The sequence below is a fragment of the Colwellia sp. F1 genome (assembly GCF_056238625.1).
The window spans coordinates 57,672-115,342 of sequence record NZ_JBWDLI010000007.1 but is presented as its reverse complement, the minus strand read 5'-3'; the positions used below and the strand labels follow the sequence as shown (position 1 = coordinate 115,342).

Genomic DNA, 57,671 nt, shown 5'->3' with positions numbered 1-57,671 from the left:
AACTGCGTTACTTTTTTAGCGTGCATGTTTAACCACCTTCTATATTATCTTAAACAGTCACTGAACCAAATTAAATAATTTTCAATCAAAAAAAAACCCTCTATTGAGGGCTTTTAAAAACAACTAAATTAGCTAACAATGCTAATTAATTCAACATCAAATACCAAGGTTGCATAAGGAGGTATAGCTCCTTGTGAGCCTTGCTCACCATAAGCTAAATTATAAGGTACGGTTAATTTCCATTTACTGCCCTCAGTCATCAGCTGTAATGCTTCTGTCCAGCCAGCAATCACACCACCTACTGGGAATTCAGCCGGTTGACCTCGCTCAACAGAGCTATCAAATGTATCGCCATTAGCAAAAGTACCGTGGTAGTGAACACGCACTGTGCTTGCCGCTGTTGGTTTTTCGCCATCACCTGTTGTAATCACTTCGTATTGTAGGCCAGACTCTGTCACAGTAACTTCATCACGTTTAGCATTTTCGGCTAAAAATGCTTCACCTTCTGCGGCTTTTTCTTTTGCTAAAATTTGTTCTTGCTCTTGAAGTTTTTTAGAAACAACGGTGAACGCTTCGTTTAAATCTTCTTCGGATACTTGGCTAGCAGCATTGCTTAATGCATCAGCAATACCGGCTTGTACTGCACAAGTATCGAAGTCCTTAAAAGGATTATTACGTAATTGGTCACCTAGTTGACGACCTACACCGTAACTGACACGTTGTTCAATGGTTTCTAATTTGTTTTCTGACATATTATTCACTTATCTTTATAAAAAATTTGCGAGAGTTTATCATAAAATAGGGCTGGTATGTAAGCTTGAGTATCGCAATTTGTTATTTTTTATAAGCGAATGTATATAAGTTTACGCTTGGCTGATAACCTTCCTAGCGTTCGTTATTTTTAGCTTGTAACACTTAGACTTAACGCCAACATTGCTGCCTATTATCCTCAAAACTTGCTCTGGTTGGTTCAATTTCTGTGATACAAATATATTTTAATTGGCAAATAGCTTTATAGTTTTCACCTAAGCTGTCCACCCGTCGGTATGCTAAATTTAAGATAGCCAAGCCACAAGGTTGTAAATAATCAATAATCGCATAAGTGTCTAAGCTGTGGTTGTCTTTCCTGTACCCTCGTGAATCACTATAACAACAGGCAATTTTGTTGTCGTTTTAAACCTATAAAGAGCGAAAACTGTTGCCCACTTTTCCGCAAACAATCACCTTTTGTATGAGCTTTGCCACGCTTAATTCGCTGCTAATCTTATAAAGTTACTTGCCGTTATATCGCTTACCTAATAATAGGTGATTGATTTAAAGCAATAATTAAAAAAATAAAGGCAAAACATGAATATCGTTTCAATAAATAAAATAATCTCTATACATTTTATTTTGCCTTGGTACAATAGCAGAATAGGTACATAGGTACAGCACTAAGGAATTATGCATGTCAATTACACTAAAACGCCCCGTTGAACGAAAGAAATTATCAGAGACTGTCGAAGAAGAGTTGGAGCTAATGATACGCCAAGGCGAAATTGCCGAAGGTAACGCGCTACCTTCTGAGAGAGAGCTTATGGCTGTCTTTGGTGTGGGTCGTCCTTCTATTCGTGACGCTTTATCTGCACTTGCCCGCAAAGGTCTCGTGAAAATTAGTAGCGGTGAAAGAACGCGAGTTACTCGGCCTTCCCCTGATACTATCATCTCTGAATTATCAGGAATGTCAAAAGATTTTCTTACTCAACCAAATGGTTTACGGTATTTTGATCAGCTCAGAAACTTCTTTGAGTCTAGTCTAGTCCGTCATGCTGCTGAGTTTGCCACAGCGGAGCAAATTGAGGAGTTGGAAAAAGCGGTTGTATTAAATGGTAAAGCCATTGATAACGAAAGCCAGTTTAAAAAAACAGACATTTATTTCCATCGTGTTATCGCTTCTATTCCAGGTAACCCCATATTCTTAGCCGTTCATCAAGCCCTGGTCGATTGGGTTATTGATGCAAGGCCTAGCAAGAAAAACTCCATAGAGCTCAATACGCAAAGTCATCAAGACCACGTTAATATTTTAGAGTGCATTAAAAACCGCGATATAGAAGGTGCAGATAAATATCTAACACAGCATATACAATATGTTTTTGATAACTATTACGCTAAATAACCTAAGTTCGGCGTAATAACTTTACTGCCTCCCCTTAAAGCTGAAAAACAGTTATAAACCCTTCTTTTACATTTTATAGTTAGTTGAGCCATTTTTATGGCTCAACGCATTAATACATTAGTTAAATAAAACCATTCCTTGGTTAAATTTCACCTGTATCCTTCAAAACTCAACTGAATTAACTAGATTTTGCAAAACAATAGTGGTATAACAGGTATACAGTACAATCAACAGCAATTGGATTACTATGATTAGTCACCTGTTAAAAACAATGTTAACCGCTTTATTACCGACACCTGCTTGTGCCGAGATCAGCACCAATGAGCAAACGTTACATACTATCTCTGCCAATATTGTAGGGGATGAGCACGGCATCTTTACTTACAAACAATGTTTGCTGCCTTCCTCCATTAATATGGAAGCCAAGTTATCCTTTATCGCTGAAAACTTAGTATTTAATAACCCAGGCGTAAATATCGAAGGCTTGTTAACTAGTGAACAGCTACTAGCTGTCAAGTCCGGACTTTATCGGCCTAACATTCTTAAACAACGCAAAACACCAGAGGGACCTGTACCATGCACCACTGTTTTCTCATAATGTCTCGTCTTCGCTTGGTTCGTTCATTGAGCCTGGTGACTTGGTTATTAACACTATTACTTACCTGTTCAACCACGGCGTCCGAAATAGATAGTGTCGCCATTCACTGGTCACCAGCAGAAGCCCCCAAAGAAGCAATGTCACGTCATGCCCCATTCGTTGGCGTGCACGACAACCTGCTAATACTCGCTGGTGGCGTTGGTTCTGCGACAAAAGATTCAACGGCTCCTAAATACCTCGACTCTATTTGGCTTGCAGAGCAAAGTTCAGTCTCTGCTGGCTCTTTGGCCTGGCAAGAAGCTTCAATACGACTCCCATCCCCACGAGCATATGGTGCCACAGCGGCCTTTGAAGGCGGTGTGGTATTGGTCGGTGGTCATGATGGCACACAAATGCTCAATGACATCATTTTGTTACGTCGTAACAAGTCACTTAGTGTAGAAATGTTAGCACTACCGGCATTACCCATACCTATGGCAGAGGGGTCGGCAATATTTGTTGACCATGTTTTATATGTACTAATACCATCACTCAACAACGATAATAAATCTTTGCTGTACGCACTCGATATCGACACTGTTACTCCTACAGTATTAGACCAAAGCACAAGTGAAGCATCCCCTTGGCGACAAGTTTCAACTGCCCCGCTAACTGCAACACTCGTAAGCCAAAACGATGGTAACCTAGATTCCCTATTCGCCATTGAAGCACAGAGTTCAGAGGCTAACACTACTAATTTATGGCAATACCAACCGAATGGCTCCGCTCACCCTTGGGTTAGCCTTGAAGAGAGTCAAATACCCCTACCAAATTCACAATTGAGCGCAAGCAGCGCTGTTGCTATTGGCCAGTCACACTTTTTACTGTTTACTAGCACAAGTGCAAAAACTTTAGTGCAGAGTTACAACACCATTACAGGTGCTTGGACTCATTATACCAACACTGGTTCAGCCCCTACTCCCCTGGCAAACAACCACAGTAATAGTACCCTAACAGCATTACCGTGGGACGGAAGATTATTGGTTTTTCAATTTGGAGAGTTAAGTAACGATAATAGACTATGGTTAGCCACTATTACCGAAGCTGGCAGTGCTTTTGGCTGGCAAAATATGACCGTCCTCGTAGCGTATTTATTCGCCATGGTTATGGTGGGTGTTTATTTTGTTTTCAAAAATAAAAATGTCAACGATTACTTCCGCGGTGGCCAAAGCATTCCTTGGTGGGCCAATGCCTGTTCAATGTATGCAACAATGCTTAGCTCACTAACCTTTGTCGGTATACCGGCCATCGTTTATCGCACTGATTGGCTCTACTGGCTAGGCATTTGGATGATCCTAGCAGTCACGCCAATTGCCGCTTACGTCGCAATGCCATTTTTTCGAAAAATAGATGCAACCAGCGCTTACGAATTTCTGTCTCTGCGCTTCAATATGGCTGTGCGCTTATTTGCCAGCGGATTATTTACTCTTTTTCACATTAGTCGTATGGGTATTGTGATGGCATTGACAGCACTTGCATTAGCGGCGGTAACTCCCTTTGATGCTTGGCAATGCGTGCTGATTATCGGCGTGCTTAGCCTTATTTATTGCACCCTTGGCGGCATAGAAGCGGTTATCTGGACTGACACAATACAAACAATTGTCCTTCTGCTAGGGGCACTGCTGTGCTTTGCTTACATTGTTAACGGCGTAGAGGGTGGTTTGAGCGAAATATTTCGCAGTGGGGTGGAAAATAATAAGTTTAGAATTGCCGATATTGATTTTAGCATGGATAGTGTCACCAAACTGTCTATCTGGGTGATAGTACTGGGTGGCATAGGACAAAACTTGTCAACTTATACCGCCGATCAATCTATTGTACAGCGTTACATGACAACAAAAGATGTAAAATCAGCCCGCAAGTCTATTTTTACTAATGGCATAATGGCGCCAGTAGCATCCGTTTTATTTTTTGCGATTGGTACTGGTTTGTATGTTTTTTACCAGCATAACCCTGAGAAGCTTGATCCTACAAAGCAAATTGACCAAATATTTCCTGCTTTTATCTCCAGTGAGTTACCTATTGGTATTGCGGGACTTATTATTGCTGGCATTTTCGCAGCGGCACAATCAACGGTGTCAACAAGTATGAACTCAATGGCAACCACATTAGTGACAGACTTTATGCGGCCTTTCAATCTCTGTCGTAGCGAGCGAGCTTATTTAAATGCAGCACGTTTACTTACCTTACTAGTCGGTATCATAGGTACACTAGTGGGCCTTTTATTCATTAGCCCCGAAATTAGATCATTAATGGAGGAATATTTCAAAATAGTTGGCATGTTCATGGGAGCACTCGGTGGCCTGTTCATTCTAGGGATCATCAGCACAAGGGCAAACGTGCCGGGAGCAATTATTGGTCTATTAGTTGGCGTTGGCACTATGCTCTTAGCCTGGGTTTTTGAATTAACAGAGGGGTATCTGTTTGGTTCAATTGGCATAGTTTCCACGATTTTAGTTGGTTATTTAGCGAGTGGATTATTTCAAAACTCGCCGGCTAAGGATCTTAGTGGCTTAACAATTTATACGATAAAGTAGACGGCCCAGCTGCAGCCGCTCTAGTTAGCTTAATTCATTATACCTTGCAGCAGAGGAAGTTAAAATGAGTACTGAAAAACCTTCACTGTCGCCTAAATCAGTGATTACTAATGTTTTTGAAGCCGGTGTTGATGGCTTTGGTAGTTACCGAATTCCGGCGTTGTTACGTTTACCAGAGGGCACGCTCCTGGCTTTTTGTGAGGCTAGAGCTATTTTGTCGGATCACGCGCAAAATAAAATTGTTTTAAAAACCAGCCAAGATAGCGGTGCTACATGGAGTAAACAAATACTGGTTGCCGACGCAGGTGATAATGCCTTAAATAACCCGCTTGTGGTACTAGATGCACCCTCTGGAGATATTGTACTAATGTATCAGGAGTACCCATACACGACACCCGATGCTGTGGCGGATCCCAACGATTGGATCTCACATGCTGGGCAAAACTTTCCGTCTAACATACACGAAGGCGCGGTTGAAACTGGTTATGAAGGCCATATTTGTCGCAGTTATGTGCAACGTAGTAGTGATGGTGGGCACACATGGACACCACGGGTGGAAGTAACAAAGCAAGTGAAACGACCAACCGAGGTAACCTGTTATGCTGGTGGTCCAGGCATAGGCATCCAACTGAAAGGTGAGCGCTACAAAAACAGACTCGTTATGCCATTTACGCAGGGACCTTGGGACAGTATGAAAGTTTACACAGCATACAGTGATGACGGCGGATACGAGTGGCAATATGGTGAGGTTGCCCCCGCAGCACAAGGGGTTCATGGAAACGAAACACAAATAGCAGAACTTTTTGACGGGCGTATAGTACTCAATGCGCGCAGCTTTCATGGTAAAAAGCTGCGTAAATGTGCATTTAGCACTGACGGCGGTGCTACTTGGTCACCACTACAAGATACCCCCGATCTCACTGAGCCTGAATGCCAAGCCAGCCTTATTGCTTTACAAACCAATAACAAGTTAACTGGCTTGCTGTATTGCGGCCCTGAAGATACGCTTGAGCGTTGTGATGGCACGCTAAAATTGAGCCATGATAATGCCGCAAGTTGGCAACGCGTAGCAAGGGTATATCAAGGTTCATTTGGTTATTCGTCTATCTGTCAAATGGCAGGGGAAGACATTGGCGTACTGTTTGAGCGCGATAATTATGAGGCCATCGCCTTTTCTCGAGTAACAATTTCCCCAACACAAACCGACAAGGCTAGCAACATAAAAGATAACTAATTGATTCATAGAAGTAATACCTGTTATTTATACATAAAAACAATACACATAACCTAGGTGGTGTCAGTATAAGCACCTTTAATGAAATCAGATGTTTTTATAGTATTTTCACAAGATAAGTGGTATAACAGGTATACAGCACAACCAAACATATTAACGAGTTTGAACTCCATGGCCACAACCTTGGTGACTGGCCTTGTTCAACCATTTAATCTAGTAAACTTTTAAAAGGCTATCTGAGCGCAACTTGCTTGCTAACCTTTGCTATGGATACTTTAGGTACATTGGCGGACTTATTTTTATCAACGCTAAAGTCCATTAATAAATGGAAGCTTACTTTAAAGTAGTTGGTATGTTTATAGGGACACTTGGGACTATTTTTGTTAGGCGCCTTAGCTAAAAAGCTAACTCAATGGGGCTATTGTTGGTATTTTAGCCGGCGTTGCCCCGCGATTTTAGCCTAGCAATTAGGTTGGGCAAACGGCTATTTATTCATTGGCCAAGGTATAGTCTCTTAATTTATTGTTGGTTACATTGCTAGCTTATTAACCCACAAAACTCTAAGTATTAAAAGTGTTCTAACCGGTTTAGCCTTATACACAATGAATCAACTCCATGACTACATTGTCATATTTATTTATCTTTTAGGAAATCTCTATGTCTGTCGTAAATAAAAAATTAGAAACACAACTTTTATCGTCATTAAAAAAGTCTTTAATAGCGTCATGCCAACCCGTTGATAACGGTCCAATGGATAAGGTTGAACATATTGTTGCCATGGCATTAGCCGCTGTAAATGGTGGTGCTAAAGGATTAAGAATAGAGGGTGTAGAGAATGTGCGAGCAGTGGCCCAAGCAACCTCAACTCCTATTATCGGTATTGTCAAAAGAGATTTAACTGACAGCCCCGTGCGCATCACTCCCTTTATTGATGATGTCAACGCATTAGCACAAGCCGGGGCAAGTATTATAGCCTTTGACGGTACGGATCGTAAGCGCCCTGCACCTATGCTTGATTTGCTTAATGCTATTCACCAAGCGGGGTGCGTAGCTATGGCTGACTGTGCTGACTATGAAACCGGCCTAATGCTAGCAAATCAGGGGTGTACATTTATTGGCAGTACGATGTCGGGCTATACTGATCTTAATAATACGCCAACCGAGCCTGATTATGCGTTGGTCTCTCAATGGGTTAAACAAGGGTTAAATGTTATTGCTGAAGGCCGTTACAACTCACCTGAACGTGCGGCAAAAGCCATTGCGTTAGGCGCATTTTCAGTCACCGTTGGGTCTGCTATTACCCGTGTTGAGCATATTACACAATGGTTTGTAGGGAGCATTGATAGTGCGGTTAGTAAGTAACTTGCTCGTTATAACCGAGCTCAGCTGACTTTAAGATAGAACAAAATAAAGAAAGGAAAATACGCAATGATCATAGCAATCGATGTCGGTGGCACAAAAATATCAGCAGCACTTATCGCCTGCGACAGTGCTAATTTAGCGACAGACCTCAGCAATAACTTAGCGCATACGAAACTTGATAATTATGCAATCATACAGCAACGCAAAATTGCTTCGGTTATTCATAGTGATTTAGTAAACTTGCACCAACATTTAATCGCGCTTTGCCAAGACTGGGTTGAGCAAGCAACGCATGTTGCCATTGCTTGTACCGGTCAAGTAGGCGTTGAATATGTTAATTTTCTTTCTGCCAAGCAAAAACTACCTTTAAAGGCACAGCTTGAATCAGCCTTTCAATTACCTGTTACTATTATCAATGACGCTGCTGCCGCTGCTTGGGCAGAGTATTGTGTTGTTAAAGCCGAACAAAAAACCATTGCCAAGGAAGGCACCCTACTTCCCCCTACTAATAACAACGTCAACAAGGACGATGAAACACTGGTATACATTACCGTGTCAACAGGAATTGGTGGTGGCATCATTCAAAATGGCCAATTAGTTACCTGCTCTGACGGTTTTTGTGCCCATTTAGGCCATGTTGCTGTACAGCATAATAGCCAGCAGTTGATAAAATGTCACTGTGGCCGAATTAATTGTGCTGAAGCCATTGCTTCTGGCACTGCCATTGCTAAACAAGCTTCCTTAATATTAAACAAAACGGTTAGTTGCCAAGCAGTGTTTGAACAATACTTATCGGTGCCGGCCATTGAAAAAATTATTGATGACGCCAGTAGTGCTGTGTGTGACTTAATCGCTTCAGTCAAAGCAATGACAGGCACAGAAAAAGTTATTTTAGGTGGGAGTGTTGGCTCTGCTTCGGTATTTTCTACTCAAGTTATTAATAAAATAGCCAAATTACCCAGCATTTATCAAGTCTGTGTTTTACCGCCGAACATGGGCGCCAATGCCGACTTAGTTGGTGCCATGCTCTATGCTAGAGAACATTGCTAGCAGCACATGAGGGTATTGCGCTGCAATACCCTCATGTATGGCTCATATTTTATTAACGCTTTTTGTCCATTCGCTTGAATCTTAATTCCTTTCTTTATTCTTTCCTGTCACCGTTGTTGTTGTTATCTGCTCTTAGCCGCTATCTACCTTTCTTGCTCTGATCTTGCCTTACCCTTGGCACGTCTAAGGGCTAACAAGTTCACTCATTAGCCTGTAATGACTGTGCCTTTGTTCACGCAAAAAAAAAACCATCAACAAAATGTTGATGGCCGTATACCAGCGTTTTGATGTATCGCTACCAAAGGACAGTGACTCATTGAGCTAAAAATGGAATAATTTTTTAGCTCTTGCTGAGTATACTAAAGCACCTAAAAATGTTACTCGGTTTAATGGAAAGTTAAAGAATGATCAGTACGCTTACTTTATATGCTCCATAAAGCCTGCACTTTTCATTTTCGCTACAATGTCAGCTTTATCAGTGTTAGTAAGGGCACGAATAGGTAAACGCGGGTCGCCAACGTCTATACCGTGAAGCTGCATAGCTGCTTTACCTGCGGCAACACCACCGTATTGAACGAGTAAACGGATAATAGCAATAACCTTATCCATAAGGGCTGTTACTCTTGCTTGATCACCTTGATCAAATGCCTCAATAATGTCTAAATAAAGCGGCGCAGCGTAGTTGTAAGTACTCCCAACCGCACCAATAGCACCAACAGCCAAACCAGCCGGAAGGAATTCATCAACACCAAATGGAATATCAAATTTTCCGTCACAGACACGCGTACAACGTTGGTATTCATAAAGGTCTACATGGTTAAATTTAATACCCGCAAGGTTGGGAATAAGGTTCTCCGCCTTAATAAGAAACTGCTCCATATCAAACATAACGCCCGACATACCCGAATGATAATAATAAAAAGCTTTACTAGGAGCCGCTGCCGCAACAGTGGCACAATAAGTGACTAACTCATCAATAGAGCCAGGCTTAAAGAAACACGGCGCAATAATAGAAGTCGCAAAAATGTCTAGGGTTTCTGCATGCTTTGTTAATGCTAAGGTGTCAACAATCGATAAAGCGCCGGTATGCACAGTAATACTAAGTTTGCCGGCAGCCGCAGAAACCCAGCGCTCTGCTATCGCTTTGCGCTCTTCAACAGAGCAATTAAGCCCTTCGCCCGTTGTGCCACAAATATAAACGCCTTTGACACCCTGTTTAATAAGTAATGCCGCAATTTGGTCAATCACTGGCAGGTTAACTTCACCATTCTGGTCAAAAGGTGTATGAGGGGCGGCTATCAGTCCAGTCAGTTTTTCCATTGTAATCCTCTGTAAATTAATATATTTATTTTTCGCTAACTTATGTACTAATAATGTGCTGTTAAAACTTATTTACCCGAAGTAAGGTTTAGTCACACCTTTGTTAACTCAAAGTTGTTGATGAAAATATTCTCTTTTGTATAGTAATATGGTGGGCTTTTGAGCAGCCCACCAGCACGATATAAATGATTTATAAACCTATTACTCTGCTTAAAAATCTAATTTAATACCCGCGTAATAAGCGCGTCCGGTTAAATCAAATGCCGTTCCGTTGGTTAACGTGCCTTGCTGTTGATATTTATGATTAGCGGTTAAATGTGGCGGCTGCTCATCAAATAAGTTAGTCACACCAAAGTAAGCATTAATGTTGTCTGTGAAGGTGTAACTGAAGCGAATATCATTGTAAACACGTGAGTCTATTGCGTTAAGCTCTTCGGTTAACACCGTATTATTATTACGGTCTTTGGTTTCATCCCAATAGCGTAATTGCCAGTAAACATTCAAGTCATTTAGCGTGTACGATGCACTTACATTGAAACGCAGCTCTGGGAATAGCACTTCGCCTGCAAGGCTTTGTGTATCGCCTGTTTCAATACCAGTAATATCATAAGTATCTAAAAAGTTAGCGGCTACGCCTAAGTACAGATCGCCTGAGCCTAAGGTAGTCAGGTATGAAATATCAATATCAATACCGCTGGTTTCAAAAATATTCTCATTACCTGAAGCAGCATTTACATCTAAAGCTGCACCTCCACGACCATCACGGCGAACTAAACCACCACAGTCTGCATCAAAATTGCTTGGATCAACCGAATAACAGCGGTTTAAAATAACGGTACGGTCAGTTTTAGCAATGGCATCCTCAATTTTAATATCGTAATAATCAAGTGACATTTGTAAGCCAGGGGCAAACTCAGGGCTAAATACAATACCCGCAGTAAATGTGTCAGCTTTTTCTTCATTAACATCGCTAGAGCCACTTAATAAACCGGCAGTGTTCTGTTCTTCTACTGTGGTTAGTGTAAAAGATCCTTCTGCATTAATACGCTGCTGAATAGCGGGTATTGAACGACAGTTTTCGGCAATATTCCCAGTATCGGCATTTGTTATTGTGTTACAAGGGTCGGTGACAAATTCAGCTGTTGCTGTACCACCAGCAAATAAGTCACTCACATTAGGGGCACGTACCGCTGTGGCAACTGCCCCGCGTAAGCGAATTGTTTCTGTTATGGGGGCGTCTAAACCAATAGTCCAGTTAGTTGTGCGTCCAACAGAAGAGTAGTCACCTACTCTAACCGCCGCAGATAAATTTAATTGCTCTAGTAAAGGAACATTTACTTCAGCAAAAATATCTACTACATCAAATTGTCCTTTAGTTTTAGCAATTGCAGCACCACGTACTATGCCCGCTTGACGAAGTGGGTCAGGGGTTTCTTGACCTTTTTCTTCACGGTATTCAACACCCGCGGCAAAGCCAATATTGTCGACATCATTACTAATGGCATAATCTAATTCGCCGGCAATAGTTGCAGTTAAAACGGTTTGCTCAATGCTCCCCACGATATTAGTGTCTGCTGCTAAGTAGTTAACCGCTTCTGGTGAAATACCATCAGCAGAAAAAGGATTAAAAACGACACAACCATTTATACGAGCGATATCATCCGCACATTGATAACCACCAGCACCATCATCAACAGCATCTATCGCAAAGCGAGCTCGGTCAAGGTTGATATCACCGTGATTTTTTTGGTTTTGGTCCGTTACCCCATAAGTACCACTTAATTTTAGATAAATATCATCTGAAATATCGTACTCATACTCACCTGCAACTCTAAAAGTGCTACGTGTATTTTCAGCACCACGATCACCAAACTCCACTAAACGTCTAAAGGTTAAACTGGCATCATCAAGGCTAGTAATACCATCTGCTAATAAATTATCCCCTAAGGCGGTCCCAGCAAACCAAGGATGAGTAGCAATATCAATACCGGTTGTCCCGCCTTTTGATAACTTAAAGATGTCATTTCTTGTATCTAGTGGGATAGGCTCAAAGCGTGCGCGAGAGTCAACTCTAGCGTAATTAGCCGTTAAGTTAAAACGTGATTTATCACTCAGATCTAATGAAAGGCCTGTAGCGAAAAACTTTCGCTCTAATGGCGCCAACATAGAGCGATAGTCGTGAAAGTTAAAAGCGTCCGATGTGGTTACATCATCAGTGCGAGTAAATAAGCTACCGTCACCATTATATTTATCAATACGACCGCCTACCACATGTGAAGAGCCAACATACTGTGAGGTATCTCTAATACCATCACCATTAGTATCAACTGCATCCTTGTGCACACGAGAATAGTCTCGATCACTGGCCATTAAGCCATCATCATTAGATATGCCAAAAGAAAGCCAAACGTTACCGTCTTTAAAGTTTTTCCCTAATGAAAACTCAATATCGGTCTGATCACGATCACCTTCAGCACTTCGTCCTGTTTGAGCTTTAAAGGCAACGCCATCGAAGTTTTTCTTCATGATAATATTCACGACACCTGCTACAGCATCTGAGCCATAAGCAGCTGACTGCCCGCCTGTCAGTACTTCTACTCGCTGAATCATAGTTGTAGGAATAGTATTTAAGTCAACGCCATAACCAGAGCCTACTGACATGCCTGACACATAACGCTTACCGTCTACCAAAACTAATGTTCTTGACGAGCCTAAATTACGTAGTGCTACTGTACTTAGGCCAGAGTCTTGACCACTAATATTAGAGCTAGATGAAGTTGTATCACCTACAACAGAGGGAATTTTCCCTAAGAGGTCACCAATATTTACTGCCCCCACACCTTCTATATCTTCAGCATCAAGTACTTTAATGGGGGAAGCTGACTCAAAGTCACCTTTAGGAATATGCGAGCCTGTCACAACTATTTTTTCTACCTCGGCCACTGTTGTCGCTGTATTAGCGTCAGCTGCCATAGTGTAAGTTGTTGCAGAAGCAATGCTCACCGCGAGTAATGATTTTACAAATTTATTAAGTTTCAACATGTTATCCCCAAAATTTATCTTTATTTTTTAAAATAATGTCATAAGTTACGTTTTTTAAACTACTTTCTAACTACATTGCTCAACCACTAGCATGTAGCACTGCAAAACATGACAAGCAGACATACCATCAACCTGTTATACCAACATACCACCTAATTAATTGTTTTGTCAAAGTCAAAATAACAAAATTATACAAAGCATCATAAACTGACGAAGTGATTGAATATTTTCCTTGCAGTAACGATCTGTTTTAGCAAGTAAAAAATAATTTTGCCGACTTAAATTTTTTTTATAAAAAAATAATTAAAAAACTCAGGTACTTTCCATTCTCAACAAGATAACCCTAAATCAGCCCAAGGTTAGTGATAGTAAAGTGCAGCTCTTTATGGCAAAATCATCGCCATATGGCTTGTGGTTTTTTTCCTTAAAAAGCTTAGCAACTACATGCTTTTCTCTTTTAATCATCAAGGTATTTAGTACTCGCTCTCTTTTTTATGAGTCTATAGACTTGACTAACATGAATAACATTTATGAGCTCCTCTGCTGTACAACAATCATCAAATAAGTCCAGTTTGATTGCATTACTACCATTTGCCGTTTTTCTGGGGATTTTTTTAGGAACCGGCGTTATTCTTACGCTACAAGGGAGTGACTTTGCTTTTTACCAATTACCTGCCAGCATTGCGATTATCCCTGCAATATTTGTCGCAATTTATTTAGGCAAAGTTATCGATAAGCAGTCTATTGATAAACAAATAGGGCAGTTTATTCAGGGGGCTGGTCATGCCAACATTATGACGATGTGCGTTATCTATTTATTGGCTGGCGCTTTTGCAACCGTGGCGAAAGCAACGGGCAGTGTTGATGCAAGTGTACAATTAGGTTTAGCGATTTTCCCTGCTTATTTACTATTACCTGGCTTGTTTCTAGTTGCTGCCTTTTTGTCAACTGCAATGGGCACTTCAATGGGGACTATTGCCGCTATTGCCCCTATTGCTTTGGGGTTTATTGAATCTGCTGAGTTAGATTCAGCCTTAGTTGCTGGTTGCTTAATTTCTGGTGCTATTTTTGGAGATAACTTATCTATTATTTCTGACACCACCATTGCCTCGACGCGGAGTCAGGGTGCAAAAATGAAAGACAAGTTTCGCGTTAACTTTACATTTGCTGTACCTGCTGCATTAATTTGCTTGATCATGTTTGCGGTACTAGGACAGAGTATTCATTATGATGTAAGCAATGATCCTGCGCTATATGGGCTGATACCTTACATTGTTATTTTAATATTGGCATTGTCTGGCGTAAATGTTTTTGTGGTACTAAGCATAGGAATAGTACTCGCCGCCGCTATTGGTATGCTAACGAATGACTATCAATTGTCCGCTTGGGTTAATGATATAAATGCAGGATTTGCTAGCATGCAAGACATTTTTATTTTGTCATTGTTTATTGGTGGTTTAAGTGAATTAATTCGTCACCAAGGGGGGCTTGCGGCGCTAACGCAAACAATAGAATCTTTGGCCCGGAAGCTAAGCCCTAGTAATAAAAAGCGCGCAGCTGGTTTAGGTATTGCGGGGTTAACCTTTGGTTGTAATTTCTTCACTGCCAATAACACAGTTTCTATTATTATTACTGGCGAAACCGCTAAAGCATTAGCCACCGATGGCGAATTAACACCGGCGCAATCAGCGAGTTTACTTGATATCTTTGCTTGTATTAACCAAGGTTTATTACCTTATGGCGCGCAAGCATTACTTTTAGGTGCAACCTTAGGTATTTCACCCTTGGCGGTAATTTCTCACGCGTTTTACCCCATGATTTTATGCTTTGCTGCCGGTATTGCCTTTTGGAAAGTAACTAAAGCCTAGGTGTTAGCTTTATATCACTGTTAGTACTCTAGGTTTAGGTTATGTTATTGAAAATTAACTACATTATAAAAGGATCACTCTATGTTAAATCGAGCTCTACTTTCGTTGCTTGTATGCGCCTTATTGCCTTTGCCAGTTACTGCTATGCAACCTTGTATTGTTAACAACTGAGTATCAGCCCCACTAAAAAACAAGATTGGCGTTATGGTGTTGCCCCCCATGGAAGTAAAGCAACCATAAAAGATGACCTACTCAATGATGATAAGATTTGGGTTGCTTTTACCCGTGTCCCTCGAGTTGACGTTAACAATAATGCTTGGGTAGAGCTTATTTTACGACTTACCGCACAAGTCTTTAAAAAATACAACACAAATACAGTTAACCTATCAAAGCAGTCAGAACTTAGTCGTTAAACTGTCACAAAAAGACTATGGTGGCGACGGTGATAAAAGCTATGCGCATTATCAACACCCTGTACCTGCTACCAATAAATGGACTACCGTTTGTCTAAATATTGCTAACTTTCAACGTCCTGATTGGACACCAGTTGAGTCAAAAGATGTAGGGTTCATCAATAAACATGTAAGTGCATTGTATTTAGTACCCGACTTAGAGGATGATTTAGGCGGCAATGCCACGCTTGAAGTTAAGTCTCTTCTCACTTTACCTTAACCGTTATAGCGACTTCACTCTCTTTGTCAACATTACTGCTGTGCTGGTTAAGCGCTCGTTATTGATAGCTGCCGACCTTTAGCTTTGTAGCTATTTGATAGGCAGCAATACAGTTTATTAACAAGATTAAGAAAAACTAACCAGGGAAAACACGGTTTTTCTGCATTAACTTACCTAACACACCTTCAACAGAAAGTGACGCGGCTTTACCAAGCTTTTCAGCTAAGCCTTTTTTAACTTCATATTTAATTGCGACAATCTTGTGGCTTTTAGCTAATTTTTGTAAATAATCATCACTCGTTTGAATGCTATCAACTAAGCCAAGTGCGAGTGCTTTAGTACCAAACCAATGTTCGCCAGTAGCCACTTTGGTTAACTCTAGGCTTGGTCGGTGTTCGCCAACAAAGTCTTTAAATAACACATGGGTTTCTTCAAGCTCTTCAATAAATTTTTCTTTACCTTTGTCAGTGTTTTCACCAAACATGGTAACCGTGCGTTTAAATTCACCGGCAGTAAACTGTTCAAAGTCAATATCGTTTTTCTTTAATAATTTATTAAAATTGGGTAATTGCGCAATCACACCAATAGAGCCAAGAATCGCAAAAGGCGCAGCAATTATGTTGTTAGCAACACACGCCATCATATAACCGCCTGATGCGGCAACTTTATCAACAGAAACAGTAAGGGGTATTTCATGTTGGCGAATTCTATCTAACTGGGACGCAGCTAACCCGTAACCATGAACCATGCCGCCACCACTTTCTAGTCGCACAAAGACTTCATCGTCTTTGGTCGCCACAGATAAGATAGCAGAAACTTCTTCTCGCAGTGAGCTGACTTCTTTAGCGTCAATACTGCCTTTAAAGTCAACAACAAAAACCCTAGCCTTACTTTTAACAGTGACATCGTCATCTGCTTTTTCTTTTTTCTTCGCTAGTGCTTTATCGGCTTTGGCTTGCGCTTTTGCTAATTTTTTATCATTTTTTTCTTTTTGTTTTAACTCTTCATCATTCAACAGTGCGTGCACAATCTCTTGCTCTACATCGTCAAATTGCGCTGACAAATCAGTAATTTCTAATTCGCCCTTTTTATGTTTATTTTTAATCGCTGAGGCGGTGGCAATAACCACAATAGCCACTATTGCTATAACAAACGTTATTGTTTTCGCTAAAAATAAACCATATTCGTATAAAAACTCCAAACTTATCTCCTGCGCGTTGATCGCGGCGTAACAAAATTACCATAATATTATAAAGAATATGGGGATAAAAAATATAAAAAAAAGCCTTTAGTTGGTAACTAAAGGCTTTCGTTAATCAATTGTCGCTTACTATGAACGTATAAGCTAAATCATTACTTAACAACGTCTGTGTTTTGTACTGAAATTAGGTGTCCGCCACTGCTAAAGAAATTAGCGACCTGGCTTTGCATTTCAGTAGTTGCAGCGCTTGTCATTAGTGGGTCTGTTGCTCCCCCTCTTGAGTCAGGGCGTGGATCTAATATTGAACTATGGTGACCATATAAATAACGTACTGCACCTGATATGGGTGATTCAGTATCTTGTGTTGTTGTTGAAATACCCGGTAAACCAAGTAACGCTATTGCGCCTTCTGTGCCACCAAAAGGGGTAGACGAAACAGTATTAGGCACCACTTGGTCACTTAAGTTATCACTACCGTTACCAACTACTTCAATTAAATGAGTTGGTGTATTGGTTGCTGCCATCATAGCGGCGTAGTTAGCCGGGTCACCTGAGTCTGCTACTGTTTGTGCAGCAAAAGCAAACTGGGAAAAGGTGCCATTTAATCCCGCTTGCTGCTCTGCTGATAATGCCGCATAAAATGCGTTAAAGTAGCCTACCATTTCAGCTTCTGTTGGCGCTGTTTCGCTTGTATGAGTTTGAGCAACAAACCCTTGAAAAGCTTCAGATGCCGCATAAGCTAGGTTTGATTTAATCACATCACCAAAAGCAGCAGATTCCATTAAAAAGTTGGCGACCATAATACCTGGCATAGCAAGGCTATTGGTATTCACCGCAAATAATGGATCAACTTGTGGGTCTAGAGCAGTATTGGCAAGTGCCAAAAAGTTAATACCCGTAATCGCACCTAAAGAATGCCCTAAAAAGTGTACATTAGACCTATCAACTTTAATTGCATTACCTGCTGCATCAACGCCGCCTAAGAAGTTTAAGCCTAAACGTAAACCGACTAAATCAGAGGTTGACTGACGTAAATTATCACGGGTGGTTAATAGGCTTGCTAAGTTCATATAATGCGTGGCTGAAACGGTTGATGCATTAATCTCATCAACACCATCACCATTTAAGTCAAAACCGCGACTACCATGTAATGGATGGTCAATTGCTACAGTGGCAAAACCATGAAGCGTAAGAATGCCAGAGATCAATAGCATATCTTCTTTTTTAGAGGTGATACCATGCTGTAATATAACAACCGGCCAACCATTCGCAGGCTCTGCTAAATCAGCAGGCAAGCCCATTTGGGCGCGAACAGCATTAGCAACATTGACATCAGGTGTTGTCATTTGCACAGCAACTGGCATTGCTGCATTAGCTTTGGGTACTGGGCTAAATTTGGTTAAATGACGCTTTTTATCAAAACCTAGTGATCTAAGACCTGGAGCCGCTAGCTCTTGAGCCTGAGAAATTGCCATACAAGTACCATCATCAACACTCACGGGTGTTTCTGGAATAGTGTCCGCAGTAAGTTCACCTGCAGCAATTTTACCTGCGACACCGGCTAATATCGCACCCGAATCACATAAAGACCGCCACCAATCATTCACTGGCGCCATCGGGTTTTCTGCTGTTGGCACACCTAAATAATAAGGCAAAGTCACACTACCTTGCATAAAGTTAGCCGCTGAATATAAAGGCACTAACGAAGCAGGTATTTGCCCAGCTAACACATCCGCTACTGAGATGTCCATGTCTTGCACGCCAATGGCAGGTATACCCTGCGCTGCATTAGCCATCATCGCTGGCACATTATTTGCCATTAAGGCTTTAGCTGTTGCTAATACATCAATCGTTGATTGCGTGGTAAAAGCCATGGTGTAAATTAGTGCATTTTTATCAGCGCCTGCTGCTGCAATGGCATTTTCATAACTATTAATAACCCCTTGCAAGCTTTTTTGTGCGGGGCTTGCTAATGGTTTAGTGCTAATGTCTTGGCGAACAAGTTCATAGCTGGTTGAGCCAGCAACGTCTTTGCCATTACTGTCTTTTAAATTATTGGTTAAAGCTAAAATATAAGTTGTTTTACCTTTTAACGGTTTTAACGGCACAACGGCAACACTATTGCCCGAGGCTTGAGTAATATAGTCAACACCAAAAGTTAATTCATTTACCACGGTACAGGCAGCACCACGAGGTACTTCTTCACAGCCAGTATCGCCCCCCATTAAGGTTTCATAGATTTTGACTGACGCAGGGTTACCCGCTGAATTTGTATCAAGTGATGTCCCTGCAGGAAAATCAATTGCGAGCATAAAGGGGTTCGTTGTCGACCAACCATCAAGTGCACCTAGTGCGGTGGATGGGTCGGCATAGTTGGGTGATTCAATTTCCTGGTTATCTTCGTCTTTTTCCCCTGAGATAATCTCGCCCGCAGCATTTCTTTCAACCGGTATATTTAAAGTGCCGTCAGGTGTATCTAGGAACAATAAATCATTAGGCACTGATAAATCGCCATTACTAGGATCAAAAACAACCCTTGCAGGAGCAACGACTGGCGTGCCGTTTTGGGCGGTATCTTTTATTACGTCATCGACAGTTTCGCTACCACAACCACTTAAGCCAAGTGCGCTGACTATAGCTAAACTAAGAACTAACTTCTTCATCTTTCTCTCCCCAAAGCTTATTTTATTTCTATTATTGTTAATAAGTATCATGCGATTTGTTATTGCCTTACCTACTGATTAATAAAGTAGATAGTAAATTAACTCGTTAGACCAGTTATCAAACTTAACGCAAGCGTTAACAATGTTCCAGTAGTTTTTACATTTTAGTTGATATATTTCTCGTTATTAGAAATAAACTAAGTAAAATAGTCATCATATATTTACAAATAACCCTTAAGACCTAGGCTCGAATAAAAAATGTTTGATTATACTATTATAGATAAAAGTTTAGAAAATAAAATAATACTCGTTACTGGCGCAGGATCGGGTATAGGAAAAGCAGCGGCAATAACTTACGCAAAGTTAGGTGCTACCGTCATTTTACTTGGCAAAACTGTCAGTAAACTTGAAGCAGTTTACGATGAAATAGTCGCGCTTAATTTAGCGGAACCCGCCATTATTCCTTTAGATTTAAAAGGAGCAACCAAACAAAATTATATTGATATGTCTGCGACCATTGCTGATCAGTTTGGTCATTTAGACGGGGCCTTGCTCAATGCTTCAATATTAGGCGAGTTAACTCCCTTTACACAAATTCATGAACAAGTGTTTCATGATGTGATGCAGGTGAATGTTAATGCGCAGCTTTTACTCGCACAAGCGCTGATCCCAACATTACAGTTAGCTGAAAATGCCTCTTTAGTTTTTACTTCTTCTGGTGTGGGTAATCAAGGGCGTGCTTACTGGGGGCCATACAGCCTATCTAAATTTGCCACTGAAGGTATGATGCAAATTATTGCTGACGAATATGAAAACTCAAATTTACGCACAAATGCAATAAACCCAGGAGCTACCAATACCAATATGCGTAATAGCGCTTACCCAGCTGAAGATAAAGACAAAATAGCAGTACCTAATGACATTATGCCACTTTATGTTTATTTAATGTCTGATGATAGTTTACGCGTTAATGGACAAACATTAAAAGCGCAATAGATACTGAGATTAGGCACTAGAAAGCGATAGGCTCTAGGTTTTAGAAAACCTAGAGCCTATCGCCTACCAGCTAGATATTTTATCTTAATTCTCTTCTGAGTATTTTACCTACATTAGTTTTAGGTAATTCGTCTCTAAACTCTACTAACTTAGGCACTTTATAGTTGGTGAGGTTTTCACGACAGTGTTTTAACAATGTTGCTTCGTCTAAGTCAGGCTGCTTGCGTACAACAAATATTTTCACCATTTCACCGCATGCTTCATGTGGCACGCCAATAGCGGCTGCTTCAGCAACGCCTTCATGCATCATAACAACTTCTTCAATTTCATTAGGAAAAACATTAAAGCCCGAAACAATGATCATGTCTTTTTTACGATCTACAATTTTGAAAAAGCCATTTTCATCCATACTGGCAATATCACCTGTGGCTAACCAACCATCTTTTAATACTTTATGAGTCGCTTCTTCACGGTTATAGTAGCCTTTCATTACTTGAGGCCCTTTAACCCACATTTCACCCGCCTCACCCACTGGGGCTTCAGTGCCATTTTCTAGTATTATTTTGATGTCTGTTGAGGGGGCGGGTAAACCAATACTACCGTTATAACTTTCTTGATTATAAGGACTTAATGACACTAACGGTGCACACTCTGTTAACCCATAGCCTTCAAGCAGCCTCGATCCGGTTAGTTTCTCCCAGCGCTCGGCTACTGGTCGTTGTACGGCCATTCCTCCGCCTAACGACATTTTTAAACTAGAAAAGTCTAAGTCTTTAAAGCCTGGGGTATTTAACAAACCATTAAATAGTGTATTAACACCAGTAATAGCAGTAAAAGTATACTTATTTAATTCTTTCACAAAACTACTCATATCTCTTGGGTTTGTGATCAACAAATTCCCTCCCCCTAAGGTAAAAAAAGTTAAGCAGTTCGCGGTTAAAGCAAAAATATGATAAAGCGGCAAAGCGGTTACTACCAGTTCGTTACTTTCAGCGAGTAGTGGTTTTATTGATGCTTTTGCTTGCTCTAAATTAGCAACCATATTCCGGTGCGTTAACATTGCCCCCTTTGATACACCTGTAGTGCCACCTGTGTACTGTAAAAATGCTAAATCATCGCCACATAATTCAACAGGGACTAAGGTTAACTGGCTCCCTTTTGACAAGGTAGTATTAAAACGTATCGTATTGGATAAGCTATAGGCGGGCACCATTTTTTTGATGTACTTAACAACCGCATTAACGATGACACCTTTAACGCAGCCAAGTCGGTCGCCTAAAGAGGTCATGATCACATGCTTAACGGGGGTTTTATCAATAATTTTTTCTAACGTCTGGGCAAAGTTTTCAATGATTAACATTGCCGTTGTGCCTGAATCTTTAAGCTGATGCTGCAACTCACGTGCGGTATACAATGGGTTTACATTAACAACTGTTAACCCTGCTAGCAATGCACCAAACAAGGCTATGGGGTATTGCAATGAATTAGGCACCATAATGGCAAACTTATCACCTTTTTTAAGCCCTAAGTCTTGCTGTAAATAGGCGGCAAAGTCCGTTGCTTGTTTAGCTAACTCTGCATATGTAATTTCTGCGCCCATGTTAATAAAAGCCACCCTGTCACTGTATTTAACCGAGTACTTATTAAACATTGCCACTAATGAGGGGTATTTATCTGGATCTATATCAAATGGAACTCCAGGAGGATAACTTTTTTCTAACCAAACTTTTTCCACAATAAATTCCTCATTTAAAAAATTTTTATAGCAACCACTTAATAGTGTAGTTCAATGCTTATCGTTATGACTTCTTTTTGAAGTTTTTTAATTCTTGCACTGTTTTATCAAATTTGAACTGATACTACCAGTAAATTTTAAACGCTTGTTTGAATATTTTACTGTTTTTCGCCTTTATTAATAAAAATTCGCACCAATTCTGCCGTTTTTTGAGGCTGATCCATATGAACATGATGACCTCCAACAAGTTCAACAGAAATTAACGATTTAAATAATGAACTAAAGGTTTTTCTCCCTAGGTTAACCATAGCCAAGCCACGACTACCATAAATCAGTTGCACTGGGCATTGTATATCACGAATTAATTGCTTGGCTTGCTTTAATGTTAACCGGTAAGGCGACATAGTACGTAAACGTTGATCACTTCGCCAACGGTAACCGTCTGCTTCTTTTACAATACCACGTTCAACGATAAGTTTTGCTTGCGCATAGTTAAGATCAGAAACAGTAACTCGTGCTTTTATGGCGGAATCGAGGCTACTATGGTATTTCCTTTTTGTCGTATTTTTGTTAACATTAAGCGAACCAATCTTAAAGCGACTTAGCATACCGTCACGTAACTGCTGGGTTGTTTTTTCTTCTTCGCCACTCACAAAGCCAATAGCGTCTAGTAACGTTAATGATTTAACTTTTTCAGGGAAGGCTGCAGCAAAAGCACTTGCCACCATGGCCCCCATAGAATGAGCAACAATATCCACTTGCTGCCACTGGTTAAACTCAAATAATTGAAGTAAATCATAAACCCAATCAATAAAATGATAATGCGCATCAAGACTTTTATGGCTTGAGTGACCATGCCCTGGCCAATCAATGGCTACAACCTGCTTACTGGCCATATTTTGTTGAAAGTATGGCATTAATGTAGAAAAACTCGCGGCATTATCAAGCCATCCATGTAAGCATAATACAATATTGTCTTTACGGCCTTCGCTACCACAAGTGATCCCATGTAAAGAAAGGCTGTCAAGTTTGAAATTAACTGCTGTAATTGGCTTGCTTACCGTCATAAAAGCCCCTTATCTTTTTGCTGTTTTATACAAAGAATACAAAGCTGCTAACGCAATGGAAAACCAAATAATTATCCAAATAAATTCTGGGATAAATGTACTCGCCGCCAAAGCCGCGCCATCCCCTATATTACGACCATCAAGTAAGTGAGAAGGGCTTGATAAGCTATTCAGTAAAATTAGCAGGCCAATTAGCTGCATAAATCGTTGCAAGTAATGCATACGTTTTAGCTTTAGCGTTAACAAAAACAAGGCAGCGAGCACACCTAAAATAAACCAGGTTAATAAGTCGCGCCCCCACAAAACAATAGATGCGATCAGTAAAGTCAAAATGAAAACCGAGAAGACTTGAGCAATTTTTTGGTGAGCACTTGCTAACTTGTATATGCCAAAGCCCCAAAGCGTGGCGCCTGCATAGCCAGCAAAAGTAATAATGAAGTTAATTCCCCCTTGTGTGGTACATAAACCAGCACCATTAGCAAACAACTGAATACGCATAACAGTGCCGCCAGTTAGTAGTGCGGCAATACCGTGGCTAATTTCATGAAAATAACTTTCTAACCAGTTAAACGGAATTGAAATGAAAGGGAGTTGTTTAATAACAATGGCAATCATGAATAAAATAAAAAAATGATACTTTTGCCAAAAGCGGGATGACTTTCGCCCTTTATTAATAGAAAGTGATGACATAAATACTCGACTTAGTAAAACTGAAATATGAAATACAACAAAGATAATAGTCGCTAGTATAGCTTGTTTGCTTTTATATTATCTTTATATTGCTGGTATGTTTTTTGGTACATACACATATTGAAAAAAAATGTGCAGGTAATAAGACAAGCCAATTAGGCAAATAAGTCAACACCAAACAGTTTTTGTATTGACTCTCGCTCGGCTAAATTATTTACCGATTGATAACTTGCAACCGCGGTTTCATTTCTTATTGAGGGGGGCTCTACATTAGCTGAAGACGATGCTACTGTATTTTGCTGCATAAGCGGGGATTGGAAAGCTTGTTGGTTTTGAGCTTGGTTTGCTTTAAAAAGTGCAATTGCTTGCTCATCAATCACAATATTTTGTGTTGTTTTTTTATTTGATAATTGTGCTTGGACTGCTTTATTTATGTCAGCCGAAGGCACCGTTGTTTTAAGCGGTACATTCGGTTTATTATTAACATCAGTAGTGGTTAATTGACCAAACGGTGCTGTTGAGCCAACAGAGCTAGAAACATTCATAATATCAATTTAGCAAAAAAGTAAGTCATAGGCAATTGATTCCCCTTTAATGGCTGCCCCTTAAATATAGGTATTTTACACGGGTGGCTAACCTGCTACTTGCCCGGTAATTTTTTCCATGACACTGTATCTCGTACATAAACAGGTTCAGCCGCTTCAGCTGCCACACCTTCACCACGTTCAAGCGCTGCTTTACCTATAACTAACATAGCTTCAGCACTAGGAAATAAGACTTCGGGTGTGCCATGGTTGCTTTTAAGTGATGATAAACTCGCTGGGTAAGCATCCCAGCCCGTGCCAACGCCGAAGACTGGTGTTGTAACATAGCTTTCTAGTCGGGCTTGTACTAATTCAGGTGGAGTGACCGCCTCACCTTGGTTATCACCAAGGTTTTGTACTTGCATAATGTTATTATCATCCAGTACAAAATAACCGTTATAGACCTCCCCCATTCGTGCATCAATAGCAGCAATGACTTGGCGTTGCTGGTGCTGCATAAACGCTAATTGCGCCATCGTCTGTAAACTAGAAACTCCCATGACGGGTAAATCAGCGGCAAACGCTAAGCCTTGGGCAACACCCACACCAATACGTACTCCGGTGAAGCTGCCTGGTCCCCGGCCAAAAATCAAACCATCACAGGCTGACAATGTAATATTGGCTTTTTTAAGTAACTTGTCCACCATAGGAAGTAACTCTAAACTATGTGATTGTGGGCACAGTTTATAACAGCTATAAACTTTACTGTTTACCTGTAAAGCAACTGAGCATGCCTCAGTTGAAGCATCAATGGCTAAATAATTCACTATTTTTACCTTTATTTTAAATTAATATTCTCAGCAAGCACGCTTAAAATCTCGCCTACAGTTGCGTTAAAGCTGCCGCATTATAATGTATTTAGGAAGGCAATCGCTTTGTTTAAATCGCGGCTTCTTTTCATCTCAGGTAAACTTTTTAAAAAGGTTTCCCCATAAGGACGGTTTACTAGCCTATTATCACAAACCACCATAATACCGCGGTCACTTACATCACGAATGAGCCGTCCAACGCCTTGTTTTAAGGCTATTATCGCTTGTGGTAACTGTATTTGCGCAAAGGCATCGCCGCCTTGTCGTTTGACATCTTCACACCGTGCTTGCAGTAAAGGGTCATCGGGTGACGCAAAGGGCAACTTGTCAATAATAACACAGGTTAGCTTATCGCCTCGCACATCAATCCCTTCCCAAAAGCTGGCGGTAGCAAGCAATACCGCGTTATCATTTTCAATAAACTGCTCTAATAAAACGCGCTTACCCATTTGCCCCTGCACTAATAAAGGGTTATCAATATCGTCCGCTAAAATTGCTGCCACCTGATTCATCACCCGGTAACTCGTAAACAACATAAAACAAGCACCTTTGCTGGCCACAATTAACGGTTTGGCTAATTTGGCTAAATGTTGCGCACGGTTTTTATCATTCGCTTCAGGTAAATAACGGGGCACAATAAGTTGCGATTGTGCTTGGTAATTAAACGGGCTTTCTAGAAGCAGTTGCTTAGCATTGTGTAAACCTAAAGGCTTGGCGAAATGCTCAAAACGATTGTCGACAGCCAAGGTTGCTGAAGTGAATACCCAGCCAGCACCCGAGCCTTTGACATAAGCACTAAATTTATCGGCAACACTTAAAGGCGTTAAATGCAGTACAACATGGCGTGGCGTCGTTTCATACCAAAAACTCATACCATTAACATTGACATTCGCCATCACATTGTACTGCGAGAGTAAATTCACCGCTCGGTCAAAACAATTGTCTATCGCTTCATTACGCGAAACACACAATTTTATCACTTGGTATAAAAAATCTAAGTCTACTTTTAAGCGTGCAAATTTTTGCACAAAATGTTGCTGCTGATATTTATCACGCCAGTTACCGCGCTCAGGATCATAGTTAAAGAGTAATCTAAATTCTTGGCAGGTTTTTTCTAACTTCTCCGCCGCTAAGCCTAGCTGTTTTACATCGGTTAATTTACTGCGATATATTTGCAAAACATCTGTGCATAAGTCAACCAGTTGACGGGTAGAAAAAGCCTCTCCAAAATAGTCACTGGCAATATCACCAATTTGATGCGCTTCATCAAAAATAACGACTTGTGCCTTAGGAATGAGCTCACCAAAGCCCGTGTCTTTAAGCGCCATATCTGCAAAAAACAAATGGTGATTCACCACGACTAAATCAGCGTCAATGGCTTTATGCCGGGCCTTAACCAAATAGCATTGCTCATAGTCGGGACAATCTTTTGCCAAGCAGTTATCGAGCGTACTGGTAATATAAGGAAATACCGCTGAATCTTCTGTCACATTAACCAGCTCACCAATATCGCCACTTTGCGTACTATTGGCCCACGCTTTCACCTTAACCAAGTCAGCTAAGGTGTTTGCATCGAGTTGACCACAGGTATCTTGATATTGCGCTAAACGATAACGGCATAAGTAATTGGCACGTCCTTTTAACAAGGCAACCTGTACATTACTCGCCAAGGCTTTGTTAACCAGTGGAATATCTTTATGGAATAGCTGTTCCTGTAGGTTCTTCGTGCCTGTAGAAACAATCACTTTAGTATTCAGATCATCGTCGCTTGACGCAGCATTAACACTCAGGAATGCCGGGATTAAATAGGCAAATGTTTTTCCTGTTCCTGTTCCCGCTTCAACAATGAGTGTTGACTTATTTTCAATAGCCGTCGCCACCGCTAACGCCATATCGGTTTGCGCTTGGCGTGGCGAAAAGCCGTTAATAGTCTTAGCTAAAACGCCATCAGAAGAAAATGCTTGAGCAACTAAAGTCATTAAGTGAAATACAGTAAATTGTAAAATTGGGGCTGTGATTAATTATACTGTTTTACCTTTTAAACTGAAACTTAAAAAATAAAAAGAAAACCCAAAGACGAATAATAATGCGAATAATTATCAGTTGATAACCACTGATTATTACTATATCATCCATGCAAATGATAATGATTACCATTAATATCAATGTTTAAATACTCTACACCTCAAATTAAGTTTCTAACCCGTGCGTTATTGATTAATCTCGTATTAACATTAACAAATACTGCTAACGCCCAGAATGAAGACCGGCAGCTACAATCAACCACAACATCACAAAAAATTAACGAAGTCATTGTTGTTACTGGCACTCGTACGGCCAAGTTACTCTCAAATTCGCCTGTTCAAGTTGACGTTATTGAACAAGCCCAAATAAACTTACTTACTCAGGGCACCATTGCACAAGCACTCAACTTTATACCTGGCGTTGTTGTCACTCGAACGCCTAAAGACGGCTACAACATTCAAATGCAAGGTTTTGACGGCGATAATGTTTTAATTTTACTCGACAGCCAACCATTAATAGCACCTACAGGCGCAGCGGTTGACCTTGATCAAATAAGTGCACAAGACATCAAACAAATTGAAGTTATTCGCGGTTCAGCTTCTGTGATGTATGGTAGTTCAGCCATGGGTGGCGTGATCAATATCATCACTAATAACAGCACACAAAATCAACTTAATGTCAGTTATGAAATTGGGAGTTACACCAGCAATGCTTTACCCGATGATCTCTATTCACATCAAGCGCGCTTAGGAGCTACCTTGACTACCGGCAGTTGGCGGCACCAACTTAATACTCTACTAAAACACACCCCAGGTTTTGATTATGACAGTGACCATAGCGCTACTCCCACCGGCGCCTTAGATAAAGTATTTATCAATTTAGCAACCTTTGGACAACTAGGTACTATAGATACCGCACTTAAATATCAGTTTTTTGATGAAGACAAAGAAAAGAACACTGGGCGTATCGCCGGGCAAAATGCCTTAGAACAATTTATCTCCGATGTACAACGCCAACAAGTCGATATTGACTTAGGTCAAATTTTGCCCAGCAACAACAATAAATTTCAACGTTCATGGCAGCTAAATAGTCGAATGATGAAACACCAAGAAACCAGTGGCAGGAGTGCTAGTTTACGCAAAGCAGACATTGGTTTATATGAAATCAATGGCAAATATGTTTTCTCAAGTGCTGGCTTTGAAAATGTTTCGGGCGGCTTAATCCATAAAGATACGCTAGAGCAAACAAAAATTTCAAATAATAGTAAAGAAGTCCCTTTGGTTAGCAAAGAAAGCATTGAGGCGTTTAGTCAATTTAATTGGATTAACAAACATAGCCAGTACTTAGTAGGCTTGAGGGTTCAGAACGATTCAAGTTTTGGTTTTCACTCAGCCCTGCGCTTAAGTGGTATGCATGATTTACTCACCAGCAGTGACACACTTAAGTTACGTTACGGCATTGGACAAGGTTATAGAGTACCTACTTTAAAAGAGCGCTTTTATGAATTTGATCATAGTTCGCTAGGATACAAAGTTTATGGTAATGAAGACTTAACCCCTGAAACCTCAATTACCGTAAACACATCACTGTCTTATGAAACAAGTATTAAAAATTCAGTTTTAGGCAGCTTTGATTTAAGCAGTGATATCAACCTATTTTATACTCAAGCAAAAGATTTAATTGATACTGTAGCTGATCCAGATCGCTCTGTTATTGAAGCACTCGACATTTCAGTTTATACCAATATAGATGAAGCGATCCTCAAAGGTTTAGACTGGTCTATAAGCACAAATTATGACCAGTGGACAAACCAACTAAATTATAGCTATTTACATACCAAAAATAGTCATGGTAAACGGCTAGAAAGCCGACCTGCTCACCAAGTAAAAGCAAGTATAGGTTACCTAACGACGCGTTATAACATTAACAGTATGCTTTATTTTGTATACCAAAAAGATGAAGCCATACCAACAGAAGGTTTTGACAACGGCACGTTAAACAATCACTGGTTCACTGTCGATTTTAAATTAAGCCAGCAATTTTCCAAACATTTCTCATGGCGCCTTACACTCGAAAACATACTAAACCAACACCAAGATATTAATGCCGTTCGCGAGCAACTATTTGACGCAAGACCGATCAGCAGTCGGTTTGTTTCGTTCGGTATTACTTACCAATTGTAGCATTCTTATCTTGCTAAAAATCAGCAATATAACAATAAATTTAAGGAAATTAACATGAAAAGCAACACTCTTATTTTAACGTCATTACTAAGTACATTAGCACTAACAGCTTGCGGTAGCAGCAGTAATGATTCAGCAAACACCCAGCCACCAGAAGAGCCGATATCAGAAACAACTATTTACGGCCCATTTTCCACAGGAACGGTAACTGAACCAACATTCTTTTACTTTGATTTAGACACCATGACTGAGGTTAGTTTGTCTGATGACGATGCTAAAACCAATAATCAATGGGATATTGCCTTTAAACGTAGTGATATTTTTCTCAATAATAACAATCCTGATGCGCCTGTTTCGGTTTACGCGACTAGCCAAAACAGTGAGTTTTTTGATGACGAGGGCAAAGCAATCCCTGATAGTTTTATTAACGCGACACCTGAGTCTGAGTTAGATAACTTTAATGCCGTTACACTAGCAGATGTTCCAAGTGATGAAACAGTATTTACCACAGATGATACAAAACGAATTCTTGATGGCTTTTATGCCTACAACACCACAACTCATGTAGTAACAGCCGATGACAGCCATGCTTATATTGTTAATTCTGATGAAACTTACAGTAAATTCAGAGCAACAGCCCTGACCACACAAGGGCGTGATTTAGCTAATATCACCCTAACCTACAGCAACCAAACGGATGTCGACACGGCTTTTGCACTGGTAGAGTCTGATATTGTGATAGATACCGCTGAAGCTTGCGCTGCCTACGACGGTGTTTATGTTGACTTTGCTATTGGGCAAGTTGTGAGCGCCAGTGACGCTTGGGACATAACTTTGCCGTGTAATGACGATAAAACAGCAGCGAGTTTTGAAATAAACCTAGCTGCTGATGCAACCGCAATGCAAGACTTTGACAATACCTATACCGCCATTGATTTAGACGCCTTACGTTATTACGATTTTGAACAGAATGAATATACCGTACGAGCTTTTGACTCCTTACCTTGGTACCAATACGGCTTAAACGGTGGCCACACACTTTGGTCTCAATATGGCGTTTATATTATAAAAACAGCCACAGCTAGCTACAAATTACAGCTCACAAGCTATTACAACGCACAAAGCGCGTCAGGCCATATTTCTTTTAGGGCCAAAGCACTTTAAATTAAATTGGTAGCATAGCAAATCCATTAAGTTTATTAAGAGGTTATCGATAAAGGATTAACGATAACCCCCCACTATTTGAGAATACATATGATTTACCAACTTGAGCAGGCAATGTACCAATTGTCTGAACTTTTTATGGCTCCCGTGCTGGTGTTAATCGGTGCTTTATTTGTTTATTCACTGTTTGCCACTGGGCAATATATTATGCAAAGCATTCAGCGGAAACAAAACAAACCAGCGCTTCATCGTCTATTAAACAGTGAACTAGGTGAGAATAGCCACTTACACTTAAGCGGTTACCCGCTAGCACAGCTAGCCAACAATTACCCTAATGTCAGTAAAGATCAACTCGATGTGAATGCTTTAGCACTTCTTGAAAGGGTAAGAAATGTCAGTCGTTTAGCACCTATGTTAGGGTTAATTGCCACAATGGTGCCCATGGGACCCGCCCTTAAAAGCTTAGCTGATGGGAATATTCAAGGCATTAGTGAAAATTTAATTGTCGCTTTTTCTGCTGTTATTTTCGGGTTAGTTATCGCCTCTATTACCTTCTGGATTGCCAGCGTTAAAAAACGTTGGTTAGCTGAAGAACTTGTTGTCCTTACTCCATTATTACGCGAGTCAAAACAAAACCTTGTAATAAACGAGACCAATATTAACCACAGAGTAGAAACCCAACATGAAGCTGCTTGATGAAGACGAAGGTATTAACCCTGCCTTATCCGTTGTTAATTTAGTGGATGTATTTTTAGTGTTAGTTGCTGCTTTATTAATTGCTATTGCACAAAATCCACTCAGCCCATTTTTAGCTGAAGATGTCACTGTAATAAAAAATGCTGGTAAAGAAAATATGGAAATAATTGTTAAAAAAGGCAACAAAATAGAGAACTTTAAAAGCGAAGGAAAAACAGGCAGTGGCAGTGGAAAAAAAGCAGGTACTGCTTATGAAATGGATGATGGGTCAATCATATATGTCGCGGAATAACGCAATTGACTAAAACAATTTATCAGTCATTCCTTCTTGTAACCCTAAAGAATAATTAAAACATGAAACAACTTAAAAAACTCCCAGCTGTCGCCCTACTATTCAAGCACTTTGCTTTCTTTAGCCTTGTATTTTTTGCGACTGCAAGCGCAGCAAACATAAAGCAAGAAAGTACGGTCGGTAATACTGTCGAGAACACTGCCGAAAATACAATTAATGTGCTGTTTATCAGCGCAGCACATACTAATAAAGCCAAAGTAAACTTATTAAAAAAAGTCGCAGAACCGAGCAACACTATTCACTGGAATATCAACCACAAAACAGCAAAAAGCATTCCTATTAATACCGACTTAACTGCGCTATTTCAAGCGAATGACCTTGTTATTCTTGACGCGGTGTCAGCCCGTGAGGCGCAAAAAACGTACCGACCTTATTTAAAGAATATCGGGCAGTTAAAACAACAGAAAAGTTCCACTAAAGTCATTAGTTTAAACTGGTTAAATAATACACAAGCACAATACGGCTTAAGCCCACAAACACAAAAACGTATCGACGATTACTGGCAGAACGGTGGCCGACACAACTTTACTCACTTACTTAATTTTATTGCCTACAATGCGCTAGACAGCCAAGTACTAACACACAAAAAACCAGCAAAATTAGTGATTGAACCAGCCATTATTTATCCCGATAAAGGCATTTATCACCCACAACAGCCCAGCATTATCAGTAAAGATCTCGCCAGCTACCACCACTGGAAACAACCAAGAGCTAACCAAGCGAAAATTGCACTGTTAATGCAACGTGCCTTAATTGAAACTGAACAAACACAAGTTATTGATGACACAATAAAAAGACTAGAAGCAAAAGGTGTCTATGTTGTGCCTTTCTTCTTCAAATTAAGCCCCAGCAGTGGTGACTACAGTGAACTATTGCAGTTACCCACAGTAAATAACAAAAACACTGCAGTACAGCAAACCGACGTAGATTTAATAATTAACTTTCGCAGTATTCACTGGGCAAGTAAACGTAAAGCGGAGTTTGAAAAATTCTCAGTCCCTATATTACAAGCAATGACTTACTATGGCGGCAACCAAACAGCATGGGAAGAAGACATGCAAGGTGTTTCTGCTGGCATGATGGCATTTACATTAGTACTTCCTGAAAGTGCTGGCGTAGTTGATCCTATGATTATTGCTGCCATAGACAAAGAAAGCCAAAGCGCACAAGTGATTGACTACCAGTTAAACCACTTAGTTAATAAAGCCGTTAATATCGTCAACCTTAAATACAAACCAAATAAAGATAAAAAATTAACGTTATTTATGTGGGGTGACAAAGACGTTGGTGCCTCATTTATGAATGTGCCTGCGAGTATTGAAGCCATTAGCCAACATTTAGCAAATGACGGTTACCAAACAGCGGTTCGTGATAAGAAATACTTAACGGATAATGTCAGTAAAATACTTGATCCCTTCTATCGTGACTTTCAGCTAACACAACTACTTGAAGATGATCTGGCAGAATTAATGCCAATAGAACCTTACCTTAACTGGTTTAACTCTCTACCGAAAACCGTCACCCAAGCAATTAGTGATCATTGGGGCGATCCTAAAGATAACTTTATGGCGGTTGAAAGAAACGGTAAAGATTTTTTTATTTTACCCCGTATTCGCAACGGTAATATGTTGATCATGCGTCAACCACCCCGCTCAGATCATAAAAATGACGAAAACATGATTTATCACCAAGGCGATGTGCCAATCAATCATTTTTATCTTGCGGCTTATTTTTATGCCCGCAAATATTGGCAATCAGACGCTATTATTCACCTAGGTACTCATGGTTCACATGAATACCTAGGCGGTAAAGAGCGCGGACTCTCGGTGTACGACCAAGGTAACTTAGCTGTGTGGGATACGCCTGTCGTATACCCCTTTATTGTTGATGATGTTGGCGAAGCCATGCAAACCAAACGTCGTGGCAATGCAACGGTTATTGCCCATATGACACCACCGTTTGCCGCTGCAGGATTACACGGTGAAATGAGTGCATTACATGAATTAATGCATCAATATAAGCAACTTGACCAAGGTGGCGTAAAGCAAAAAACCGCTGAGCAATTAGTGACACTTTGTTTTGAATTAAACCTGTGTAAAGATCTTAATTTAACCAGAGCGCAAATAACGCAAGACTACAACCACTTTATTGACTTGTTACATAACCACTTAGAAAACCTTGCAACCGCTAACCAACCATTAGGGTTACATACTTTTGGCCACTTAGCTGAGCAAGATTTAGTTATTTCAACATTAATACAAATATTAGGCACAGACTTTACCAAACTTGCTAGCACATTTGAGCATGAACACTACCCCTTACCAGCGCATGTTCATAACCCCGCTTTTGACAACAATAGCGCTGACTTAGCACATAGCCACACTTACCATCAAGTTGTACAAAGTGTGCCCAAGACCAAGCAAGTAGACGAACACCTACATGACAAAGATACTGGCCGCGAGCAAAGTGCTACCGAGGCACAACTATCACTGAAAAACCTTACCGGCTACCAAACCGTTTTAAATTATATTTTACTTAATGGTAAAGAAACAGCAGAGCAACCGATTGCGTTACATAAATTAAACACGCCATTAGCCGACAAAATCAAACATGGTCGCCAACTGTATCAAAGCATGTCGGGGATTCGTGAACTTGACAGCATGGCAGATTTTTTATCGGCTAAATATATACCGGTAAAAACAGGCGGCGACCCTATTCGTCACCCTGAATCACTGGCAACAGGCTTTAACCTTTATGGTTTTGACCCATCTAAAGTGCCGACCCAAGCCGCCTTTGAACAAGGTAAGAGCTTAGTTGATCAAATGATTAATAATTACCATAGAAAACACGGTAAGTTTCCTGACAAAATGGCTTTTTCATTATGGTCGATAGAAACCATGCGCCACTATGGTGTACTTGAAGCACAAGTATTATATGCCATGGGGGTAAAACCCATATGGAATGCAGGGGGACGTGTAACCGGTACAGAAGTGATTGAGTACAGCGAACTTAACAGACCCCGCATTGATGTGGTACTTTCTGCGACCGGCTTATATCGCGATGCTTTTCCAAACGTTATGCAGTTGTTAGCCAAGGCGGTTAATCAAGTAGCCGCATTAAAAGCAGAAAGCAATCCGTTATGGCGTAATTATATTCAAGAGCATAGCCAACGGGTAAAAACTGAATTGCTTGAACAAGGTGTAGTTGCAGAAGAAGCGGAATATCTGTCAACCATTCGTATTTTTTCAAACCGCTCTGGTGATTATGGCTCTGGGGTAGACACGGCTGTTTGGGCAAGCGATACCTGGGAGAGCGACAAAAAAATAGCCGACAATTATTTAGGAAAAATGGGTTACTTCTTTGGCGCAGATAGCAGTCGCTGGGGCGAGCAAGCAAAAAACAGCCAAGGTGAAGCAATCGGTTTATATGCAACGCAGTTATCAGGGACTGATATTACCACATTCGCACGTTCATCTAATCTATTTGGTATGTTAAGCAGCGATGATCCTTTTGAATACTTTGGTGGTTTAAGCCTCGCTATACGTAATATTGATGGTAAAAGCCCCGATATGGTTATTACCAATTTACGAAACGCTAACCAAGCAAAAGCGGAAGATGCGGCTTTATTTATGTCAAAAGAATTGCGCACTCGTATGTTCCACCCGCGTTGGATCAAAGAAATGCAAAAAGAAGGCTATTCCGGCGCCGTATCATTGGCCTCTCGCATGGACAACTTTTTTGGCTGGCAAGTGGTTGATCCTAACCTCGTTCGTGATGACCAATGGAATGAATACATGGACGTTTACGTTAATGACAAACTTAACATACAACTTAACGAATGGTTTGACAAGGTAAACCCCGCAGCCCTCGCTCGCATGATGGAGCGCATGCTAGAAGCAGAGCGTAAAGACTATTGGCAAGCGGATCCTCAGCGCTTAAAGCAATTAGTAAAGCGCTATATCGACACGGTTAATAAACATAAATTAGTAATGTTAAATGATGCCCTGCGTGAAAATGTTGAGCAATTAGCGCAAGGTTTTGGTTTAGCCCCTTTAATTGATGCCAAAACAATGCGTGATATGACTGAACAGGCAGCGCAACAAAAGCAAACCAATAAAGCAATGCTTGAACCATCAAAGGACACCCAAGCTGAGCAAGAAAAACAACAAGTACAAGGCCAAAAACTTGAAAAGCACGCTTCGCAAAATGACGTAAAAAAAGATAACTTTATTTGGCAAGCACTCACCGCAATGCTGTTAATTGTTTTACTAGGTGGTTTATATCAATGGCGGATGGCAAGTCGTCCTACAACACGAAACCATTAAACGCTGGCTCAGTTTTATTTCATCCATTTGCTTTGCTTTTTCTTGGAGAAAATTCAGAGCAAATGGACTTAAGGCACTTATTAAAGCAATAGCATTAAAGCCACACCCTTTTTAAATAAGAAAGCACTAGGCGATAAACCAGGGGGTATCAACCCACTAAATATAAATATCTAAATGCTTTACACCATCTTTAGATACACTAATGCCATCAGTATCACTTCCAGCAACATGGTCTGAATTTTTACGCGAACGTGTTTCTTCTTGAGCATCATTAATATTAGTTCCACTTGGATTAACCTCGGCTTTATGTTTGTTTTCCGGGCTATCTTCCTCGTTTTTTTTGCCTTTGTTAGGCTGCTCTTCGGGATTTTTTTTATCAACACGCTTTTTATTGAAATACGAATCATGATTTTCAAGATGATCTAAATCGTCATTTAATGCGCCAGTACTGGTCATTTTTGATAGTGCTTTTATTTTACTATTCGCTGGCTTAATAGGCACTTGCACTACGCGCGTTAATGCTGTGGTAAAAATATCCATACATCCTCATCTACAGGTTATAACATCTTATAAATAATATTACTTCCCTTAAGCGGGTTGAACGTTGAAACAAGCATTAAAACTACTCACTTGTTGTATCTTATATCGGTTATTGGGCAAAAACCTTTAATCTCTTGTCAGGTTTAAAGGAGATAAAAGGGTTAAACGACGCTAGTGCAGATAAAAGCAAGCACTCCCTACCTAACGTCAATACCTAGAACAAAACTACCATAGAACAAATTATCATAAAAAAAGTTATTTATTCCTTGAAGCTTTATTGGTTTATCAGTACCCTAGCACTACAGATACATTAATCATTCATTAACCTTAAGTTTAACACATTATGACCTTTAACTTGAACAACCGACACCACCATCATATGGAACTGCCCGTTCAGGTCTTTTATTATTTCAAATAAATAATAAAAACTACGAAGGGCATACGCTTTTTCGTGGTATAAACTTAAGCATTATATTTATAAACCCCCGAAAGAGCTGTCAATCTTTCGGGGGTTTTCTCATTTTATGCCCCTGAAAATTGTATATACAAATTTTTAGCATTAAAAACTTATAATAGGAATTAAACAGATGACAACACCCGCGCCACGCTTACGCATAGCCATGCAAAAATCAGGACGACTTAGTGATGACACTCAAGCATTATTTAAACGTTGTGGATTAAAACTCAATGTTAGCGACCGACGTTTAATTGCACATGTTAGCAATATGCCGGTTGACATTATGCGCGTTCGTAGCAGCGATATCCCCGGTCTAGTAATGGATGGCGTTTGCGATTTAGGCATTGTAGGTGACAACACCCTTGAAGAAGAAGAATTATCACGTGCACTGATTGGTAGCAAAAATAGTTACATTAAAACCACCGCTTTAAATTTCGGCGGTTGTCGCTTTTCAATTGCCATGCCTGAAGAGTTTAACTACACAGGGTTACAGTGTTTAAATGGATTACGTTTTGCCACAACTTACCCTCAATTATTGAATCGTTTTGCCAAAGAAAATGGCATTAAGGTTGAGTTTTGCTTATTAAAAGGCTCTGTTGAAGTAGCGCCAAGAGTTGGCTTAGCTGACGGTATTTGTGATTTAGTGTCAACTGGCGCAACACTTGAAGCCAATGGTTTAAAAGAGGTTGCCGAAGTGTTTCGCTCTAAAGCCTCACTTATTCAACGCTCTGAGCCTTTAGGTAGCGAAAAACAAGACATTTTAGATACTTTATTGCCACGTATTCGCGGCGTGATGAAAGCAAAAGAAAGCAAGTACATCATGTTGCATGCACCAAAAGACAAAATAAATGAAGTGAGCGCACTTATGCCAGGGGAAGAAACCCCAACGATTTTACCTTTAGCTGGCCGTGATGATTTAGTCGCCGTACACGTTGTTGCTACTGAAACATTTTTTTGGGAAACAATGGAAGAGTTAAAAGCACTCGGTTGTAACTCAATACTGGTAATGCCAATTGAAAAGATGATGGGTTAACCCAGACTTTTAATATTCACTGACAATACTTTAACGTAGGCGAGATATTAATCACGCAATTAACCTTATGAATAACTTACCGCGCGGACAAGTTACCGCCTACCGTAAAAATTAGAGACATTTATGAGCACCCAAATAATAGACTGGCAAACCATATCAACACAGCAGAAAAAAGATGCCCTCTCTCGCCCTGCGATAGCCGACAATGCACTTTTATCAACCCAAGTTGCTAATATTTTATCACGTGTGCAGCATCAAGGTGATAAAGCACTATATGACTTAACGGAGCAATTTGACGGTATTGCTTTATCGAGTTTAACGGTTACCGCTGAGCAAGTTGCACAAGCAGAACTAGCCTTGTCAGACAAACGCCTAAAAGCCATAAATACTGCCTACGAACAGATAAAACGCTTTCACAGTGCGCAAACCCCGCAAGACATTTTCGTTGAAACTTGCCCTGGTGTGCGCTGCACATTAAAAACCGAAGCCATTGAAAGTGTCGGTTTATATATTCCAGCTGGCAGTGCCCCCTTACCATCAACCGTATTAATGCTAGGTGTCCCCGCCCAACTTACCGGCTGCAAACGCACAGTATTAGTTTGTCCGCCCAATAGAAATGGCCAGTTAGCCGATGAAATATTAGTCGCTGCCGCCCTTTGTGGCATAACCGAAATTTACACAGTCGGTGGTGCTCAAGCCATTGCTGCTTTAGCGTATGGTACGCAAACAATTCCTGCTGTTAATAAAGTATTTGGTCCTGGAAATCGTTATGTTACTGAAGCAAAAAAACAACTTTCCCAACAAGTTGCTGGTTTTGCAATCGACATGCCCGCCGGCCCTTCTGAAGTATTAGTGATTGGCGATGAACAAGCCAACCCTGCGTTTATCGCCGCTGATTTACTATCTCAAGCTGAGCACGGCCCTGACAGCCAAGTTATTTTATTAACTGACAGCAAACAGCTAATCACTAAAGTAACCACTGAGCTTGAGCAACAACTCACACAGTTATCAAGGCAAGATATCGCGGCACAGGCACTAAAACAGTCTCGATTAATACTAACCAAAGATTTAGCACAAGCTGTGGAAGTTTCAAATATTTATGGCCCTGAGCATTTGATCATTCAAACAGAGAATGCACAAACATTGTTAGCAGAATTACGTAATGCTGGATCTATTTTTGTTGGTCCCTACACGCCAGAGTCTGCCGGTGATTACGCCAGTGGCACAAACCACGTGCTACCCACTTATGGTTATTCAAAAGTGATTTCAAGCTTGTCACTCGCAGACTTTTCTCGCCGCTTTACGGTACAAGAAATCAGTAAAAAGGGTTTAGCAAGCTTAGCTGAGTGTATTATTGAATTAACCGACGCAGAAGGCTTAGATGCTCACCAAAGAGCGGTAACTATACGTTTAGAGGAAAACAAATAAAATGTCAATCATCAATAAGTTGGCACGAAAAGAACTCGTTGACATGGTCCCCTATCAGTCTGCCCGCAGGCTATTTGCAAGTGGCGACCAATCGAGCCAAGCAAATAAAAAAATATGGCTTAATGCTAATGAAGCACCCGGCACAGGGGAGTATCAAGTGAGTAGCGAAAATGTAAATCGTTACCCTGATTTTCAACCAGATAACCTACTTAATGCTTACAGTCATTATTGTGGTCTCAAACGCTCACAAATATTGGCAACACGTGGTGCTGATGAAGGCATTGAATTGATTATTCGCAGCTTCTGTCGCGCTTATCAAGACAACATATTAATTTGCCCGCCAACTTATGGCATGTATGCCATTAGCGCTGAAAATCACGGTGCTGGTATTGTTAAAGTCCCCCTTAAAAATAACACGCTTGACCTTCAAAGCATGCAGCAACAAGTTGGCAAGGTGAAGGTCGTTTTTTTATGTTCCCCCGGAAACCCTACTGGCAACATATTACCCAAAGAAGAAATAATTCAAGCTATTGAATTATTCAAAGAAACTGCGGTAGTGGTAGTCGACGAAGCCTATATTGAATTTTCTCCCGAGCAAACAAACACAGCGCTGCTTAATAAGTATAACAATGTTATTATACTAAGAACCTTATCAAAAGCTTTTGCACTAGCAGGGCTTAGATGTGGTTTTACCTTAGCAAATAGCGACATTATTAGCTTGCTGAGTAAAGTTATTGCGCCTTACCCGATTTCAGCACCTGTAGCTGAAATTGCCAGTGTCGCGCTTAGCGCTGATTTGACAACAATGACCGAACGCGTTAAAGCTTGCAACATAACCAAAGCAAGCTTGTCTGCTTGGCTTAACGAACAACCTTGGTGTAGTGAAGTATTTGCGAGCGATGCTAATTTTGTTTTATTTCGTTGTATCAATGAGCATGAAAAAACACGAATTTTTGATTTATTAGTGATTAATAATATTTTAATCCGTGATCAATCAACCCAAATGCAGCTAGAAAACTGTTTACGCATAAGTATTGGCAATGAACAAGAAATAGCACAACTTAAAGAAGTATTATGATGAGCAACAAACAACAGAAAATATTATTTATTGACCGAGACGGCACTTTAGTAGAAGAGCCTGCAATTGATAAACAACTTGATACCTTAGAGAAGCTAGTTTTTGAGCCAAACGTTATTACCGAATTACTAAAGCTACAAGCAAAAGGCTTTACTTTAGTAATGGTGTCAAACCAAGACGGATTAGGCACAGACAGTTTTCCACAAGCTGATTTTGACCTAGCCCACAACAAAATGATGGCAATTTTTGCCTCGCAAGGGGTTTACTTTCAAGACACCTTATTATGCCCACACTTTGAAGAAGACAACTGTAGCTGCCGCAAACCTAAGCTTGGTTTAGTAAGTGATTACTTACAACAAGGCCTTGTAGACTTCACCAACTCTTATGTTATTGGCGACAGAGAAACCGATTTAGGCTTAGCCGCTAACATGGGTATTGTGGGTATAAAATATGACCGAAATAACTGTAATTGGTCACAAGTGAGTGAGCAAATACTGTCAGCATTAGAAAAACCGCGCACGGCGACCATTACCAGAACAACCAAAGAAACCGATATTACCATTAGCGTTAACTTAGACAAAAAAGGTGGGAGTAATATTGATACTGGCCTAGGCTTCTTTGATCACATGCTAGATCAAATATGTACCCACGGCGGCTTTAATTTGCAATGTAAAGTAACAGGTGACTACCACATTGATGATCACCACAGTGTTGAAGATACTGCACTGGCGTTAGGACAAGCATTAAGAGAAGCCTTAGGCAATAAACGCGGTATTGCACGCTTTGGCTTTGTATTGCCTATGGACGAATGTCGCGCAGAATGTACTATGGACTTATCTGGACGTCCTTGGTTTAAATTTGACGCTAACTTTACCTCAGAGCATGTTGGCACCATGTCTACGCAAATGGTTTCTCACTTTTTCCGCTCGTTAGCTGACTCCATGCTAATTACTTTACACCTTTCGACCAGTGAAGGTAATTGCCATCACCAAGTTGAAAGCTTATTTAAAGTATTTGGCCGCGCACTCGGCCAAGCAATTAAAGTTGAAGGTGATGAATTACCTAGTTCAAAGGGAACTTTATAATGGGAAGTATTACCTCTAACAAAGGTAACAATGTCATTGTTGACACAGGTTGCGCTAATTTATCCTCAGTGAAATTTGCAATTGAACGTATTGGCTTTACCGCAACAATCACCGATGACATTGAACAAATTAAAGCCGCTGACAAAGTCATTTTTCCAGGGGTAGGTAATGCTAAGCATGCCATGGCCAATATTATTGCAAAAGACTTAGTAACCACCTTACAAAATTTAACTCAACCTGTATTAGGTTTTTGTTTAGGTATGCAGTTAATGACAAAATCGTCACCTGAAGGCGGCAAAAATAAAGCGATTGAATGTTTAGGCATGATCCCAACAAAAATTGCCCCACTGAACGCCCAAGATAACCGTTTACCACATATGGGCTGGAACACCTTAACTCAGGTTGTTGATCACCCTGTATTAAAAGGCATTAACGTGGGCGACTATTTTTATTTTGTCCACAGCTTTGCCGCGCCTATTAGCGAATATACCTTGGCAAGCTGTGAGTATGGTAGCGAATTTTCAGCCATTATCGGCAAAGGCAATTTTATTGGCTGTCAATTTCACCCAGAGCGTTCAGGTGAATTAGGCAGTAAAATTATTCAAAACTTTTTAGAGCTCGACGCTTCACAAATGAAATCGGAGTTAAGCCCATTATGATGATCCCCGCGATAGACTTAATTAATGGCGAAGTTGTTCGTCTGTATCAAGGCGACTATGACCAAAAAACCAATTACAACACCACAGTACAAGAACGTCAGCAAGCTTATGCAAAATCAGGCGCAACCGTAATGCACTTTGTTGATTTAGATGGCGCAAAAGACAGCACAAAACGCCAATTATCAACACTTAAAACCGTCGTAAACCATGCAACTATGATAACGCAAGTTGGTGGTGGTGTTCGCTGCGAAGATGACGTAAAGCAGTTACTAGAGTTAGGCGCAACACGGGTAGTTATTGGCTCATTGGCCATTAAACAACCTGAATTAGTGATTGAATGGTTAAAAACTTACGGCGGTGAAAAAATTGTTTTAGCACTCGACATTAAAATTGATGAGCAAGGCAATAAAACACTCCCAACCCACGGCTGGATTAAAGACAGTGGTGTTAACTTAGAAGATTTGCTTGATGCTTATATTGCTGCCGGCATTAAACATATTTTATGTACTGACATTTCAAAAGACGGTACCTTGTCAGGCTCAAATGTTGACCTTTACATTGAGCTTTGTCAAAAATACCCCAGCATTCAATGGCAAGCTTCAGGCGGCATTGGCAGCCTAGATGATATAAAAGCATTAATTGGCTCAGGCGTTAGCGGTGTTATCTTAGGTCGCTCTTTGCTAGAAGGTAAATTTACCCTTGAGGAGGCGATCGCATGCTGGCCAAACGCATAATTCCTTGTTTAGACGTTCGTGATGGTAAAGTGGTCAAAGGCGTACAGTTTAGAAACCATGAAATTATTGGTGACATTGTTCCTTTAGCACAAAAGTACGCCGAAGCAGGTGCTGATGAATTAGTTTTTTATGATATTACCGCCAGCTCTGATGGCCGCGTGGTGGATAAAAGTTGGGTTAGCCGTATCGCGCAAGTCATTGATATTCCTTTTTGCGTTGCTGGGGGGATTAAAAGTGAAGCGGATGCAAAAGAAATATTAATGATGGGCGCAGATAAAATAAGCATCAACTCCCCTGCTCTGCGTGACCCTTCCTTAATTTCTCGTCTGGCTGATCATTTCGGTCAACAATGCGTGGTTGTTGGTATTGACAGTTTTTATGACAAAGACACAGGTACTTATCAAGTTTATCAATTTACGGGTGATGAAAATCGCACTCAAAAAACGACTTGGACCACCTTTGACTGGATAGAAAAAGTTGTCAGTTTAGGTGCCGGTGAAATTGTACTTAACTGCATGAACCAAGACGGTGTTCGTCAAGGTTACGATATTGAACAACTGAAAAAAGCACGTGCCGTTTGTAATGTGCCATTAATTGCGTCAGGTGGTGCGGGTACCATAGCGCATTTTTCTGACGTTTATCAACAAGCAGATGTTGACGGCGCACTTGCTGCGTCAGTTTTTCATAAAGGTGTCATCCCGATAGATGAATTAAAAACATACTTAAAATCACAAGGCATTGAGGTAAGACCATGCTAGTAAATAAAGAGAATATGAACACATTAGCATGGCAGAAAATGGACAATCTTATTCCTGCCATCATTCAACATAGCGCTACTGGCGCGGTGTTAATGCAAGGTTATATGAGCCAAGAATCATTAGCGGCTACGCTCGACTCAGGTAAAGCAACGTTTTATAGTCGTTCAAAACAAGCATTATGGGTAAAAGGAGAAACTTCAGGCAACTTTCTAAATGTTGAACAAGTGCTGAGTGATTGCGATCAAGACAGCTTATTAATTGCTTGTACGCCAATAGGCCCAAGCTGCCATTTAGGTACAGAGTCTTGTTTCCCTGAACAAAAGCTAACAACACAAAACTTTTTAAGCCAACTTGAACAAGTAATTGCTAGCCGAAAAGGTGACAATCCTAAAGAAAGCTACACTGCACACTTATTTTCACGTGGCACAACAAAAATGGCACAAAAAGTAGGTGAAGAAGGTGTTGAGGTTGCACTAGCTGCCGTTGCTGAAACCAAAGATGACTTATTAGGTGAATGTGCTGACTTGTTTTATCACACCTTGGTATTACTTGCGGATCAAAAAATTGATTTAAGCGAAGTCATGGCAGTATTGCAAGAGCGCCATAATAAATAATCGATTATTAGTGTATTTGATAATATGCGCTCTACGCTCGTGAGCATAAGCGCATATTTTTATTGGGTATCAACAACGCTTTCAGCCTTACCAAAACCAGCTAATTATTTAAACATTTCCAAAAAATAACTCATTTTTATTTTAGAGCGTACTAACCATGGTACTTTTTTAACATCGGTATTGTTTGTTTTCGCTATTTTGGCAATTAACGATTCAGGGCTGCTCCAAAGCCCTGTGTCCCAATCAATATATACCGGATACTCAATCAACGAGATATATACCAGCTCTTGTAATGTACGTTTTGCTTTTCTTCTGGTTAAAGGGTAATGGTCAACGGTTAAGCCCCAACAAGCATAAAAAGGTTGTCCCCATGTATGTACATTCACATTTTGTATTAAAGCCTCAAAGCCACTTAGCGAGGTCATTGTATGTAGCTCGTCAATGTATGGGTATAAGCTCGTTAATGGTAAATCAGTAACAACCTGGTTAGTACAAGTGGCTAAACAATCCTTCGAGATATGCCCCGCCCTATTACCTGAAACAACATCTGGGTGTGGTTTATAAATAATATAAGCATGGGGGTTGGCTTGTTGTACCGCGGTTAATAATGCTTCATTGCTCTTTATATAAGGACTACCAGTTAAGATTGATGCATCGCCATCAACTTGGCCTACCACTAAAATAACTTTTTTGTTATCAACCGGCCGGTTAAACTGGCTTACCTGGCCTACATTGTACTTACTCACCCCTGAAGCCCGAATAAGCTGTATGAGCGCATCGGCTCTACTGATATTACTTTTTGAGAGTGTGCAGGTATTTAACATCTTCTCTAAACCAGACTGCACTCGACTATTAAAGTAAATGCCTTGCTTATCAAACGACAACGAAGATGGCCGACATAAATTGACCCCCAAACCACTAGAGCGAATAAAACCGTCTTCCACCCTTATACAAGGTGTTAATTCAGGATGTTTAGCGCCCCAAACCAATATATGCTCATCTTTTTTTATATGCTTTGGTAATGTACGAACAAACTTAAGATCCAGTGCTAAATGACGACAAAAGTGCTGCATAAACGCACGTTTCCAGAGCGAAAAACCAACCAGATATAAACGAGAATATGGCGTGTGTTTATTATATTGATTGCCAATAATATCTAGTAATTCTTCCAGTTCACAAGCTTGGTTTTTAATGGGATCGTAATAGGTAGAGTACTTTATTAAGGCTGCATAAACTAATTGTTCAATGGTTGCTTGCCCTCTACGTTCACACACCAACGCATCATGGGTTAAGCCCCAACCAGCGTAAAAAGGTAAGCCAAAACAATACACGGGTTTTTGTAAAAGCAATGCCTCAAACCCCATTTGAGATGAAACGGTATAGACCGCCTCTACCACATTAATTAGCGCATGCGGATGACAGTTTTCATCAATGATCTCAACACCATCTACTTTACCCTGCTGCCACAATTTAGCTAATACCCCTTTCTTTTTTCCTAAACGGGTATCAGGATGAGTGCGCAATAATAACCGCGCATCTGGATGGTTTTTTCTCGCTTGAGCCACCATATTAATGAAGCTATTTTGATCAGCCATCGCACCAGCAACCGATAAATCACCTGCTACTTGGTCTATAATTAAAATACAAGCGCTTTGATTAACCGATAATTTATCGATGATACTGGCCGGTAATTGCGTTGATTGATAGCAGTTATATTTCGTCGCCCCTATTTCAACCATAGTTCGGATAAGTTTTTTAGCTCTACAAACGGCCTGCTCTTCAAGTGGCTCTTTAATATAGTGCTCTAATATAGAAGGCTTGCGTGCGTCATAATACATACCTAATTCATCGGCAATTAAGCCGACAGGGTGGCCTTTACGCGCTGGGTGACCTAAGTAACCAATAAAGCCATCTTCAAGATGTAAATATTTCAAACCATGTAGAGCAGCAAAATCTTTGGCTTTTTTAGTGTTCGCCTTAAGCCCCCAACCAACAACACTATCCTCACTAGTAGGAGTTTCATGTTGATCAAGTAATGATAGCTTTTGCTTGAAGCAATGTTCAATTAACGTTTTACGTTTAAATATACCGTTAGAGCGCGTCAAAATTGTCATAAATACCGATAATCCTTTATCGATTCTTTTTAAAAAAGAATCGAATTGGCCTAAACATAAAATGACTATCACGAAAAAAATTGTAAGGTTGTTTAATCAGCTTGTTAAATTTTTTATTTATTCTGCACGGGTTTGGCACAAACAGATTTTCAGCCGTTTTTGTTGGCTCTAACACGACTGCTTTTTGCACAGCCGTTTTTTTCGACACTATGTTAATTGTTGGTGTTTCACTAAATATCTCTGCTAACCGTAACTCCCCTGACTGGTGCACTGATACTAAGTGATAACATAATGATTTAACTAAAAAACGTTCAAATTTATCAAACTCTTTTAATGTTAATTTACCGAATTGTTTATTGCATTTATTTTCTGCATAACAGTTTAAAAACTCATCAATGTTATTTAGATCATAGGTAAAACCTTTATTGCCGTAGAAAGCATCGCCAAACTGAAATGGTTTTAGTCCCTCAAATGCTGCTTCTATAGAGGACTGAGAGCACAAACTAGCCACAAAATCAGCTTGTTCAAATAATGAATGGATATTATAGTTTTCAACGATTCTAACTCTATTTTGCTCTGCTTCTGTTAATGTTGTTTGAATGTACTGCGTTAACTCTGTTTTTGTTAACGGATACCCGATTCCTCTTTTTTTACTCTCCCATGGATGCGCTTTAAAAATAATTTGTAGCTCTGTTTTTTTAATTGTTTTTACGATAAGTTCTTTATAAAATGATAAAGCATTAAGGTTAGTCTCTTGCCTATTGTCGCCTAAAATAGAAAAGTCATTTATAACTTGTCCTAATATCAATAATGTCTTGGTATTTACCTCAAATAACCGGGTAGTTTGACTGCTAGGTTGTTGTACATTTTTATTTTTAGTTAATAATATTTTATTGGTCGCTTTAATCTTATCTTTTTCAAACGACTCTTCATCGATGGCTATCCTGTTATAAAAACTTGTAAACTTTAAATCTGAATTGTTAGGAATATGTTCATATTTCCATTCACAATAGTAATCATTACCGGTGAAAAATGATTCAAAAACTAACGGATCACATGCCCGTTTTTTCAATAGCTCCAATAACACTTTAGCGTAGATTAAACTACCTGAAAATATACAAGCATATTGCGCTTGGGGTAGTGCTGTTAATTGATTTTTCCACCAATTAATCCAATACTCCACCGCTGCCATATTATGTAACAAGGCCTCATAGTCGTGATTAAAAGCCTTATTAAAGATAACGTTGAGATTATTAGCTAAGGGGTAGTCTCGCCAGTGCGGCTTCGCCATAACAAAGCTTAATAGCTCTAATTTGCACAGTTTGAAAACATTCAGGCCGCCATAGCGATACTCAAAAAGTGCATGTTCTGATAAAAGGCGCAATTTGCTTACTCTGGCACTTAGCGCTTTTGAATGAGCAAAATAATCACCGTACAGGCTTATCATTTCTTTTGGCGCATTGGCATGAATCACGTCAATTTGATTTTTTTTAAAATAACTAAAGAGTGAATTAAAGTTTCGTGTATGAAAATGTGTATCATCCGCTAAAATAACCTTCATGCTTATCTCTCATTTACTTGTATCGTATTGCGATTAACTATTTTTATATATTCATCTACGTTTTTTTGAATACACTCTTGCCACGTTATACAAGCGGTTGATTTAAAGTGATAAGTAGTATGTGAAAGCTGTTCAATTTGTCTATCTTTACCAAACAAGGCATTAAATATTTTTGCATCGTGGTGTAAGTCACCTGAAAAAAATCGACCATTGTGCTTATCAATAATCAAATCGCTTGCCATCCCAACATTAAACCCAATATAAGGCGTGCCCGAAGCGATAGCTTCAGGCACATTAGCTGGGCCACCCTCATGATAGCTGAGCACTAAAAGTGCATCTAATTCCTCGTACAAATTTCCAAAAAGGCGATAAGGCAAACGTTCATAAACTTTTGCTTTAATCCCCATTTTTAACATTCTTTGATAAGTTATTTGTCGGTTTTCCCCTACCAAAATGAACTGTACATTGGCCGTGTCTACACGCTTTAGAAGTTCAAGAAGATACGCTTCCCCTTTGACTTTTCGCCCGTATCGCTTAGACAATATGCCAATGCTGTAGGTTTTTTTACGCTTTTTTTCTTTTACTTCAAATAGATCATCACGGTAACCATGCGGTATTATTGAGGTGTTATTTATCCCTCGTGAGTTTAAAAAAGCTGCTTGATTTGAGTTTAAACAAATTATTTGCTTACTTTCTTGATACCGACTGATAAAGGCATTTTTATCTAACCATGGATCTTCATCAGTAAGATCATGGTGAACAGTAACCACTGAATTTTCTTTCAATCTTTTTTCTAAATGTGGCCGGTGATAGTGATAAATATCAGCCTCTTCAATGGGGTTAATTGAAACAACAAAATCTATTTTATGAGTATAAATCTTAAAGTAATTAAGAATGGCATCAAAGATACTGCTTGGAGTATCTGCTGACATTACATGATTAATTTTCATATTACCTCGCCTTAAATGGCCAGAAACACAGCGGCTGACGCTGCTATTTGATAAATAACTTGCGTTATATCTTTGGTTAATTGAAATGATTTTTCATCGGGTTTTGCTAAAACAAAAATCTCATCACCTGCGGTTATTATTTTCTTGCTGTTAATTTTTTTATTAACGCTAATTACACTACCGTTTGGCTTCATGATTAGAATATTCATATCACTTAAATCAGCCATAGCTCCGCCAGCTTGGTCTATAAAATCGGTGGGCGATAAGTTTTTTTGATAAGCAATAGCTGTAGGAAATAGCACCTCACCGTGGATCATGACTAAATTACGTTGAGCGGGAATAACTATTCTGTCGCCTTGTTGTAAATAAATAGGGTTGTTTTTACTTAAATGCGTTAATAATACTTGCCCTTTAGGCTCTATTTTTTTAGCTTTTTCAATCCACTGCAATATTGTTTCGGCTTCAGTGCCGCGTAAGTTTGCCGCTTCTGTAGTTTGAGAGCGTGTGGTGAGTACATTTTGCTCTAGGGAATTTAATGATTCTAATAACATGGCTTTTTGGCGTAGTGCTACTGATGGCCGGTATAACTGAATGGCACTTTTATTTGACAAAGAAGTGAAGTCTATTTTGGCGATTAATTCGCTCAGGGTAGAGCCCCATGGTAGTACAAACTCTTGCTGCGAATTATGCTCACCTATTACTTCCACACTGATGCTTTTCGCACGTATTTGCGAGCTTACTTTAATAAAACTACCCGGTGTTACACGTGCGCTGTTAAGCTCATTGATTAAGTATTGTTTTGCATCACCCTCAGTGCCCTTTGAATTAACAATGGTGACATGGGTTGCATTTTCTTTTATTGCCACAGCCGTTAATATATCGGTTAATAACGTTTGTGCTTGATTGACTTCAAACTTACCTTCAAAGCCAACATCACCTTGAATAGTCACCTCGCCATTTTTAGCGCCTACAAATATGACATCACCTTCTTGCATGGCGAGTACCGGTAATTCACCCGTTGTTAAAAAGTCATACAGATCAAACGCTTTAAGGATCTTATTATTACGTTTAAGCTGAATATTACGATAACCACCAATATCTGCTCTAATTCCGCCAGCCTGGTCAATAAATCGCAATATACTGTCTGCGCTTTGCCCCTCATATAACCCCGGCTCTTTCACAGTACCAGCAACAAATACCTTTACTTTTTGGCTGGTGGCTAAATTGGCATAAACCTCAACATTCGCCTTGTAAATGCGTTCAACTGATTTTTTTACAACCTTATTCAATTCAGTGTTTTTAACACCACTCACTAAAACCGGCCCCACTTTAGGGATAAAAATATTACCGTGAGCGTCAACGGTTAGTTGCCCTTGAAAATTAATTCCTCCCCAAAGTTGCACCAATATTTGGTCACCCTGCGTAATAGCATAATTAGGGTTAAAACCACTAAATGAAACCTTGGAAAAGTTTCCTTGAAACAACCAACTACCATAAATAGTAGCGGTGTTTTTTGGTTGAGATAGCGGTATTTCTTGTTCGCTAGCACTGGGGGCTAAGGTTACCGCTATTGCTTTGTTGCCTATGATAGACATTGCCAAAGCAAAATAAAATGCCACCTTTATCATGCTGAATGTTCCTTAATAATTGCCACGATCAGCCTTCCTAATAAATAAATAAGTAGTAATGAGATAAACCACGTAATAATGCTGTAAATGCGTCTGGGGTATTGTGCTTCTTCTGCTAGCTTTGGTGCTTGCACTATTAATAAGTGTTTGAGGTTTTGATACGCATCTGCTCTTACCGCTTCTAAAGCAGTGAGCGAGCTTTTATATAATTGCAGCGCAAATTCAGTATTAAATTTAATCTCTTGATAAACGGCATTTAGTTTATTTAGTGAATCGCTGTTTTTGGCCGTTAAGCGTGCTTTTTCTTCACTTAATTGCGCTTTAAGTGCATTAATTTGATTTTTTTTGACAACAACATCTGATGCATTAGGTTGCATAAACGCTAATAATACTTTCAATTCAGACTCTAACTGAATAATGGACGCTTCAAGCTTATTAACAGCACCCAGTAATGCACCGCCTAGTTTTTCAGGGTTAGCTAATTGATTTTCATCTTGAAACGACATTAACTTAGTTTGCTCTCTTGTTAACGATTGATGAGCACGCTTGACTTCAGACTTAGCGTAATTGAGTTGTTCATCAACCATTTTAGTGCTGAGTTGGTTAATAAATTGTTCACTTGCCTGTAAAATCTGTAAGGCAACCTGCTTTGAATAACTTGGAATAAAGGTTTGAATTTCAACGTGTACAATTCCAGACAATTCATCAAAAACTACATCAAGGTGAGCTTTATAAAAGTGGTTATACGCTTCCACGTTGCTATTAGTTTTTAACCGACTAAACCAATCCCATTTTTTGTTTTGGTAGTGCGCTTTTAACCCTAATGTTTCATCAAGTATTTTAGCCATTTCACTCGATTCAATAAACGATTTGATAATATAGGCATCTTTACTCGATGGTGATGCCGCGCCTAACGAAGCTAAACCACTTAAATTTACACTTGAATTTTTCGATTGTTCAACCACAAACAAAGCACTGCTGACATAACGCGGAGAAGCCACAAGCGTGTAATAACCAATAATTAACACTGAAGCCATCAGCACAAATAAAAACGAACCAAACTTTCCCCAGGTAGCATATGCCGTTTGTTCAGTGTTTTTGTACACTGTAGAGTCTTTTACAAACTGTAAAGGAGCCTTCTTTAATTTTATAACTTTGCGCGCTATCGGCGTCAGTGGTTTAGTGTTTTTTAACATAATGCCTTTCATATTGCGCTATCGCGTGATCAATGTTGTCAAAATAAAGCAGCTTTTGATTTTTTATCAATAAACCTGCTTGGCAGTATTTTTTCAATTCACCCAAAGAATGATTTACCATGATCACTTTGGTTTGTTGAAATTTTTCTGTAAGAATTTGTTCACTTTTTTTTCTAAAGTTGGCATCGCCAACCGCACTGAGCTCGTCAATTAGCAGGACATCAAAGTTAAAGTCAAACGCCATGGTTAAACCAAAAGCAACGCGCGCTTTCATCCCACTTGAATAACTTTTCACGGGTTCATCAAAGTAAATCCCTATCTCTGCAAACGCCTCGACCTTTTTTTCAATAATCTTAGTATTGGTAAAACCATGAATACGGGCGACAAAACGCACGTTTTCTCGCCCACTCATTGAACCTTGTAGTCCGCCTTGTAAGCCAAGTGGCCAACTTATTTTAAGCGTGCTAGTAACCTTACCTGTGGTGGCATAATCAGCGCCGCCTAACAGGCGAATAAAAGTTGATTTACCCGCGCCATTTGGCCCTAAAACACCAATACTTTTATCCATGGGCAACGTTAGGTTTACTTTATTAAAAACGTATTTTCGCCCTTGTTTGGTTGAAAAAGATTTACTAAAGTCTGACAGTTCAATCATTGCGCAACAAACTTAACACGATTAATACGGTATAAACTCAAGCCGAAAACAACAGCAACTAAAGCGCAACTAGAAACATATAGCCAATTGCCTATTGGGGAGGTGTATGTTTTAAAATAAGCTTCACGGCTAAGCTCTATTAGGTGGAATAGTGGGTTCCAATCTAACAAAAACCAATATTTTGGCGGGATCATGGTTGCACTATAAAATACCCCTGATAAATAAAATAACGGTGATAACACCATGGTCAGTAGCTTAGGGGTGTCTTTCCAATATTGCACAGCCGAACAAAGTGCTATTCCTAGCCCTGTACCCAATAAAATTAACAAGGCATTAGCAATAAACAAAGGCAAGGGTTGATCAGGAACGACACTAAAACCTAACCACGCCAAACATAACATAATAAAGATATACACAAGGATGTATGTCGCCACCTCTATTATTAGTCGTGTAATTATCGGGTCAATCGGTGCCACCTGCCGATACGCAAACAAGGCTTTATTAGCTGAAATACCCGCCGACAATTGAGGCAGTAATTTAGCAAATAATTTAAACGGTAAAATACCAGTAAATAAAAATAATGCGATTGGAATATTGCCTACGCTATGTCGCCCCAACAAGGTAAAAATTAAACCTAATACTGCGGCTTGTGCAACCGGTTCGGCAATAGCCCAAAAGTACCCGAGTTTTGATGTACCAAAGCGTGTTTTTAATTCGCGCATCAATAAGGCATGTATAGTGTCCATCATTACTTTAAATGACGTTCTATTGACAACTGTTGGCAAAGAAGATGAGCTGTTTTTCATTAAAGATCACACTTAACCATGCATTGTGTATAATTAGGCGATTGCAAAGCCAATTTATATAATTTTTCATTGTGCATATGTCGGTATTTCCTTAAAGCGCTTACTATTTTATTCTCTTAATTGACAAACTTGTCTGCGACAGCTTGTAAAGTTAACTCTTGTTTTTGATAAAAGCTTCCCGGTATTTGGTTCGCAAGTAAAAGCGACTCTTTGAATTTTTTAAACTTGACCTTGCAAGGCTTACAAGCTGAGCGCCAAAAATCATTTAAGCTTTGTTGACTCGTGATACCGTCAATATTGTAAATAGCACGGCCTAATGTAATCGTTGGAATATTATGATGCAGTGACGAAAGGCCAACAGTGCTGTTAACCGTAATAGTTCCTTTAGCGTGCTTTAATAAAGCAGGTAGGTTGAGATCGTGAACATACAAGACTCGCCCACTAACATCGTAAGCATAGCTGAGCTTTTTTATGTACCCCGCATAATGATTGAACCCTCTATCCATGGGGTGATGTTTAAACACTAAATAATCTTTTTGTTCCGCATTTTTTGCAAACGATTCAATTACATCACCAATATACTCCTCAACTGAGCGATAAGGTGAGTGGTATAAAATTTGACTATCAACACTCACCTGTAAAGGAGCCAAAAAGTATTTACCTGACAATTCTTTTTCAAGTATTTTTCTTACCTTGGGTGTCTTTGCGTTATATTTAATTTTTCGTATGCCTGACTTTATCCAGTGATAACTTTCTTCAAAGACATGCCAAGGCCGATGATGTAAATACGTTTTATAGTGATTAAAATAAAGAAACTTAAAAAAGTAGTAAGTACTTGCATGAATTGCCATAAAAAGAAATGAGCGCTTCAATTGCAGCATGTTTTCTTGTTTAGCCTTTGCTTGCGTTTCTGTAAAATCTAACTCGGACTGATATTGTTCAAAATCAAAAAGTGAATTACCGTTAACACCATTTTTTTCTAAGGTAATAAATGATGGCCGTAAATACCCTTCTTCAAAAGCCCAAAAAGACACAGACAATTTATCCGCCACTTTTTTTGCTTCTCGGTGATAATAACGACAGTCTCCAAACACGATAATGTCGGTAATTTTCTCACGATTTACATACGTTGATAAAAATGTAGACCATTCACTCGACGGGCCTGTATAGGCAGTTGAATTGGCTTTATCACTAAAATGGTAATCGCCACCATTGAAGGTGATTTGTTGTACATTTACATTTTTCTTCTGACGTAAATAGTGAGCTAAAATCTTGAAAAAAGGACCAACAGGACCTTGAAGAAGTAAGAAGTTTCTCATAAGTAACCATAAACCATACTGTAATGAAATAGTGAGTAAAGTAGTGAATTAAACAGGTATTTCTAGCCCCTCTACAAAACGAAATCCCGTTACAACACAGAGCAAAAGCAATCCTATAACTCATTAATATCAAAGACAATTCAGGGTTACATTAAATAACAATTTAACTATGCTTTAACTTCCATAGGTGCACAAATAGGCTTTTGTTATAAAGTGAGTATCGTCATCAGGTAATCATGGCGTATAAAAAGCTTAAAGCGCTTTGCATAATTGTTTACAATACAAACTTCTAGCAGCTAGACCGCTCAGCTTAAAAAGATCATAAATATGAATATAAACGGCAGAAAATCACTTGGCAGGTTTTACACTTTAGTGCGTTGTCCTTAGATCAACTGTACGATTTGTTGAAACTACGAGTCGATATATTTGTGGTAGAGCAACAATGTTATTACTCTGAGCTTGATGGTGATAAAAACGCATTAGATCGAGACAGTGAAACATTACATCTTTTGGGCTATCAAGGTGACAAGCTGATCGCTTACTTGCGTATATTAGCTAAAGGACAAGTTTATCAAGACTATATCTGTATTGGCCGAGTCGCTGTTGCGCATAAAATACGAAGGAGTGGCTTAGGCCATGAGCTGATAAACAAAGCGTTACTGTTATGCCAGCAATATTTTCCTGATGAAAATATAAAAATATCAGCGCAAGAACACTTATACCAATTCCATTAAATTTATTCACACCTCAGAGCTTCATTAGCGAGCTTAGAACAAGCAAAATTGATTATACATAGTTATTCTATATTTCTTTAATTTTATGATGTTATCAGTTTGCTAATGAGCTCCCAAGGGCGAGTTTAAAAACAATAAACATAACCACGGTTAGGCTGCTCGTTTATTGTCTGATAATAGCTGTGTATACTATTAACCGTTCATCATGTTTTGTTAATTAACCTAAAAATACAAAAATATTGGCTATTGCCAATACTAACAACACACTAAAAAGGCTGATAGTACCTATCGCTCTCGCTTTTGAGGTACCAATTGACTGTTTTAAACCGATCGCATGTGAAATTCTACTTAAAAAAAGTATAGCCCCCAATAGATGTACCCATAAACTAGCTACCCCACTAAGTTCAAAGGCCGCTAATAAAATTAATGCCAGTGGAATATATTCTGCAAAATTTCCATGTATTCTGATCGCTTTAATCAGCGCTTGTGCTCCACCGTCTCCCAAGCCTACCTTTAATTTAAAGCGTAACCGTATAATATTAAAAGATAAAGCAATAAAAAGCAGTGTCAGTATACCTGCGTAAAATGCGGTAATGGTAATATTTAAATCCATGGGATAACCTTATAGCAATGTGATTAACTTCTTTATTAAAACAAAAAACTCGCCGAAGCGAGCTTTACTTAAGTTATGTCAGCGCATACTAAGCTGATACAAACAATTATTAGGCTAATTCTTTATTCAACAATGCATTAACCGCTTCTACAGCTTGTGTACCATCTACGGTTAAGTACTGGCAATTACCTAATTTAGCTTCCGCTTGATAAAAGTTAACTAACGGCTCTGTTTGCTCATGATATATAGCTAAACGCTTACGCACGGTAGACTCTTCATCATCTGGGCGAATTGATAATTCATCACCGGTGACATCATCCTTGTTTTCTTCTTTAGGTGGGTTATAGACAAGGTGATAAACGCGGCCTGAACCTGAATGTACACGGCGGCCAGCCATACGCTCAACAATAACTTCATCCGGCACGTCAAATTCAAGCACATAATCAACATTGATCCCGTTTGCTTTCATTGCATCTGCTTGTGGGATGGTACGCGGGAAGCCGTCAAGCAAAAAGCCTGCTTTACAGTCTTCCTGCGTTATACGTTCTTTTACTAACCCTATAATCAGATCATCAGACACTAATTGCCCTGCATCCATAACCGCTTTAGCTTGCTTGCCTAGCTCACTACCAGCTGAAATTGCGGCACGTAACATATCTCCCGTTGATATTTGAGGAATGCCATATTTAGCCATTAAAAACTGTGCTTGTGTGCCTTTGCCCGCACCAGGAGCGCCAAGAAGTACAATACGCATATAAACTAACCTTTAAGTGATGATGTTTAAAAAATAAAAACAATTACATTAGTTCAACGCTATTGGCTAAATTAAACTGATTTTAAGCCTTGTGATCACACTAATGTAATAATTCTTTACTATTCTATTTATTGCGGCAAACACTATACAAGTATGCCTACAAGCAAACAAGCCTAGGATACAAAAAAGGAGCATTCATTTATAGTGAATTGCTCCTTTTTTCGACTAAAGTCTACAGTGTTAGCTACTTATAGCCATATTATATTATTTAATATGTTATTGAGTTAAGCTCAGCATCAGTTTGTTTAAGCGAGCAACAAAACTTGCTGGGTCTTTTAAGCTACCACGCTCGGCGAGCATTGCTTGCTCAAACAACACCTCTACCCATTGAGTGAACTTATCATCGTCTTGCTGATCAGCAACATGTTTAACAAGATCATGCTCACCGTTGATTTCAAAAATAGGTAATGTTTCTGGTACTTCTTGACCTACAGAAGCCATTAATTTTGCCATTTGGCTGCTCATGTCATTCTCATCACTTACAATACAAGCCGGTGAGTCTGTTAGGCGTTGCGACAGTTTCACTTC

Annotated in this window: 46 protein-coding genes (2 of these 46 cut by a window edge); 22 read left to right on the top strand and 24 right to left on the bottom strand. The window is 39.8% G+C overall.

The window, feature by feature from the left end; genetic code table 11:
- Together AC0UA9_RS08415 and AC0UA9_RS08410 are read right to left on the bottom strand one after the other, a co-directional pair.
- Positions 1-26, bottom strand: the beginning of a protein-coding gene (locus tag AC0UA9_RS08415; protein ID WP_475659246.1) for a hypothetical protein. The gene continues 397 nt to the left of window position 1, outside the view; only the first 26 of its 423 coding nucleotides appear in the window; the start codon lies at positions 24-26; its stop codon lies off the left edge, out of view.
- A gap of 102 nt (positions 27-128) precedes the next feature.
- Positions 129-752 carry an FKBP-type peptidyl-prolyl cis-trans isomerase gene (locus tag AC0UA9_RS08410; protein ID WP_475659245.1) on the bottom strand — a complete coding sequence of 208 codons (624 nt, stop codon included), beginning with the start codon at positions 750-752 and terminating at the stop codon, positions 129-131.
- 695 nt (positions 753-1,447) lie between these two features.
- Here AC0UA9_RS08410 and AC0UA9_RS08405 point away from each other — a divergent pair.
- From AC0UA9_RS08405 to AC0UA9_RS08380, 6 genes are all read left to right on the top strand, one after another.
- On the top strand, positions 1,448-2,155 hold the full coding sequence (locus AC0UA9_RS08405) for a transcriptional regulator NanR (protein WP_475659244.1): 708 nt from the start codon (positions 1,448-1,450) through the stop codon (positions 2,153-2,155).
- A 247-nt stretch (positions 2,156-2,402) separates the two neighbouring features.
- Positions 2,403-2,753 carry a hypothetical protein gene (locus tag AC0UA9_RS08400; protein ID WP_475659243.1) on the top strand — a complete coding sequence of 117 codons (351 nt, stop codon included), beginning with the start codon at positions 2,403-2,405 and terminating at the stop codon, positions 2,751-2,753.
- Entirely contained in the window at positions 2,753-5,329 is a 2,577-nt protein-coding gene (locus tag AC0UA9_RS08395; RefSeq protein ID WP_475659242.1) for a sodium:solute symporter family transporter, read from the top strand. Before AC0UA9_RS08400 ends, AC0UA9_RS08395 begins: the two co-directional genes overlap by 1 nt.
- 64 nt (positions 5,330-5,393) lie before the next feature.
- Positions 5,394-6,563 carry a sialidase family protein gene (locus tag AC0UA9_RS08390; RefSeq protein WP_475659241.1) on the top strand — a complete coding sequence of 390 codons (1,170 nt, stop codon included), beginning with the start codon at positions 5,394-5,396 and terminating at the stop codon, positions 6,561-6,563.
- A 657-nt stretch (positions 6,564-7,220) separates the two neighbouring features.
- A complete protein-coding gene (locus tag AC0UA9_RS08385; RefSeq protein ID WP_475659240.1) occupies positions 7,221-7,925 on the top strand; it encodes an N-acetylmannosamine-6-phosphate 2-epimerase in 705 nt (234 codons plus the stop codon).
- 66 nt (positions 7,926-7,991) lie between these two features.
- On the top strand, positions 7,992-8,975 hold the full coding sequence (locus AC0UA9_RS08380) for an ROK family protein (RefSeq protein WP_475659239.1): 984 nt from the start codon (positions 7,992-7,994) through the stop codon (positions 8,973-8,975).
- A 417-nt stretch (positions 8,976-9,392) separates the two neighbouring features.
- Here AC0UA9_RS08380 and AC0UA9_RS08375 read toward each other — a convergent pair whose 3' ends face one another.
- Entirely contained in the window at positions 9,393-10,295 is a 903-nt protein-coding gene (locus AC0UA9_RS08375; RefSeq protein ID WP_475659238.1) for a dihydrodipicolinate synthase family protein, read from the bottom strand.
- Positions 10,296-10,505: 210 nt separating this feature from the next.
- Positions 10,506-13,337: a TonB-dependent receptor plug domain-containing protein gene (locus AC0UA9_RS08370; protein ID WP_475659237.1), complete on the bottom strand. Its 2,832-nt coding sequence runs from the start codon at positions 13,335-13,337 to the stop codon at positions 10,506-10,508.
- A gap of 530 nt (positions 13,338-13,867) precedes the next feature.
- Between AC0UA9_RS08370 and AC0UA9_RS08365 the strand changes: the two genes are divergently transcribed.
- Positions 13,868-15,205, top strand: a complete 1,338-nt coding sequence (locus AC0UA9_RS08365) for a Na+/H+ antiporter NhaC family protein (RefSeq protein WP_475659236.1) — start codon at positions 13,868-13,870, stop codon at positions 15,203-15,205.
- 808 nt (positions 15,206-16,013) lie between these two features.
- Here AC0UA9_RS08365 and sohB read toward each other — a convergent pair.
- Positions 16,014-17,078 carry a protease SohB gene (gene sohB / locus AC0UA9_RS08360; RefSeq protein ID WP_475659235.1) on the bottom strand — a complete coding sequence of 355 codons (1,065 nt, stop codon included), beginning with the start codon at positions 17,076-17,078 and terminating at the stop codon, positions 16,014-16,016.
- A 152-nt stretch (positions 17,079-17,230) separates the two neighbouring features.
- A complete protein-coding gene (locus tag AC0UA9_RS08355) occupies positions 17,231-19,741 on the bottom strand; it encodes a VolA/Pla-1 family phospholipase (protein ID WP_475659234.1) in 2,511 nt (836 codons plus the stop codon).
- A gap of 258 nt (positions 19,742-19,999) precedes the next feature.
- Here AC0UA9_RS08355 and AC0UA9_RS08350 point away from each other — a divergent pair, with 258 nt between their 5' ends.
- Positions 20,000-20,737 (top strand): YciK family oxidoreductase, encoded by a 738-nt coding sequence (locus AC0UA9_RS08350; RefSeq protein ID WP_475659233.1) that lies wholly within the window; start codon positions 20,000-20,002, stop codon positions 20,735-20,737.
- Positions 20,738-20,816: 79 nt separating this feature from the next.
- On the opposite strand, the gene fadD is transcribed toward AC0UA9_RS08350, so the two are convergent.
- The 6 genes from fadD to AC0UA9_RS08320 all read right to left on the bottom strand — a co-directional run bounded on the left by fadD (position 20,817) and on the right by AC0UA9_RS08320 (position 27,601).
- Positions 20,817-22,472 carry a long-chain-fatty-acid--CoA ligase FadD gene (fadD, locus tag AC0UA9_RS08345; protein WP_475659232.1) on the bottom strand — a complete coding sequence of 552 codons (1,656 nt, stop codon included), beginning with the start codon at positions 22,470-22,472 and terminating at the stop codon, positions 20,817-20,819.
- A 158-nt stretch (positions 22,473-22,630) separates the two neighbouring features.
- Entirely contained in the window at positions 22,631-23,539 is a 909-nt protein-coding gene (locus tag AC0UA9_RS08340) for an alpha/beta fold hydrolase (RefSeq protein ID WP_475659231.1), read from the bottom strand.
- Between the two features lie 9 nt (positions 23,540-23,548).
- A complete protein-coding gene (locus AC0UA9_RS08335) occupies positions 23,549-24,229 on the bottom strand; it encodes a M50 family metallopeptidase (RefSeq protein ID WP_475659230.1) in 681 nt (226 codons plus the stop codon).
- Between the two features lie 155 nt (positions 24,230-24,384).
- A complete protein-coding gene (locus AC0UA9_RS08330; protein WP_475659229.1) occupies positions 24,385-24,774 on the bottom strand; it encodes a hypothetical protein in 390 nt (129 codons plus the stop codon).
- Between the two features lie 95 nt (positions 24,775-24,869).
- Positions 24,870-25,580 (bottom strand): tRNA (adenosine(37)-N6)-threonylcarbamoyltransferase complex dimerization subunit type 1 TsaB, encoded by a 711-nt coding sequence (gene tsaB / locus AC0UA9_RS08325; RefSeq protein WP_475659228.1) that lies wholly within the window; start codon positions 25,578-25,580, stop codon positions 24,870-24,872.
- A gap of 80 nt (positions 25,581-25,660) precedes the next feature.
- Complete coding sequence (locus AC0UA9_RS08320; protein ID WP_475659227.1) at positions 25,661-27,601, bottom strand: ATP-dependent DNA helicase; 1,941 nt, start codon at positions 27,599-27,601, stop codon at positions 25,661-25,663.
- A 186-nt stretch (positions 27,602-27,787) separates the two neighbouring features.
- Between AC0UA9_RS08320 and AC0UA9_RS08315 the strand changes: the two genes are divergently transcribed.
- The 5 genes from AC0UA9_RS08315 (at position 27,788) to AC0UA9_RS08295 (ending at position 36,367) form a co-directional block, all read left to right on the top strand.
- Positions 27,788-29,830: a TonB-dependent receptor plug domain-containing protein gene (locus AC0UA9_RS08315; RefSeq protein ID WP_475659226.1), complete on the top strand. Its 2,043-nt coding sequence runs from the start codon at positions 27,788-27,790 to the stop codon at positions 29,828-29,830.
- A gap of 54 nt (positions 29,831-29,884) precedes the next feature.
- The gene (locus AC0UA9_RS08310; protein ID WP_475659225.1) at positions 29,885-30,994 is read left to right on the top strand and encodes an HmuY family protein; all 1,110 of its coding nucleotides are present in this window, start codon (positions 29,885-29,887) and stop codon (positions 30,992-30,994) included.
- Between the two features lie 90 nt (positions 30,995-31,084).
- Positions 31,085-31,690 (top strand): MotA/TolQ/ExbB proton channel family protein, encoded by a 606-nt coding sequence (locus tag AC0UA9_RS08305; RefSeq protein ID WP_475659224.1) that lies wholly within the window; start codon positions 31,085-31,087, stop codon positions 31,688-31,690.
- The gene (locus tag AC0UA9_RS08300) at positions 31,677-31,982 is read left to right on the top strand and encodes a DUF2149 domain-containing protein (protein WP_475659223.1); all 306 of its coding nucleotides are present in this window, start codon (positions 31,677-31,679) and stop codon (positions 31,980-31,982) included. The genes AC0UA9_RS08305 and AC0UA9_RS08300 overlap by 14 nt, the downstream gene beginning before the upstream one ends.
- A 62-nt stretch (positions 31,983-32,044) precedes the next feature.
- Entirely contained in the window at positions 32,045-36,367 is a 4,323-nt protein-coding gene (locus AC0UA9_RS08295; protein WP_475659222.1) for a cobaltochelatase subunit CobN, read from the top strand.
- A gap of 156 nt (positions 36,368-36,523) precedes the next feature.
- Here AC0UA9_RS08295 and AC0UA9_RS08290 read toward each other — a convergent pair whose 3' ends face one another.
- Positions 36,524-36,907 carry a hypothetical protein gene (locus tag AC0UA9_RS08290; RefSeq protein ID WP_475659221.1) on the bottom strand — a complete coding sequence of 128 codons (384 nt, stop codon included), beginning with the start codon at positions 36,905-36,907 and terminating at the stop codon, positions 36,524-36,526.
- 587 nt (positions 36,908-37,494) lie between these two features.
- Here AC0UA9_RS08290 and hisG point away from each other — a divergent pair.
- The 8 genes from hisG (at position 37,495) to hisIE (ending at position 44,753) form a co-directional block, all read left to right on the top strand.
- Entirely contained in the window at positions 37,495-38,397 is a 903-nt protein-coding gene (hisG, locus tag AC0UA9_RS08285) for an ATP phosphoribosyltransferase (protein ID WP_475659220.1), read from the top strand.
- A 123-nt stretch (positions 38,398-38,520) separates the two neighbouring features.
- Positions 38,521-39,825, top strand: a complete 1,305-nt coding sequence (hisD, locus tag AC0UA9_RS08280) for a histidinol dehydrogenase (RefSeq protein ID WP_475659219.1) — start codon at positions 38,521-38,523, stop codon at positions 39,823-39,825.
- A 1-nt stretch (position 39,826) separates the two neighbouring features.
- A complete protein-coding gene (hisC, locus tag AC0UA9_RS08275; RefSeq protein ID WP_475659218.1) occupies positions 39,827-40,903 on the top strand; it encodes a histidinol-phosphate transaminase in 1,077 nt (358 codons plus the stop codon).
- On the top strand, positions 40,903-41,988 hold the full coding sequence (gene hisB, locus AC0UA9_RS08270) for a bifunctional histidinol-phosphatase/imidazoleglycerol-phosphate dehydratase HisB (protein ID WP_475659352.1): 1,086 nt from the start codon (positions 40,903-40,905) through the stop codon (positions 41,986-41,988). Before hisC ends, hisB begins: the two co-directional genes overlap by 1 nt.
- On the top strand, positions 41,988-42,647 hold the full coding sequence (gene hisH, locus AC0UA9_RS08265; protein ID WP_475659217.1) for an imidazole glycerol phosphate synthase subunit HisH: 660 nt from the start codon (positions 41,988-41,990) through the stop codon (positions 42,645-42,647). Before hisB ends, hisH begins: the two co-directional genes overlap by 1 nt.
- Positions 42,644-43,381, top strand: coding sequence for a 1-(5-phosphoribosyl)-5-[(5-phosphoribosylamino)methylideneamino]imidazole-4-carboxamide isomerase (gene hisA / locus AC0UA9_RS08260; RefSeq protein ID WP_475659216.1), 738 nt, complete (start codon positions 42,644-42,646; stop codon positions 43,379-43,381). The genes hisH and hisA overlap by 4 nt, the downstream gene beginning before the upstream one ends.
- A complete protein-coding gene (gene hisF / locus AC0UA9_RS08255) occupies positions 43,363-44,139 on the top strand; it encodes an imidazole glycerol phosphate synthase subunit HisF (RefSeq protein ID WP_475659215.1) in 777 nt (258 codons plus the stop codon). The genes hisA and hisF overlap by 19 nt, the downstream gene beginning before the upstream one ends.
- Positions 44,133-44,753 carry a bifunctional phosphoribosyl-AMP cyclohydrolase/phosphoribosyl-ATP diphosphatase HisIE gene (gene hisIE / locus AC0UA9_RS08250; RefSeq protein ID WP_475659214.1) on the top strand — a complete coding sequence of 207 codons (621 nt, stop codon included), beginning with the start codon at positions 44,133-44,135 and terminating at the stop codon, positions 44,751-44,753. The genes hisF and hisIE overlap by 7 nt, the downstream gene beginning before the upstream one ends.
- A 104-nt stretch (positions 44,754-44,857) precedes the next feature.
- Here hisIE and AC0UA9_RS08245 read toward each other — a convergent pair whose 3' ends face one another.
- From AC0UA9_RS08245 to AC0UA9_RS08210, 8 genes are all read right to left on the bottom strand, one after another.
- Entirely contained in the window at positions 44,858-46,867 is a 2,010-nt protein-coding gene (locus AC0UA9_RS08245) for a capsular polysaccharide biosynthesis protein (RefSeq protein ID WP_475659213.1), read from the bottom strand.
- A 16-nt stretch (positions 46,868-46,883) separates the two neighbouring features.
- Positions 46,884-48,428 carry a capsular polysaccharide export protein, LipB/KpsS family gene (locus AC0UA9_RS08240; RefSeq protein WP_475659212.1) on the bottom strand — a complete coding sequence of 515 codons (1,545 nt, stop codon included), beginning with the start codon at positions 48,426-48,428 and terminating at the stop codon, positions 46,884-46,886.
- A 2-nt stretch (positions 48,429-48,430) separates the two neighbouring features.
- Positions 48,431-49,378: a glycosyltransferase gene (locus AC0UA9_RS08235; RefSeq protein WP_475659211.1), complete on the bottom strand. Its 948-nt coding sequence runs from the start codon at positions 49,376-49,378 to the stop codon at positions 48,431-48,433.
- 11 nt (positions 49,379-49,389) lie between these two features.
- Positions 49,390-51,006, bottom strand: a complete 1,617-nt coding sequence (locus AC0UA9_RS08230) for a polysaccharide biosynthesis/export family protein (RefSeq protein ID WP_475659210.1) — start codon at positions 51,004-51,006, stop codon at positions 49,390-49,392.
- Entirely contained in the window at positions 51,003-52,202 is a 1,200-nt protein-coding gene (locus tag AC0UA9_RS08225; protein ID WP_475659209.1) for a KpsE/RkpR family capsule polysaccharide export protein, read from the bottom strand. Before AC0UA9_RS08225 ends, AC0UA9_RS08230 begins: the two co-directional genes overlap by 4 nt.
- A complete protein-coding gene (locus AC0UA9_RS08220; RefSeq protein ID WP_475659208.1) occupies positions 52,186-52,857 on the bottom strand; it encodes an ABC transporter ATP-binding protein in 672 nt (223 codons plus the stop codon). The genes AC0UA9_RS08225 and AC0UA9_RS08220 overlap by 17 nt, the downstream gene beginning before the upstream one ends.
- Positions 52,854-53,663 (bottom strand): ABC transporter permease, encoded by an 810-nt coding sequence (locus AC0UA9_RS08215; RefSeq protein WP_475659207.1) that lies wholly within the window; start codon positions 53,661-53,663, stop codon positions 52,854-52,856. The genes AC0UA9_RS08220 and AC0UA9_RS08215 overlap by 4 nt, the downstream gene beginning before the upstream one ends.
- Before the next feature lie 116 nt (positions 53,664-53,779).
- Complete coding sequence (locus AC0UA9_RS08210; protein ID WP_475659206.1) at positions 53,780-54,982, bottom strand: capsule biosynthesis protein; 1,203 nt, start codon at positions 54,980-54,982, stop codon at positions 53,780-53,782.
- A 401-nt stretch (positions 54,983-55,383) separates the two neighbouring features.
- Here AC0UA9_RS08210 and AC0UA9_RS08205 point away from each other — a divergent pair, with 401 nt between their 5' ends.
- Entirely contained in the window at positions 55,384-55,716 is a 333-nt protein-coding gene (locus AC0UA9_RS08205; protein ID WP_475659205.1) for a GNAT family N-acetyltransferase, read from the top strand.
- Between the two features lie 217 nt (positions 55,717-55,933).
- On the opposite strand, the gene AC0UA9_RS08200 is transcribed toward AC0UA9_RS08205, so the two are convergent.
- The 3 genes from AC0UA9_RS08200 to htpG form a co-directional block, all read right to left on the bottom strand.
- Positions 55,934-56,329, bottom strand: a complete 396-nt coding sequence (locus AC0UA9_RS08200; RefSeq protein ID WP_475659204.1) for an MAPEG family protein — start codon at positions 56,327-56,329, stop codon at positions 55,934-55,936.
- A 109-nt stretch (positions 56,330-56,438) separates the two neighbouring features.
- A complete protein-coding gene (gene adk / locus AC0UA9_RS08195; protein ID WP_475659203.1) occupies positions 56,439-57,083 on the bottom strand; it encodes an adenylate kinase in 645 nt (214 codons plus the stop codon).
- Between the two features lie 276 nt (positions 57,084-57,359).
- Positions 57,360-57,671, bottom strand: the 3' end of a protein-coding gene (gene htpG / locus AC0UA9_RS08190; RefSeq protein WP_475659202.1) for a molecular chaperone HtpG. The gene runs 1,650 nt beyond the window's last position; 312 of the gene's 1,962 nt are visible here — the last part of the coding sequence; the start codon falls outside the window, past its right edge; its stop codon occupies positions 57,360-57,362.

Coding starts and splice junctions, on each gene's coding strand:
- AC0UA9_RS08405 (WP_475659244.1), top strand. CDS start 1,448: ATGTCAATTACACTAAAACGCCCCGTTGAACGAAAGAAATTATCAGAG.
- AC0UA9_RS08240 (WP_475659212.1), bottom strand. CDS start 48,428: ATGAAGGTTATTTTAGCGGATGATACACATTTTCATACACGAAACTTT.
- AC0UA9_RS08295 (WP_475659222.1), top strand. CDS start 32,045: ATGAAACAACTTAAAAAACTCCCAGCTGTCGCCCTACTATTCAAGCAC.
- AC0UA9_RS08235 (WP_475659211.1), bottom strand. CDS start 49,378: ATGAAAATTAATCATGTAATGTCAGCAGATACTCCAAGCAGTATCTTT.
- hisH (WP_475659217.1), top strand. CDS start 41,988: ATGGGAAGTATTACCTCTAACAAAGGTAACAATGTCATTGTTGACACA.
- hisB (WP_475659352.1), top strand. CDS start 40,903: ATGAGCAACAAACAACAGAAAATATTATTTATTGACCGAGACGGCACT.
- AC0UA9_RS08215 (WP_475659207.1), bottom strand. CDS start 53,663: ATGAAAAACAGCTCATCTTCTTTGCCAACAGTTGTCAATAGAACGTCA.
- AC0UA9_RS08290 (WP_475659221.1), bottom strand. CDS start 36,907: ATGGATATTTTTACCACAGCATTAACGCGCGTAGTGCAAGTGCCTATT.
- hisIE (WP_475659214.1), top strand. CDS start 44,133: ATGCTAGTAAATAAAGAGAATATGAACACATTAGCATGGCAGAAAATG.
- AC0UA9_RS08310 (WP_475659225.1), top strand. CDS start 29,885: ATGAAAAGCAACACTCTTATTTTAACGTCATTACTAAGTACATTAGCA.
- AC0UA9_RS08385 (WP_475659240.1), top strand. CDS start 7,221: ATGTCTGTCGTAAATAAAAAATTAGAAACACAACTTTTATCGTCATTA.
- AC0UA9_RS08400 (WP_475659243.1), top strand. CDS start 2,403: ATGATTAGTCACCTGTTAAAAACAATGTTAACCGCTTTATTACCGACA.
- AC0UA9_RS08410 (WP_475659245.1), bottom strand. CDS start 752: ATGTCAGAAAACAAATTAGAAACCATTGAACAACGTGTCAGTTACGGT.
- hisA (WP_475659216.1), top strand. CDS start 42,644: ATGATGATCCCCGCGATAGACTTAATTAATGGCGAAGTTGTTCGTCTG.
- AC0UA9_RS08340 (WP_475659231.1), bottom strand. CDS start 23,539: ATGACGGTAAGCAAGCCAATTACAGCAGTTAATTTCAAACTTGACAGC.
- AC0UA9_RS08305 (WP_475659224.1), top strand. CDS start 31,085: ATGATTTACCAACTTGAGCAGGCAATGTACCAATTGTCTGAACTTTTT.
- hisD (WP_475659219.1), top strand. CDS start 38,521: ATGAGCACCCAAATAATAGACTGGCAAACCATATCAACACAGCAGAAA.
- AC0UA9_RS08210 (WP_475659206.1), bottom strand. CDS start 54,982: ATGAGAAACTTCTTACTTCTTCAAGGTCCTGTTGGTCCTTTTTTCAAG.
- AC0UA9_RS08300 (WP_475659223.1), top strand. CDS start 31,677: ATGAAGCTGCTTGATGAAGACGAAGGTATTAACCCTGCCTTATCCGTT.
- AC0UA9_RS08380 (WP_475659239.1), top strand. CDS start 7,992: ATGATCATAGCAATCGATGTCGGTGGCACAAAAATATCAGCAGCACTT.
- AC0UA9_RS08350 (WP_475659233.1), top strand. CDS start 20,000: ATGTTTGATTATACTATTATAGATAAAAGTTTAGAAAATAAAATAATA.
- AC0UA9_RS08320 (WP_475659227.1), bottom strand. CDS start 27,601: ATGACTTTAGTTGCTCAAGCATTTTCTTCTGATGGCGTTTTAGCTAAG.
- AC0UA9_RS08220 (WP_475659208.1), bottom strand. CDS start 52,857: ATGATTGAACTGTCAGACTTTAGTAAATCTTTTTCAACCAAACAAGGG.
- AC0UA9_RS08315 (WP_475659226.1), top strand. CDS start 27,788: ATGTTTAAATACTCTACACCTCAAATTAAGTTTCTAACCCGTGCGTTA.
- AC0UA9_RS08225 (WP_475659209.1), bottom strand. CDS start 52,202: ATGTTAAAAAACACTAAACCACTGACGCCGATAGCGCGCAAAGTTATA.
- AC0UA9_RS08245 (WP_475659213.1), bottom strand. CDS start 46,867: ATGACAATTTTGACGCGCTCTAACGGTATATTTAAACGTAAAACGTTA.
- AC0UA9_RS08330 (WP_475659229.1), bottom strand. CDS start 24,774: ATGAATGTTTCTAGCTCTGTTGGCTCAACAGCACCGTTTGGTCAATTA.
- AC0UA9_RS08230 (WP_475659210.1), bottom strand. CDS start 51,006: ATGATAAAGGTGGCATTTTATTTTGCTTTGGCAATGTCTATCATAGGC.
- AC0UA9_RS08395 (WP_475659242.1), top strand. CDS start 2,753: ATGTCTCGTCTTCGCTTGGTTCGTTCATTGAGCCTGGTGACTTGGTTA.
- hisG (WP_475659220.1), top strand. CDS start 37,495: ATGACAACACCCGCGCCACGCTTACGCATAGCCATGCAAAAATCAGGA.
- AC0UA9_RS08200 (WP_475659204.1), bottom strand. CDS start 56,329: ATGGATTTAAATATTACCATTACCGCATTTTACGCAGGTATACTGACA.
- AC0UA9_RS08375 (WP_475659238.1), bottom strand. CDS start 10,295: ATGGAAAAACTGACTGGACTGATAGCCGCCCCTCATACACCTTTTGAC.
- AC0UA9_RS08370 (WP_475659237.1), bottom strand. CDS start 13,337: ATGTTGAAACTTAATAAATTTGTAAAATCATTACTCGCGGTGAGCATT.
- AC0UA9_RS08390 (WP_475659241.1), top strand. CDS start 5,394: ATGAGTACTGAAAAACCTTCACTGTCGCCTAAATCAGTGATTACTAAT.
- adk (WP_475659203.1), bottom strand. CDS start 57,083: ATGCGTATTGTACTTCTTGGCGCTCCTGGTGCGGGCAAAGGCACACAA.
- AC0UA9_RS08335 (WP_475659230.1), bottom strand. CDS start 24,229: ATGTCATCACTTTCTATTAATAAAGGGCGAAAGTCATCCCGCTTTTGG.
- AC0UA9_RS08365 (WP_475659236.1), top strand. CDS start 13,868: ATGAGCTCCTCTGCTGTACAACAATCATCAAATAAGTCCAGTTTGATT.
- hisF (WP_475659215.1), top strand. CDS start 43,363: ATGCTGGCCAAACGCATAATTCCTTGTTTAGACGTTCGTGATGGTAAA.
- hisC (WP_475659218.1), top strand. CDS start 39,827: ATGTCAATCATCAATAAGTTGGCACGAAAAGAACTCGTTGACATGGTC.
- AC0UA9_RS08355 (WP_475659234.1), bottom strand. CDS start 19,741: ATGAAGAAGTTAGTTCTTAGTTTAGCTATAGTCAGCGCACTTGGCTTA.